The following is a 40,644-nucleotide window of genomic DNA, read 5'->3' as shown; positions in this document are numbered from 1 at the left end:
CGCCGATGCCCAACAGAATCGCTGCCGTAGCACCCAGCGAAGCACCGGAGGAAATACCCAAAATATATGGGTCAGCCAAGGGGTTCTTTACTACAGCCTGCATGATAACACCGCAAACCGAAAGGCCCATACCGACTAAGGCAGCCAACACCAGACGCGGCAAACGCAGCAGCCAGATAATATCATGCAGCGGACCCTGACCTGCGGTTTCAATTGCTATTCCGCTTGTAAACTGATTTACTATCCCCTCATAAATTTGGATAAATGACAGCTTTACCGTACCAATGCTGAGAGCCCATAAAAAAGCAAGCACCAAAAATACTGCTAAAATAAGCATTATTAAAGCAACACTAATTTCTCTTGAACGATTTCTCATAATTAACTCCTTTTGCCGGAATCACTTAATCCCGGATAAAGACCATTTTTTATCAGCCGTATTCCCTTGATAGTTTTTATAGCAGGTGTGTACATGCAGTCAAAAGGCAGCAAGCATATACGATTGCTTTGAACAGCCTTCAAGGAGCTGTATTCAGGTTGCTGAAATATATTTCTGATCATATCCTTCTGGTAATCGCTAAAATATACCACAAAAATTACATCCGGATTTTCTGCTATAAGACCTTCAACGCCTACTCTTGTTTCTTTAACAGGCATGCATCCGCCTAACGATCTGACCATATCGCCTACCAGCCAGCCATCATCATAATTCGTAAAAGCACCTCGACCGATTACCTCTATAACCATAACTCTCTGCTGCGGTTGTCCTCGGACAGCTTCGTGAGTAGTTTTTAACTCATCTTGAATTTCACGAATCAAATGATTGGTTTTCTGTTCCACGCGAAAGATTTTTCCCATATCCGCTAGGAATTGCTTCTCATCCTCTATTGTTCCGTGCTTTAAAATATGATTCGATGTAGCTACTACATATGTTTTGATTCCTCTGTCATTCCACCATCCTGTAGGCCTTCTGAGGATAGACGTAAAGGTTGATTTCCACCCCAAAATAAAATCTGGATTTGCCGACAGTACAGTCTCCGTATTTAGGGAGTTTACTGTTTTTTTCTGTATCTTCGCCATTTCCTCCGGGTATTCTTGCAGCAGCCTCTTGTAGCTCATACTTTTGGGCGACACAGATGTTGCTACAATAGAATCACCTAAACCTAAAGCCAACAGAGTTTCCATTGTATTTAATTCATCTACAACAACACGCTGCGGCTTATGAGTAAAAGTCATTTGAATCTTGTTCCTGTTCGAATCATAGGTATCTATAGTAACCGGATCATATTGACCTATATCTGTGCCATTTCCTCCTGCATTAGGTATATATTCCTCGCCATTTACGAAAAATGCACCTACAAATATTATTCCTAGTATCACTGCTAAAAAAAATAAATTTTTCATTTTCGTACCCTAAAAGATGCAAAAACAAGCCAAGGATGAAAACCTCAGCTTGTTTTGCATAATCAATTGCTAAAAATTAGAATTTGTACTTAACGCCAAGCATGAAGGAACGACCTGGTTGCGGCCAAGAACCAATACCGTTATAGTAGGTATAAGTATTTTCCCAAGCCTGATTTGTCAGGTTGCTTACTGTACCATAGAGAATCCAATTTTTCTTAAATTCGTAGTTAGCAGCCAAGTCAAGCACGAAGAATCTGTTGCTTGTAAATGCTTCAGTGTTTAAGCCTGTATAGTAGTTACCAAACAAAGAAACGCTCAGTTTGTCATTTTCATAGGTCAAATCTGCAGTATAAATATTCTGCGGACGCAGTCTGTTGATTGCAGTATTGACGTTACCATTTGTCCATGTCAAATCCGGATCAAATTGCATACCATCTTTTGCTTTCCATTCGTCACATGCGTGAGAATAGTTCAAATTCAGTCCCAAATGCTCATTAAATTTTTGAGAAATAGTGAAGTTGAAAGATTTTTTATCTTCCTTAGCATTTACATATTTATTTTTGAAATCTTTAATATCCTTATCCCAGACACTAAATCTTGCAATAGCGTTGCTCATTTTGGTGTAATCGTAATGCATGGAAACAGAGGTTTTGTCAGAGAAATCCTTTCTTACGCCAACTGTCCAAACATCACCTTTTTCATCTTCCAGTCCAGCAGGAGCACTACCATTCTTCATATCATAGTCAGAAACACGCAAAGGTCTGTATACTTTAGTATAGCCCAAATACATGCTTGCTGTATCATCAAAGGCATACTGTGTATTTAAGGTCGGAGTAATGGTAGTTGTAGATTCAGCAGAATTCCACTTTGTACCATCTCTGTTAGTTCGTGAAAAATCACTGTAATAAGAATATCTTACAGACGGTGTAATATCCCAATGATCATTGATGTGAATTTTATCCTGGATATAGCCCAAAACGCTGTCTCTTTCAGTTACAGATTTCTGATTTGTTCTGGTAGAGAAGCCTAAGTATTTGGATTTATCATAAGTCCAGGTTGTCAGCAAATCATGAATGCCGACAGATTTTGCAAGCTGGAGCTGAACGCCGTCATTTTTCAGCTCATTGTAATAAGATCTATAGTTTCTTCCTACGTAATTAGTTTTTACCCATTCATCCCATTCCTTAGTAAACGGCAACGGTGCTTTCAGGTCTCCGTCACCACCACCGAAAGATCCCCAATATCTTTCATTTTGTTTGTAATATCTGATAAAGCTTTCCATACCATTTTCCTTATTGAAGGAATAGGTTACATCATAGTTATTCTTGTTGTATGCGTTATATGCACCAGTCCACATAAGCCATAAGTTTCTGTAACCAGGATTATTAATATTGCCATAACGGTCGTTGTGATAATATTGTTTAATTCTTTCCCACTCGGTAGGAGTCAGATATTTATAATAAGGTGCTGTAAACGGATAATCATCGTCACCCTGCAAATGACTGTAAGCTACAGTCAATCTGTGCGTATCATCAAAATCATAGTCAACACGTGCGTTGATAGAATCGTCTTTGTAAGCGGTTTGTGCCCATGTATGATTTACACCGGTTAAGCCATCTTTGTAATGAGAGTTACCGCCGGTTTCACGGCGTCCAGACATGAATACCTTTAACTTTCCGTCAGCGCTACCACCGGACACAGACATTCCATAGTTACGTTTATTCCAAGAACCAGCAGAATAATCTATAGAACCAGTTGTTTTCTGTCCACCTTTTTTAGTAATGATATTGATAACACCACCTGTAGCATCTGCACCATAAATAGAAGCACCAGGTCCTTTAATTACTTCGATTTTATCGATATTATCCATGCTGGTAATCTGGTTAATATCTACCATTGCCTTAGTACCGTAACCAGAATTGCTTCCAACTGTACTACCAGCTGTGTTATCCATACGACGTCCGTCAATCAATACTACTACTCTGGCATCACCATTAATGCTTACAATAGTATGGGTTTCGTTATTACCATATTCGGCGCCTCTATAGCCGCCAGGAGATTTTATCTGTACACCGGGAATAGTTTTTAAAGCATCACCTAATTGCTGATAATGACGTTTCTCTAAAGTCTCGCTGGTAATTACATGAACGTCACCACCAGTACGATAGTAGGATTGCTCAGTATTAATATCACCAAATTGGTTTCTTACAGCATCAGCTTCAACAATAACGCCATCCAACGTATAATTATCTAAGTTTTTGTCAATAACAGAGGCGGCACTTGCACTTGCGCACAGGCCCATTACCATCATCATAGCAGCCGCAGCTGTATATCTTTTCTTCATGTTACTCATACACTTCTTTCTGTAAAATTTGAGTTTCTTGCAAACTCAACGCCTAATACTCATCAAAAACATTATCAGAACCGCGCACCGTTAATATACGTAAACGTATAGGTCTGCGCCGTTACCCAGTTGCCAACGCTTTCGTCAGCAAATTTGCCAAAGTTAAGATTCAGCTTACGTGAACCATTGGCAGGAATCTTGCAAATCGGAAACTTTACCGGTCTGCCAAGAAATTGCTTACGCTCGCCGTTTTTATCTGTGTAAGTAACACGCATAATAAATTCGTTCAGCTTAGTGATTGCTACATCATTGCGCTTATTTACGAATGTGCCTGTTACACACAGCTCGCCGCCGTTAACCCATACCTTGGATGTTGTCCAGTCCAAAATCATCTTGTCACTCGATACCTCAGCACCGGCAAGTGCTGGGCACATAAGCGCCAAAATTAAGGTCAATAGCATAAATATCCTTTTCATAGCTCCTCCTTTCTCTCGTAATCCTTGAGCATACTGGGACAAAATTTATTTTCATAAAAGCATCTGACCAAGCTATCCTTGTTCCGCTTGTCAGATGTTAATATGCAAGAATAATAAATACACTTCATACAAATATTGCAGTCAAAATAAAAGCGCCTTGCCGTACTGTGACAGCAAGACGCACTTATCCCTGGGAAAGCGCAATCCTGTACATCGCAGGTTGTTGAAAGGCCCTATATCAGGCAGTTCTTCTGGCTCTGCTTCACTGCCAGCCTTGTCTTCCCGGTTTCCCAGTGACTATATAAGGCCAGCTCCACATTACAGCTGCGGGACAGCACAGGTTTTGCACCTGTTTACCTATTAAGTATAAATACACCTGATACGCTTTTATTCTCTTGTTCTCTCGTTAGGTTCTTAAATTTTATAGCAATATATCATGCAGTTTTTGCAGTTCCTCAAAGAGGAAAATACTTACATGTAAAGCTCTCTAAATTGTTAATTATGTATATTGGCTTTTTTCTTATTTTTACAATAACTTTAATTACATAATTACTCACTGCTATAATTATAGCACGTTGTCCCCCCCCGTCAAGCAAAAGTACATCGAGTACTTTTGGCTTGCAGGTGCCTTCGGCACCTGATAAATGAAAAAAGACCCCATTCTCTTACAATGAAGTCCTTTTTGATTAAAGCATTATTATATTGTGATTACACGTCAACTAACCTACAACTATATTCTTAGTCTGACGTAATATAGCTCGCCAGCTGTGATGCATCTAAAAAATTTCATACACCTAATTTTCCAGCATCAAAAAGCGCTGCAATGCCTGCTCCACAATTTTATTCAATGAAATGTTGTTCTGTAAAGCGCAAATCGCCGCCTGCTTATGCATCTCAGCGGGAATACGCACATTAAAGCTTCCCTTATACGCCTTTTCCGGTGTAACACCTTCGGCAGCACACATAGCTATATAATCATCGACCGCTCCATGAAAATCCTCTACTAATTCCTGCGCGTTTTTACCGTCATAGGAAATTAAAGAACGTATTCCCAAAACCTTACCGAAGAAAAGTCCATCCTCCTCCGAAAATTCCACAGATCCTACATAGCCTTTATATTGCATGGTATTCTTCACAGCAATCCCTCCTGTTCTAATACAGAAATCAGTGTTCTAATCTGATATGCAATTATTTTTATATTATCATATTTTAAATATTTAAGCAAACAGCAAATCGCCGCCTGCCTTACGGCCGACGGCGCTTGCTTCTTTCCCTTATTTTTAATTCTTTCCCTTGTTTTTCAAAAAATCTTTCCCTTATTTTGGAGGTTTTTCTAAGCCGGCTTATCTGTTTTTCTGGCGCCGGCCTTTAGCAAAATAATATATGCAGGGGCATTATATATATTTCTCTTCGCCCCATACTGCCAACTATTTTCTAACCACTAAACACTTACCACTATTCACTAATATCCACTAATTACTTCTCTGCGCGGTTGATAGCGCAGATAATACCGCGCAACGCTGCCACGTTGACGTTAGAGTGAATGCCTACACCAAAGATATGGCCATTATTTTTCTGCTTCAGCTCGATGTAGCAAATACCCTTCGCATCAGAACCCTTGGAAATTGCATGCTCATGGTAGTTGACGAATTCGTAGCCATTAATCCCAACACCGGTGAGCGCCTGGAAGAAAGCATCAATAGGACCATTGCCTACGCCAACTACGCTCTTATTCTCGCCTGCAACCGCAATTTCACCTTCAAAACGGCTGTGGATGCTGCCATCAGCTTCGTTAAGCTCGGTGAAGCGATGACGCAGAAGCTGGTACTTGCCGGCAAAGTCGATATATTCCTTGCGGAAGAGCTGCACAATCTGCTCGCTGGAAAGCTCGTCGCCGTATTCGTCAGCAGCAGCCTTCACGATATTGCCAAATTCCGGATGCATTTCCTTCGGCAGATTGTAGCCAACGGTATGCTGCAGCACGAAGGCAGCACCACCCTTACCGGACTGGCTGTTGATGCGGATAACAGGCTCGTATTCACGATGGATATCCGCTGGATTAATCGGCAGATAAGGTACCTCCCAGTATTCTGTGCCACTGTTTTTCATGTACTCATAGCCTTTGCGGATAGCATCCTGATGCGAACCGCTGAAGGCAGTGAAGGCCAGCTCGCCTGCATAGGGCTGACGCTCCGGTACATGCATTCTGGTGCATTCCTCATAAACATTTTTGATATCCAGAATATGCGAAAAATCCAACTCGGGATCAACATTTTGTGTAAACATGTTGAGGGCTACAGTTACAATATCAAGGTTACCGGTACGCTCGCCGTTACCGAACAAAGTGCCTTCGATACGGTCGGCGCCGGCCAAAAGTGCCAGCTCGGCGCAGGCAACGCCGGTACCGCGGTCATTATGCGGATGCACGCTGACAATTGCTGCCTCACGGTTTTTAATATGACGGCAGAAGTATTCAATCTGGTCGGCATAGGTGTTCGGTGTACACATTTCAACAGTAGAAGGCAGGTTGAGGATAATGGGGTTTTCTTTGCTGGAGCCCATTTCCTGCATTACAGCCTCGCAAATTGCCACAGAGAAATCTATTTCCGTACCGGAAAAGCTTTCCGGAGAATATTCATAGCGGATATTCATACCGCTGCGGGCAACCTCTTCTTCCGTCAGCTGGCGGATAAGGCGCGCGCCCTGCACAGCGATATCGGTGATACCGTCCATATCCTTGCCAAAAACAATTTTGCGCTGCAGTGTTGAAGTAGAGTTATAAAAATGGATGATAACATTCTTCGCACCGCGTACTGCCTCAAAGGTTTTGCGGATAAGCTCTTCACGCGCCTGCACCAGAACCTGTACGGTTACATCATCGGGAATGTGTCCGCCTTCAATCAACGTGCGCAGAATTTCGTATTCTGTTTCCGATGCGGAAGGAAAGCCAACCTCGATTTCCTTAAAACCACAATCTACCAGAGTGTGGAAAAAGCGGATTTTTTCCGGAATGCCCATCGGTGTTACCAAAGCTTGGTTGCCGTCACGCAAATCAACACTGCACCATACAGGTGCTTTGGTAATCGTTTTATCAGGCCATTGACGGTCGGTAATTTTTATTTGTTCAAACGGAATATATTTTTTCTCCTGCTGCATGATTAATTTCCCCCTAGCTTTTCTTAACAATTATAAACAAAAATCCCCGTCCCTAACCTGTGTTATTTATTAATAACACAATTAGGGGCGGGGAACAATTCCACGCTGTACCACCCTATTTCAACAGTACCTCAACAGCACTGTCCTCTCAGCCTCCAACAAGGCCTTTGCCTGTAACGTGACCACACGTCCTTCCCTACATATCGGAAAGGCAACTCCGGGATCAGTATGCATATAACCATTGACATCGCTTTACACCAACCAGCGACTCTCTTAGCCCATCCGGTCATATCTTCTTCCCTTCACCGTTTTTTTAGGGACGATATTTGATTCGTTGAATGCTATTATACGCACTCTGCTTTTAATTGTCAATAATCTTTCTGAAATTTATTTTTTTACAGCAAATTTGTAAACAATGTAACAGCAATTAGTGTGCTTCTATCCACGAATACTTATCCACAGCTTATGTGTTTTACCCACAGATTATCAACAGACTTATCAACAGTTGTGTATAACTTTACCTGCTGCTGATGAGCTTGCGCAGTAAATCAACAACGATAATGGAAGCGCCAAACAGGACGACAACGCCCCATTCATGCGCATTCAGCGGTGTTGTACGCAATACACGCCCACCAACAAAGGTCAGCAGCACCTGAATTGCAACAATCAGCGCCATTACCTGTAAGAAGCCCTTGTTCAGGCTGATATTCTTTAACAGGTTCAAACCGTCAGTACGCACATTAAAGCCATTGGCAACTGCCATGAAAATGTAGGCGCAGAAGAAGCCCGTGTAGGTATAAATATGATTATCTGCATCACGGAACAGATGGTCAACCCATGCGCTCTTATAGAAGGCAATACCCACAATCGTCATATAAAGACCACTTACAATAACGCTCGTAAGCATCTTTTTGCTGACAAGCGGTGCACTGCGGCGCTTAGGCGCCTCGCGCAGATACTGTGCCAATGCAGGCTCGCCGCCGAAAGCAAGCGCAGCAAGGGTATCCATTACCAGGTTAATCCAGAGAATTTGGGTAATAGTCAACGGCTCATCGATATTGATAAACGGAGCAATAAAGTTAATTGCCACAGCCGAGAAGTTAATCGTCAGCTGGAAAACAATAAATTTACAGATAGAATTATAAATTGTTCTTCCGTACAAAATTGCCTGCTTGATGCTCAGGAAATTATCGTCCATGATAACGATATCGCCTGCTTCCTTGGCAACCTCTGTACCGCTGCCCATAGCAAAGCCAACGTCGGCCTTTTTAAGCGCCGGTGAATCATTTACACCATCGCCGGTCATACCGGTTACAAGATTCAGCTCCTGCGCCAGGCGCACCAGGCGCGATTTATCCATCGGTAAAGCACGTGCCACTACACGCAGATGCGTCAGCTTAGCCTTGACCTCATCATCACTCATCTGTGCCAGCTCGTCGGAGGTCCAGACTACATCCTCCGCGCTTTGCAGCAGGCCTGCATCCTTGGCAATGGCAACTGCAGTTTCTTTACGGTCACCGGTAATCATTACTACCTGCACACCGGCCTGCTGTACAGCCTTAATAGCCTCCACTGCTTCCGGACGCACGTCATCACGGATGGCAACAACACCGGCAAGCGTCAGTCCTTTATCCGGCAGGTTATCAGCAGGTATTCCCTCATAGGTGCACAGTGCCAGCATTCTCATTGCCTGTCCCGCAAGCTCCAGCATTCTGTTATCCAGAGCTGCTTTCATCTCATCAGTCAACGGCAAACGCAGACCGTCATTGGACCAATACCAATCGGCAGCCAGCAGCAGCTTTTCCGGTGCGCCCTTAATCAGGCAATATGCTGCGCCGCCGTCAGCGGGAGCAACCTGCGCCCAGGAATATTTATTGGCACTGTTAAACGGAATAAAGCGCTGGCGCTGCGGCAGCTGCGGCAAACGATAGGTACCGACATAATTGTTTAATGCTGCTTCCGTCATATTACCGCCGACAATCTTGCCGTCGGTAACGGTAGATGATGTATTTATTAAAACCTGCTGGCAGGTCAGCTCCTTAAGACGTGCAGGCAATGAGGTAAATTCGGTAATTTCCTGTAAATCGCCGGTTAAGAAGCGTACTACCTCCAGCTGTCCTTTAGTAATAGTGCCTGTTTTATCGGTAAACAGCAGGTTCAGGCTGCCTGCCGTTTCAATGCCCACGAGCTTACGCACCAATACATTATCGTGCAGCATCTTGCGCATATTGAGCGAAGAAACTATAGCAATCATCAGCGGCAGGCCTTCCGGTACTGCCATAACGATAATAATAATCGCCAAAATTACAGCCTGTACCAAATCGGCAATTACTGTTGTCATATCAGCAAAATATGCCGCAAAGCTGCCTGCCAGATATATTTTATGCAGCATTACCGCTACTGCTATCAGCACACCGCCGGCATAGCCGAATTTACTTATCTGCTCTGCCAATCCCTTCAGCTTCAGCTTCAGCGGGCTGTCACGTTCATCATCCTTCAGCTCCTGCGTAAGCTGGCCGTAAACGGAATTATCACCTATCTTTACCGCCTGCATCACAGCAGTACCATCTACCACAACGCTGCCACGAAACAGCTTATGCTCATCCAGAAAATCAATTTTACCGTCATCCCATTGAAAGTCAGCAGGTGCCACTGTTTTTTTTGCTTCCTCGCTTTCGCCGTTCAGCGCTGCCTGGTCCAGCTTCAGCGTTCCCTCCAGCAAAATTCCGTCTGCCGGTATTTTATCGCCGGCCTCTAAGATAATTGCCTCACCAACAACAACATCATCAATAGCAATTTCCTCCGGCTCACCGTCACGCCACACCTTGCAGCGTATACGGCTGGCTTCTTCCTGCAGCTTTTGAAAGGCATTCTCATTGCTGTATTCGGACCAGGTAGAAACAAAGGTTGCCAAAATAATTGCCAGAAAAATACCTATTGTTTCAATCCAATCACCATGACCAAGATACACGAAAAAAGCATTTACCAGCAGTGCTACTATCAGGATGCGGATAATGGGATCCTGAAAATTCCCCAGCAGCTTGCTCCAAAATGTTTCCCGCGGCGGCTGCGTCAACGTGTTATCACCGTACTTGCGCCGTGACTCTTCAATCTGCTCCTTGCTTAAGCCATATTTACTCATTTTCTTCCTCCTTTGACCTTGCGTCTGCTACTTGTCGAAAATTGTGGTAAATCATGCAAGTACACTCTTCACCTTATATTATATATTAAAAAAGGGCGAGACAATGCTGTAAAATAAAAATATTTTACAACAAAGTCTCGCCACTTAATTACAAAGCCGGATTCTTCCGAATCGTACTGACGGCAGTGTAAACACCAGCCCTAAGGCTTGTGCCGGCTACTCCCCTTATTTAAGAAAGTACCATATTTTTTTATTCAGCTTATTCAGCCCAAACAGCTTTCATCAGCTTAGGATATTCAGTGTTAAGGTGGTCAACAATAACGTCGATTACTGCATGAATCATTTGCGGTACGAATTGCTCGTCGGTAGAAGGAATGCAGCTTTCAATGATGATATTGCCAGCTTCATCAGCGTAATATTTGAATACCTTGTAGTTTTCGTTCAGAGCGTTCAGGTGTTCCAGAACAGCAGCCTTATTGGCTTCTTTAACCAAGCCTGCACCTACGCGAACCTGCAGCATTACATAAATGCTGTCATCAATTACCAGCATAGTCGGCAGATTTTGACCTTGGATGCCGATAGCGGAACGGAAAACAACGGGATGCATAAAGCTTTCTTCAGGAACCTCGTCTGCTTTCGGAACTTCGAAAACGTCACCCCAGTTAATTTTGTTTTCTTCAAGGAATTTCTTGTAAACTTCAGCTTTCTTATTCATCATAAGACCTCGCTTTCATTGTTATAATACTATTATACACTATTATCGTTATTTGTGTACTTTTTTTACTAGTAAATATATTTGTTTTACACAAAATTCACAGCTCATTCAGCTTTTATTTTTAGGGCAAATTCATAACCATACTTTTCTGCAGCTTCAAGCTCAGCCTTCTGCGGCGTCCATTTGCAGTTGAAGCCGGGTTCTACTGCATCAAAGCAGCTTTTTGCCAGCAGCTCCTCCATATCCTTCTGCGCACCACCGCCCCAGCCAAAGGTACCGAAGGCTGCAGCTTTTTTACCTTTAGCGCCGAGTCCTTTAAGATAAATCAGCAATGAACCCATATTCGGCAGCATGCTGCAATTAAGAGTTGAAGATCCTGCCAAAAAACCGGAGGCAGTAAAGAGCTCTGCTGCTACCGTACTGTTAGGTGTAGTGCCCATTTTGAATACTTTAACAACAATGCCGGCATTAGCAGCACCGCGCGCAATCGCCCGTGCCAGCTTTTCCGTACCGCCCCACATGCTGTCATAGGCAATAACAAGGCTGCCATCCTGTACACCGCTGCCCCATTCGCTGTAGCAGCGCAGGATATCGGCAATATGCTCCGTCCAGATTACACCATGGGAAGGCGCAATCATTTTAATATCAAGACCGCCAAGCTTTTTCAGCGCATTGCCAATCAACTTGGCATAAGGCCAGAGAATGTTGGCAAAATACTTTTTAGCTTCGTAGAACAGCTCGTCCTGATTTACTTCACAGTCAAAGCGCTTACTGGTAGCATAATGCTGACCGAAGGCATCATTGGAAAAAAGAATTTTATCATACTCACTATAGGTAGCCATACTGTCAGGCCAATGCAGCATTGCCATAGAAGCGAAGGTTAAGGTGCGCTTGCCGATATTTAAGGTTGTTCCGTCTTTAACAACCTCAAAAGCAAAAATATCTCCGTAATGCTGAATCGCCTCGTTTTTACCTTGCATCGTAATATAGAACTTTGCTTTGGGGCAAGCCTTGGCTAACGCAGGCATAGCACCGGAATGGTCAGGCTCAACATGGTTGATGACAATATAGTCAATGGAATCCAATGGTGTTACCTTACTGATATTAGCAAGCAGCTCTTCGGTAAAGGGCGCTTTAACAGTATCAATCAAGGTTATCTTTTCATCCATAATCAGATAAGAGTTATAGGTTGCACCTCTCTCTGTTTTGTAGCCGTGAAAATCACGCACAGCCCAATCCTGAACACCAACGTCATAAATATTTTCTGCAATTTGCAATGGCAGCATAAGAAAACCTCCTTACAATTTTTCAAGGGTAACTTGACGAGTTGATTTATTTAAGCGTAAAACAAGCTCGTGATATTTATTCAGCGTACTGCGATGACCGACACTTACAACAGTAGTCTGCTGTAAACGCTCCTGTAGCAGGCTGTACATAGTCGCCTCAGTGTCTTCATCCAAAGCAGATGTTGCTTCATCCAGGAAAAGCCACTGTGGCTGCTGGATATGGGCACGTACAAAGGCCAAACGCTGCTGCTCACCGACAGAAAGCACATGGCTCCAGTCAGCCTCCAAATCGAGCTTATCCTTAAGATAACCAATCTGGCACAAATCCATCAGATAAATCAATTCAGTATCATCTATCGGTTTATTTCCCGGGTAATTAAGGGCAGCACGCAGTGTGCCCAACGGCAGATAAGGCTTTTGCGGAATAAACATCAGCTTATCACGTGACGGAAGAAAGATTTTGCCGTCGACGAAGGGCCAGATACCGGAGATGGCACGCAGCAAGGTACTTTTACCGCTGCCGCTGACACCCTTAATCAAAACATTATGCCCCGGATGCAGAGTAAAGCTGATATTTTCCAGAAGCGGCTTTCCGTCCGGCAGATTTATCTGCATATCGTTAACCTCAACAACATCTGCAGCAGCAAAGCGTTCCACATGAAAGCGTTCCGCCTGCTGAGAAACCTCATGCATATGGTGGCCGAAGTAAGTTAAACGCATTACAACAGCCTGCCATTGAGCAATGCTGCTGTACATATCAACAAAATATGAAAGCGAATCCTGCACACGGCCAAAGGCACTGGCAACCTGCATCAGTCCGCCTAGTGTTACTTCTTTCGTAAGATAACGGTTCATGGCTACAACAAAGGGAAAAATGATAGCGATTTGAGAATAACCGGAATTTAAAAAGACAAGCTGTTTCTGTTTATTAACCAGTTTCCAGAAGTTATCCAAGAGCATTTTAAAGCGTAGCTTAAATACACTGCCCTCCTGCGCTTCACCACGGTAGAAGGCAACGCTTTCCGCACTTTCACGCAGGCGAATCATACTGAAACGGAAATCCGCTTCATATTTCTGTTGGATAAAGTTGATTTTAACAAGCTTGCAGCCAACAAGATGGGTAATATAGGTACCAATTACAGAATATATCAGTGATGCCCACAGCATGTAGCCATTAATTGTCCACGTCTTACCCATAAAGGTAAAGCTAAGACTGCCGGAAAGATTGTATAAAATAACAACAAAGGATGCAAACGTGCAAAACGCCTTGAGGATCCCTATGCCAAAGCTCAAGGTCATTTCAACAAACTGACGCACGTCCTCACTGATACGTTGGTCAGGGTTATCCGTATCCTTACCGAACATCTGCAGATTATAATAGGTTTTGTTTTGCAGCCAGATGTCGATAAAACGCGTTGTCAGCCAACGACGCCAATTCAAAATCAATGTCTGCTGTAAATAATATGAGTATACTGCCAATAAGATATAAATGGCAGCTAACCATGAAAAATGAATAAGCTCGTCAAAAATCTTCTTAGCATCATAGTTTTGCAAGGCACTGTAGAAGCTGTTATTCCACTGGTTAAGCAGAACAAGCATATAAACCACGCCAAGTGTCAGCGCTATAATACAGCCCAATAAAAAGAAAGCCTTTTTCTTCTCTTCGGATTGCCAATAGCTTTTCGTAAGGTACCAGACATCCCTAAAAAACTGTCTGGTCAGATTAAATCGTTGCATATACTCAAGACTCCTCTTGTAAAGAAATGCTATTCAATTCTTGAACAGTTCTTTTTTATTATACTATAAATATTAGCCTGAGAGTATCGCCAACAATAAAATTTACATTTTAGATACAAAAAAGAGCTCACACTAATGTGTGAGCTCTTGAAGTTAGCTAATGATTATTTGCCAACAGGACCGATCATAGCCAGCATGGTACCTGCAGCAACTGCAGTACCGATAACGCCTGCTACGTTAGGACCCATAGCGTGCATCAGCAGGAAGTTAGCCGGGTTAGCTTTCTGACCAACTTTTTGAGATACACGAGCAGCCATAGGAACTGCAGAAACGCCAGCGGAACCAATCAACGGGTTGGTCTTGCCACCGTCTACAATGCACATGATCTTACCGAAGATAACGCCAGCAGCAGTACCAGCTACGAATGCAACCAGACCCAGAACGATGATCAGCAGAGTCTTAGCGTTCAGGAAAGACTCAGCGCTCATGGTCAGACCAGTACCGGTAGCCAGCATGATGGTTACAGTGTTCATCAGAGCGTTTTGTGCGGTGTCGGACAGACGATCCAGGCAACCAGCTTCTTTGAACAGGTTACCCAGCATCAGCATACCAATCAGAGCGGTTACGGAAGGTAACAGCAGAGAAATAACGATGGTGCACATGATCGGGAAAGCAACCTTTTCAAAGTGAGAAACCGGACGCAGCTGTTGCATAACGATCTTACGATCTGCTTCAGTGGTGAACAGTTTCATGATAGGAGGCTGAATCAGCGGAACCAGAGACATGTAGGAGTAAGCAGCAACTGCGATTGCACCTAACAGCTGAGGAGCCATTTTAGCAGCCAGGTAGATGGAAGTCGGGCCGTCAGCACCACCGATGATGCCGATAGCAGCAGCTTCTTGTACGGTGAAGCCAAGCAGCATAGCGCCCAGCAGAGCTACGAATACACCGCCCTGTGCAGCAGCGCCCAGGAGCAGGGTTTTCGGGTTAGCCAGCAGAGGACCAAAGTCGGTCATAGCGCCTACGCCCAAGAAGATCAACGGAGGGAATACTTCGTGGTGAATACCATACATGATAACGGACATAACACCAGGTTCTTCGAAACCGTTTTTAGGAATGTTAGCAAGAATACAACCGAATGCGATCGGGGACAGCAGCAAAGGCTCAAAACCTTTACCAATAGCCATATAAAGCAGAACCAGACCTACAACGATCATGATTACGTGACCGCCTGTCAGTGCAGAGAAACCGGAATCTGCCCATACGGAAGACAAAGCAACGAGAAATGCTTCCATTTAATATCCTCCCAATTTTCAATTTGTGGAAGGGGCTCTGCGAAAAGCCCCCTCCAAAGATCAAGGGTATTTAAGACTTACTGATATTGCGAACTATCGAGTAAGAATTAGAGAACGATCATAACGTCGCCGGTAGCAACAGTTTGACCTGCGGAAACGCGAACGTCGGAAACAGTGCCATCAGCCGGAGCCATGATTTCGTTTTGCATTTTCATAGCTTCCAGAATCAGCAGAACGTCGCCGGATTTAACAGCGTCGCCAGCTTTTACGTTAACGGACAGAACTTTGCCCGGCATAGGAGCGGAAACGGTGGTTGCACCAGCAGCAACCGGAGCAGCAGCTTTCGGAGCCGGAGCCGGAGCAGCTTTCGGAGCGGAAGCAACAACGCCTGCTTCTTCAACTTCAACTTCGTATGCGGTACCATTTACGGTGATAGTATACTTTTTCATGGATATAATCCTCCTTAAAATCTCGTTTTTTAATTAAAATTGCAAACTATATGCATTAGAAGCATTCTTTACGAACGCTAATAGCTTCAACACGACTGCTTACAGTCCATGCAGATTTAGCATCAATACGACGTACGCAAGCGATTTGGTCTGCGCTAACGCCGCAAGCTGCTACTGCTGCAGCGATAACAGCGATAATTTCGCTATCATCTTGAGCTGCTGCAACCGGAGCTGCAGCGGGAGCTGCTGCCGGTGTAGGAGCTACTGCCGGTTTAGCAACTTTTTTTTTAGTCGGATCGATAACTTGGAGTAAGTTCATCAATATGCCCAGAGCGATCAGTACGCCGAATACGATGGTCATATTGATTAAAGCAATCAACCAAGGATTAGTAGTAACAGGACCCATTTATTTCACCTCATCTTATCTTAAAATAGGTTGTTTAAGCACTAAGCAACTGCTTGTGAATTACAAAGGAATGTTGCCGTGGCGTTTTGCCGGACGGGTTTCGCGTTTGCTTTCCAGCATTTGCAGAGCGTTGATGATGGTGGGACGAGTATTTTTCGGTTCGATAACCATGTCAACCATGCCGCGCATTGCTGCTTGGTACGGAGTAGCGAAGTTGTCGATGTACTCTTTAGTCTTAGCTTCAACATCAGGATCTTTACGGAAGATGATGTTAGCAGCACCAGCAGGACCCATAACTGCGATTTCAGCGGTCGGCCATGCGATAACTTGGTCAGCGCCCAGATCTTGAGAGCACATTGCCAGATAGGAACCGCCGTAAGCTTTACGGGTAACCAGAGTGATTTTAGGAACAGTTGCTTCAGAGTAAGCATACAGCATCTTAGCGCCGTGACGGATAATGCCGCCGTATTCTTGGTTGCAGCCAGGCAGGAAGCCAGGAACGTCAACCAGGTTCAGCAGAGGAATGCCGAAAGCGTCGCAGAAGCGGATGAAACGAGCGGATTTATCGGAAGCGTTGATATCCAGGCAGCCAGCCATAACTTTCGGTTGGTTAGCAATGATACCTACGGTTTGACCATCCATACGAGCGAAGCAAGTGATGATGTTGGTTGCCCAGTATTTTTGGTTTTCATAGAATTCGCCGTTATCTACGATAGATCTGATTACATCATACATATCGTAAGCTTGGTTGGAGTTGTCCGGCAGCAGAGTGTTCAGGCTGTCGTCGGTACGCATCGGGTCATCACCAGTCTCTACAATCGGAGCACCTTCAACGTTGTTGGAAGGCAGGAAGGAGAGCAGGTAACGGATTTGTTGCAGGCAGTCTTCGTCGTTTTCAGCAGCGAAGTGAGCAACACCAGAAGTGCTGTTGTGGGTCATAGCGCCACCCAGTTGTTCTTGGGTTACATCTTCACCGGTAACGGATTTAACTACTGCAGGGCCGGTAATGAACATTTTGGAAGTGTTCTTTACCATGTAGATGAAGTCGGTCAGTGCCGGGCTGTATACAGCGCCGCCAGCGGAAGGACCCATAATTGCAGAAATCTGAGGAACTACGCCGGAAGCAATGGTGTTCTCGAAGAAGATTTTACCATAGCCAGCCAGAGCGTCGATAGCTTCTTGGATACGAGCACCGCCGGAATCGTTCAGGCCAACCAGCGGAGCACCCATTTTCAGTGCCAGGCGTTGTACTTTAACGATTTTAGCAGCATGCATTTCGCCGAGGGAGCCACCTTCAACGGTGAAGTCCTGTGCGAATACATAAACCAGACGGCCATCGATGGTGCCGTAACCGGTGGTTACGCCTTCACCAGGCAGTTCTTTCTTTTCTTGACCGAAGTTGTAGCAACGATGACGTACAAAACGGTCGAGTTCTACGAAGGAACCTTCGTCGAGGAGAGCAGCGATTCTTTCACGAGCAGTCATTTTGCCGGATTCATGTTGTTTAGCAACACGTTTTTCGCCACCAGCAGCCAGAATTACTTCGGCTTTTTTGAGCATTTTCTCAATTTTTTCTTGAGTAGACAAATCTTACACCTCCATCATTATTGGGAGAACAAATTTATACACAGATGCTGAAGATATATCACTTGTATATCTCCAGCATTATGTAGCTTAAATTATGGGACCTTAAATCGCCCTGAATCTACGAAGCTAATAAATTAGTCTTTGTAGGTTGCAGCCGGTTGGCACAGCTCGAGCAGCAGGCCAGCGGATTTCGGATGAACGAAAGCAATTTTCATTTGGCCAGCACCGTTACGAGGAGCTTTGTCGATCATGCGAACGCCAGCTTCGGTCAGGTCAGCGATAGCTGCTTTGATGTCGTCAACGCGCAGAGCCATATGTTGGATGCCAGGGCCGTTTTTAGCAATGTATTTGCCGATAGGACCATCGTTGTTTTCAGTGATATCAACAAGGAGCTCAATCAGGGTTTCGCCGCAGGGAACAAATACGGTAGCAACACCTTGTTCTTTAACTTCTTCAGTGCCGGTAGCTTTCAGGCCCAGTACCTCAGTGTAAATTTTTGCAGCTTCTTCCAAGGTACCAGCGCAAGCGATACCTACATGGTCAACACAAATAGTTTTGAATGCCATAATAAATTCCTCCTAAAATTGTTTTTTTTGGCGGTTTATTTTAAAACCTTGCCAACAATATCATCAACGACAGAGTACGGCTCAATCTCGCGGGACTGCATTTTTACAACTAAGTTGTCAAATTCATCCGTTTGAATGACGTTCTTGTCGATGTAGCGATTTACATGGTCATTAAGCATAGCGGTAACCTCGTTTTTAATACGAGCTTTACGGATATCGTTTAATTTACCACTCTCAATCAAATATGCCTTGTGTGCCTCAATAGAGTCCACAACAGCCTCTATACCTTCACCCTTGCTGGCAATGGTCCTGTTAATCGGAGGACGCCAGCCAACATGTTCGGGATTTAATTCGAGCATCATCTCAATCTCAATGTTGAGCTTGTCTGTACCTTCACGATCAGCTTTGTTAATCGTGAACAGGTCACCGATTTCAAGTATACCTGCTTTAATTGCCTGGATATCGTCGCCCATGCCGGGGATTACTACTACCATGGTAGTATCTGCGGTCTTAACAATGTCAACCTCAGATTGTCCTACGCCTACGGTTTCAACGATAATAACATCCATGCCGAAAGCATCCATTAATTTAACAGCGTCACCTGCTTTTTGAGACAGGCCGCCAAGACTGCCGCGTGTTGCCATAGAGCGTACAAAAATGCCCTCGTCTGCGGTCAGATCCATCATTCTGATACGGTCGCCTAAAATAGCGCCGCCAGAATACGGGCTAGTGGGGTCAATTGCTACGATACCTACGGTCTTGCCGCGTTTACGGTATTCTTTAGCCAATTTATCAGTCAGAGTACTTTTACCAGCACCCGGAGGGCCGGTGATACCAATTACATAAGCATTACCAGTATGAGGATAAATCTCTGTCATAATTTTGACAGCATCATCGTATTCATTTTCAACAGCAGTGATTGCTTTAGATAATGCAAGACGAGAATGATTTAATAATTTATCTACTATTTCCATAATTCACACCGCCTTGTTTTTGGATAGTGAATATTTTATAAGGCAAGCCGGGACAAACCCGGCTTGCTTTAAGGGATAAAATTATTTTACGTTAGCGTTGATGAAATCAACAATTTTGCTGGTCGGGGTGCCCGGAGTGAATACTTCAGCAATGCCAGCAGCTTTCAGGCCAGGGATGTCAGCGTCAGGAATAACGCCGCCGCCGATAACCAGAACGTCGGTCAGGCCTTTTTCTTTCAGCAGTTCAACTACTTTCGGGAAAAGGGTGTTGTGAGCGCCGGACAGCAGGGACAGTGCAACAACGTTTACGTCGTCTTGCAGAGCAGCTTCAGCGATTTGTTCCGGAGTCAGACGGATACCGGTGTAGATAACTTCAAAACCAGCGTCGCGCAGAGCACGAGCTACAACTTTAGCACCGCGGTCATGGCCATCCAGACCCGGTTTAGCAACTAAAACTTTAACGTTTGCCATTATAGTTTACCTCCGTATATTGGTTGAGTTTACAAATTAGAGTGCAGTATGAGGTTGGTATTCACCGAATACTTGTCTCATAACGCCGCAGATTTCACCTTCGGTTGCATATGCACGAACTGCATCCAGGATGTAAGGCATCAGGTTTACATTTTCGTCTGCGCATGCAACTTTCAGAGCAGCCAGAGTTTCTTCTACTTTAGCGTTGTCACGGCGAGCTTTCAGAGCAGCAATCTTTTCAGCTTGCAGCTTGCCTACAGAACCGTCTACGCGCAGCAGGTTTTTCGGAGCTTCTTCTTCTTGGGTGAATTTGTTAACGCCAACGATGATACGGTCGCCTTTTTCGATTTCCATCTGCCATTTGTAAGCAGAGTCTTGGATTTCTTTTTGGATGTAGCCTTTAGCGATAGCTTCAGGAGCGCCACCGATTTCGTCAATTTTCTTAATGTAGTCCCAAGCTTCAGCTTCGATCTTATCGGTCAGAGCTTCTACATAGTAGGAGCCGCCCAACGGATCGATGGTGTCAGCCAGACCAGATTCGTAAGCAACGATTTGTTGGGTACGCAGAGCGATGGTTACAGACTCAGTGGTCGGCAGTGCCAGAGCTTCGTCTTTGGAGTTGGTGTGCAGGGATTGAGTACCACCCATTACAGCAGCAGCAGTTTGCAGAGCAACACGAACGATGTTGTTGTTCGGTTGTTGAGCGGTCAGCATGGAGCCAGCGGTTTGGGTATGTACACGCAGCATCATGGATTTAGCTTTCTTAGCGCCAAAACGCTCTTTCATAACTTTGGACCATACACGACGGGAAGCACGGAATTTAGCAACTTCTTCGAGTACGTTGTTATGAGCATTCCAGAAGAAGGACAGACGGCCTGCAAATGCGTCAACGTCCAAACCAGCTTTGATAGCAGCTTCTACATAAGCGATACCATCAGCAATAGTGAATGCGATTTCCTGAGAAGCGGTGGAACCAGCTTCACGGATATGGTAACCGGAAATGGAAATGGTGTTCCACAGCGGTACGTTCTTGGAGCAATATTCAAAAATGTTGGTGATCAAACGCATGGACGGTTTCGGCGGGAAAATGTAAGTGCCGCGAGCAGCATACTCTTTCAGAATATCGTTCTGAATGGTACCACGCAGTTTGTCAGCGGAAACGCCTTGTTTCTCAGCTACTGCAATGTACATAGCCAGCAGTACGGAAGCAGGAGCGTTAATGGTCATAGAAGTGGATACTTTATCCAGGGAAATTTGGTCGAACAGGATTTCCATGTCAGCCAGGGAGTCGATAGCTACGCCTACTTTACCAACTTCGCCTTCAGCCATCGGATCGGTGGAATCATAACCGATCTGGGTCGGCAGGTCGAATGCGCAGGACAGGCCGGAACCACCGTTAGCCAGCAGGTAACGATAACGTTTGTTGGATTCTTCAGCGGTGGAGAAACCAGCGTACATACGCATGGTCCAGAAACGGCCACGATACATGGTCGGTTGAACACCACGGGTGTAAGGATATTCACCAGGGAAGCCCAGTTTAGTCATGTAGTCAAAGTTTTCACCAAGATCTACCGGGGTGTACAGTCTGTTAGGAACCAGGTTTGCGCGTTCAGGGAATTTTGCCAGTTTAGCTTCAACTTCAGCATGATATTTCTCTAAACCAGCTTTAATGTTTTCAAATGCCATTCTCAAATCCTCCTTAAAATATTTGTGTTTCATATTTCGGATTGGACGGTTCCGAAATGATGGTGAGAGTGTTCCGTCTATGACGGCTATATATGGCAAAGTCTAGGGTGAGACTTCGTCAACTGAATTTATTGGGCAAAGCCTTGGGTGAGGCTTTGTCTATGTATACCTGCCGGTGGGAATCTCACCCACCGGCAAGCACATTACATAGTTTAACCTATTTTGCAAAACTTAACAAGGGGTTTCGCAAAGTTTTTTTAAAATTATTTACCTTCAACCATGCCTTCCATGGAACCGGTTTCAGCAAACATTTTGTAGCAATCGAATGCTTCTGCCAGGATGTGCGGAGTTTGGCTGTTGCCGCAAGCTTCGCAAGCGCGTTTGAAGTAATCATACAGCCAAGGTTGATATTTCGGGTTAGCAATCTGATCGATGATGATCGGAGCTTTTTCTTTCGGGCTCAGGCCACGCAGGTCAGCAACGCCACGTTCGGAAACGATAACGTCAACGTCCAGGGTAGCATGGTCGATATGGCTGCAGAACGGAACTACGGAAGAAATCTTGCCGCCTTTTGCCAGGGAGTTGGTGAAGAATACGGTCAGGTAGCCGTTACGAGCGAAGTCACCGGAACCGCCAACGCCGTTCATCAGCTTGGTGCCGCAAACATGAGTGGAGTTTACGTTACCATAGATATCAACTTCAATAGCGGTGTTCATTGCGATTACGCCGATACGACGAGCAACTTCAGGGCTGTTGGAGATTTCTTGCGGACGGAGCAGCAAATATTTTTTGTAGAAGTCTACGTTCTCGTAGAATTTCTTTTGGCACTCAGGAGACGGAGTCAGAGCAGTACCGGAAGCAACGCGGAGTTTACCAGCATCGATCAGGTCGAACATACCATCTTGAATAACCTCAGTGTAAACGGTCAGGTCTTCGAAATCGGAGTTAACCAGACCATTGATAACTGCGTTAGCAACGGAGCCTACGCCGGATTGCAGCGGCAGCAGGTTTTTCGGCAGACGGCCTTCTTTAACTTCGTTTTTCAGGAAGTTAACGAGGTTAGCGCCCATATGTTTAGCGTCGTCGTCGATTTCGCCCAGCGGACGAACGATGTCAGGACGGTCGCAAGGAACTACTGCAACGATTTTTTCTACTTCGCAAGGAATGTAGGTGGTACCGATGCGGTCTTCCGGAGCGGTGATAGGAATCGGTTGACGATTCGGGGGATCCAGAGGAATATAGGAGTCATGCATGCCTTCCAGGCCTACCGGTTGAGTGGTGTTAACTTCAACGATAACTTTTTTAGCGCCAGCTACATAAGAGGAGCTGTTGCCCATGGAAGTGGTCGGAATCAGGCCTACTTTGCCATCGCCGAGGTCATTGATTTTGCAAACTTCAACAATTGCAACATCCGGACCGGTCGGGCGGCCAGCCATGAAGCCATAGCGAACCATTTGAGCCATGTGAGACAGATGAATATCAGCGTATTTTACTTTACCAGCGTTGATAGCTTTACGCATGGTGCCGTTGGTCTGGTAAGGCAGACGACGGTCAATGATGCCAGCTTCAACCATTGCTTGGTCGATTTCAGGACCAACAGATGCGCCAGTCCAAACGTTAACTTTGAAAGGAGTTTTTTTGCCCTTTTCAGCAAGAGCCAGAGGAACAGCTTTCGGATAGCCAGACGGGGTAAAACCGCTGACACCTAAATTGTCACCATCTTTTACGAATTCTGCAGCAGCTTCAGCGCTCATCACTTTGTCAGCTACTACGTCACAAATGCGATCTTTAATATCGATCATGTTTACCTTCCTCCTTTTAATTAGGACATTGAGTTTTTATAAGGGTGTTACCCCTTTGCATATAACTTATCAGCAATACCCTGCGGCATTACAAATAAGATATTACCGTATATCAAGCTCTTCACAAATATTTCATACTTGACTATATAGTCATTTCGACATATAAGAGAAAACTCCTGCTTATACTATAAATATTTTTTCAAAGGCTTCTTTACTATCTGCTACAATTATAACACATTTTCAGAAAAACTTCACTTTTTTCTGTCAAATTTTTCCTGTGTTTTACATAACGGGCAAATTGCACTCAACGCTATATATAATACCAATAAAATTGTAACACTGCAAGCTTTTTCTTTACAAATTTACAAAACGCCCCCTTCTTTTCAAGGAAAAAAAGGGGGATTTGTATTATCCAGCTAGAACAATTAACGGTTTTGGGCGCGGTAGTGTGTGTGTAATAGACTATGCGCCTTTTCAGAAAGAGGTTTGCCTAGCCAAGTATCATAAAGTGTTTTTATTTCCGGGTTTTCGTGCGATTTTCGTAATTCGCTTGTACGGTCGCAATTAAAAATCGCTTCACGGCGTTTTTGTCTGATAGAAGCATCAACCGGAACAGGCTGACCGCCACCGCCGATGCAGCCGCCGGGACAAGCCATAACCTCGATAAACTGATAATCTGCGGTACCTGCTTTAATGCGTTCCAGCATCATTTTAGCAGATTTGAGCGTATGTACTACGGCAACATTCACGGACACGCCGGCTACATCAATAACAGCCTCACGTGTCTGCTCCATGCCGCGTACCTCATTATATTCAAGCTTCGGCAGCTCCTTGCCGGCAACAACCTCGGCCACAGTACGTAAAGCCGCTTCCATAACGCCGCCTGTAGTACCAAAGATAACTGCGGCACCGGTACCGGTTCCCAACGGAGAATCGAACTCTGCTTCTTCCAGCGCGTTAAAATCTATACCTGCCTCGCGAATCATGCGTCCAAGCTCACGCGTGGTAATAACTACGTCTACATCGCGATAACCGCTGGCACACATTTCTTCGCGCGCAGCCTCTGCCTTTTTCGCAGTACATGGCATTACCGATACACTGACTATTTTAGCCGGGTCAATGCCTGCACGTTCTGCAAAGTAGGTTTTGGCAACGGCGCCGAACATCTGCTGCGGAGATTTGGCAGTAGAAAGATGCGGCAGCAGCTCAGGATATTTCAGCTCAATCATATTTACCCAGCCAGGGCTGCAGGAGGTAATCATCGGCAGTACGCCGCCGTTCTGCAGACGCTGCAGGAACTCATGGCCTTCCTCCATAATAGTCAGGTCGGCAGAGAAGTTTGTATCGAAAACCTTGTCAAAGCCTAAATGGCGCAATGCCGCAACCATTTTACCGGTAACAACCTGACCTGCCGGAATGCCCAGCTCCTCGCCCAAGGCTACACGCACGGACGGAGCTGTCTGTACTACAACGACCTTTTCAGGATTGTTGATTGCATCCCAAACCTTGTCGGTATCGTCCTTTTCCACGATAGCGCCTGTCGGGCAGACATCGGCGCACTGGCCGCAGTAGGTGCAGGCACTGTTGAGCAGGTCATGCTCAAAGGCTGTAGATACCATGGTGTTGAAGCCGCGGCCGGCAAAGCTGTAAACGCTCATACCCTGCACATCACGGCAGACACGGATGCAGCGGCCGCAGAGAATGCATTTTTCCTGATCGCGTACCAAAGAAGGATTGCTGTTATCAATAGTACGCGCCCTTGTTTCGCCACCCTCGAAGCGCAGCTTACGCACGCCTAAGTCAGCAGCGATTTTCTGCAGCTCGCAGTCACCATTCTTCTGACAGCACAGGCAATCCTTCGGGTGATTAGTCAAAAGCAGCTCCAGCACTGTTTTACGTGCTTCGCGTACCTTGGAGGTATTAGTTTTTACTACCATACCCTCGCTTACAGGATATACGCAGGAAGCAACCAGAGTACGCGCACCGCTGGCCTCTACCATACACAGGCGGCAGGCACCCTCCGGACGCAGGTCCGGATGATAGCACAGCGTAGGAATATAAATACCCGCGCTGCGTGCAGCCTCCAGTACGCTGGAGCCTGCCGGGGCCTGAATCTGTTTTCCATCAATTGTCAAATTAACCATCTGCATCTTCAGTCCCCTCCTTATGCCTTGCTGATTGCCTTAAACGGGCACGCCGTCATGCAGGCACCGCATTTAATGCATTTATTCTGATCAATAACATGTTTTGTTTTCGGTGAACCGCTGATAGCCTGTACCGGGCACTGACGTGCGCACAGACCGCAGCCGCGGCAGGCATCGCTGATTTCGTAATGCAGCATCTTTTCGCAGACGCCTGCAGGACAGCGCTTCTCTTTGATATGCGCCTCATATTCATCTCTGAAATATTTCAAGGTGCTCAAAACAGGGTTAGGAGCGGTTTGTCCCAAACCGCACAAAGCTGTTTCCTTGATATTCTTGGCCAGGTTTTCCAGCAGCTCGATATCGCCCTCGCGTCCCTGGCCCTCCGTAATACGGGTAAGGATTTCCAGCATACGCTTCGTGCCTTCGCGGCAGGGAGTACATTTGCCGCAGGATTCCGATTGCGTAAAGTTCAGGAAGAACTTGGCAACGTCAACCATGCAGGTATCCTCATCCATAACAACCAGACCGCCGCTGCCCATCATAGCGCCGGCAGCAATCAGAGAATCATAATCTACCGGCAAATCCAGCATGCTTTCAGGCAAGCAGCCGCCGGAAGGACCGCCGATCTGTACAGCCTTAAACTTTTTTCCGTTGGTAATACCGCCGCCGATATCATAGATAATCTCGCGCATGGTAATACCCATCGGCACCTCTGCCAGACCGGTATTATTGATTTTGCCGGTCAAAGCGAAAACCTTGGTGCCCTTGGATTTTTCGGTACCAAGCTGGCAGTACCAGTCTGCGCCGTTAACGATAATCTGCGCCACGTTAGCAAAGGTTTCTACGTTGTTGATGTTCGTCGGCTTGCCCCACAGGCCGCTGACCGCCGGGAAAGGCGGACGCGGGCGCGGCATACCGCGCTTGCCTTCAATAGAAGCCATCAGAGCGGTTTCTTCGCCGCAGACGAAGGCACCGGCGCCCTCTTTGATATGAATAGTAAAGCTGAAATCGCTTTCAAAAATATGCTCGCCTAACAGACCCATTTCTTCAGCCTGAGCAATGGCGGTACGCAAGCGTTTGATAGCCAGCGGATATTCCGCACGTACATAGATATAGCCTTCATCCGCACCCATAGCATAACCGCAGATAGCCATGCCTTCCAATACACGGTGCGGGTCACCTTCCAATACGCTGCGGTCCATAAATGCGCCCGGGTCACCCTCGTCCGCATTACAGATAACATATTTTTTATCGCTCTCGGAGTTTTTGGCAAACTGCCATTTCATACCGGTCGGGAAGCCGCCACCACCACGACCGCGCAGGCCGGATTTTTTGACCTCGTCCACAACCTCCTGCGGAGTCATCTGCGTAACAGCCTTAGCCAATGCCTCATAACCGCCTACGGCGATGTACTCTTCAATAGCTTCCGGGTTGATAGCGCCGCAGTTAGCTAATACCAGGCGATGCTGCTTTTTGTAGAAGCCGATTTCCGAATAACGCGGAACCTGCTCCTGATTGATGGGTTCACGATAAAGCAAACGCTGCACAATGCGTCCTTTATATAAATGTTCTTCAACGATGGTTTTAACGTCCTCCGGCTTTACACTGCAATAGAAGGTGCCTTCCGGATAAACGATAACCAGCGGTCCGTGCTCGCAGAAGCCATGGCAGCCTGTTTCAACAACCATCACCTCATCCTGCAGGCCGAACTTTTGCAGCTCTCTGGCAAAAGTCAGCTGGATTTCCTTCGAGCCGTTAGCCTTACAGCCCGTACCGCCACACACTAAAACGTGAGCTCTTATATGCTGCATAATATTTTTCCTCCACCTGTTTTGTTTACAAGCTACGATACAGCAGCTTCTCCAACAACTGTGTACCCTGCCTGCGGCTTATTCCTGATCCAGCCTGCCTACGACAAGCTCTTCCACAATATGACCGTTTACCACATGCTCTGCGATAATTTTGGGCACGGCCTCCGGAGTTACCTTGCCATAGGTAATGCGTGCTTCACCCGGACGCACTACGTCAACGAGCACCTCTTTTTCGCACATGCCGATACAGCCTGTCTGCTGCACCTGCACGTCGAATAAATGACGCTTGTTCAGCTCCTGCAGGATAGCGCTCATAACCTCGCGCGCACCGGCAGCAATGCCGCAGGTACCCATACCTACAATAATTTTAGTACCGGAACTCTGACGCAGCTTGATATCTGCTTTCAGCTTATCTCTCAAAGCGTGTAAATCCGCTAAGCTTTTCATTCGTTTATACCTCCTCACCCTGCACCTGTGCCAGCTGCTCCTTTAAATAAGCACCCAGCCAGGCATATACTTCAGGATTGGCAAAGTCACACGCTTCGCCTAATATTTCTCTGACTTCCTGCGTTCTGAACACCAGCGAGCCGTTGGCACCGTTATAGGCAAATTCCAGCTCCAGCTGCGGCGCCCCCGCCAACAGCACCTGCACGCTGCTCACAATATCTCCCAGCGGTGGCCGGTCAATATTATCTGCCGCAAAATATGCAGTCAGCTCGGTTCCCTTACCGGGCGCAGATTGCAGCTCCAAATGTCCGCCGCATTGCTGCGTAACCATATCGATAAAGGGAATCCCCATGCCTACCTTTCTGGTAGTACGGCTGGTAACAAAGGGGTCACGCACCCGCTGCAGCATTTCGCTATCCATACCCTTGCCATCATCGCGGACGCTGAAAACAAAGTACCCTTGCTCATTTTCGCTGATAGTAAGCCAGATGTGACGGGCACCGGCAGCCACAGAATTTTGGGCTATATCCAAGATGTGTAATGCCAGCTCCCGCATTTTATTTATACCTTGCCAAGATACCTGCCAGCTTGTCGGTGGTCAGGCGTCCATGCGTATCATCGTTAATCTGCATAACCGGTGCCAAGCCGCAGGCACCGATGCAGGCTACAGTTTCTAAGGTAAAGCGCAGGTCATCGGTCGTATGTCCGGCCTTAATACCCAGCTGCTTTTCCAACGCCTGCAGAATTGTTTTGCCGCCACGCACATGGCAGGCAGTTCCCTGGCAGACGCGGATAACATTGCGTCCGCGCGGATTAAGATGGAACAATGAATAAAAGGTTACAACGCCGTAAATTTCGGAAATAGGCGTACCTGTTTTATCGGCAATATACTCTAGTACATCCTTCGGCAAATAGTTGTACAGGTTCTGCACTTCCTGCAGAATAGGAATCAGCGGTCCCTTAACATCTGCGTATTTTTCCAGAATAGCGTCAATACGCTGCTTTTCCGGATTTTCGCCGCCGCAGCAGCTGCATTTACGCTCAAGACGGTTTTCACTATTGTTCATACTACCCCTCCTCTAAAGGATTTTTTGTAAACTTACCAACTCAGTATACCATTCCGCAAGCAAATGTACAATACTATTTATGTTATTTTTGCTATATAGTGTACCCTATTTACGTCATTCTTTACAAAAGTCTGAAAATTGTCCCGCCAGGACCTTACGCATCCCTTTGCCTGCCAGCGCCAATTTCAGCTCTGCTATCGTTAATTCCTCCACCTGCAGCAGGTTTTTCGGTCCCTGCACAAAATCATAAATATTATGTGCATCGGAGTCCGTAACAAAGGGCAGATAGCCTGCCAGACGCTGCAGCTTCGACTGCATCTTGCGACGCCAGCCTGCATCGGATATTTCGGCAGCAGCAAAGCCAAAGTCCGGCTCAATAAAACCGAGCTGTCCCAAAATACTGTAGGAAGGACGGTCGATGTGAGCGGCAATGGTAAGGCCGCCCAAAGCTGCAACCTGCTGCACAACCTGCGCCGCTGTCAGCGACAATGGTGCATGCAGCAGACGCTGCTCCTCACGCACAAACTCGTCCTCGGCATCTACTACATACTGAGCACCGAAACGCTCTGCATCATTGAGCATACCGTTCATATGCTCATCAACCAGCAGCTGCCAGCTCTGCAGCTGCTCCAGCGTATCAAACAGCGCCACAATATGTGCCTCTTCACTGCTTTCCACTTCCATACCGGGGAACACCTTCACGCCGTAGCGCTGCGCTGCCTCCAGCGCAGCCGACACATTGGCACTGGCGTTATGATCGGTAATCGCAACAGCGCCAATGCCATACTCGGCGGCACGCATCACAATGTGATGCGGTGTCATTTCTACCTCGGCACAGGGCGAAAGCAGCGTATGTACATGTAAATCCGCCAGAACTGTCTGCATTGCTTAGTCCTTATTGCCAACACCCAATTCATACAGCTTGCCGATAACCTCAAAGGCAGGTGCTTCGGTTGCCGCAACAACAACATCATTCAGATTTGCCTTATGCAGCGTATCCTCCGCAACCGGACCGTCGCCTGCTACGATAACTGCCGCAAAGCCAATCAGCGAAGCAACGGCAGCAACATTCTGATGTCCCTGCATCGTTACCCAAACCATACCGGGCTGGCCCTGACCCATAGCATTACTCAGTAAATCGGAAGCATAACCGCCTTCTACCTCTGCATATAAAGCGTCCTCACTTACATCCTTAGTCAGAAGCTTCAAATCGAGCTTCTCAATCATTTCTTTAACCTTCATCGTTGTCTGCCTCCGTTTTATTTATTTCTGCCGGCTCGTGATAAATAGGTATCTGCTTAGCCAGCTCCAGCATGCCCTGTGACAATTTATGTACACTGGCACGCAATTTAAAAATACAATCTATTTCGTGCGCCTTGCCCTGCACGATATCCTCCGCCAGTCCCTGACAGCTGGGTGCACCGCAGGCACCGCAGTCCAGCCCGGGCAAGGAGCAGAGCACCTCTTCCATGCGCTCGAACTTTTTCATCGCTTCCATGATATCATCATCAAGCTGCATCATCGGACGCGCCACCAGCTTCTTGCGGTAAGCCTCCGAATGCGGGAAATCCTCCAGCACCATCGTGCGCGCCATCGCCTCACGCCTGTCCGCCGGCTCCTGCTCTCGCAGGCTCGCGATACGCCTGCGCAGATTGCATTCTGCCACGAACTTGTTTTCTGCTGCCAAAAGGCCGCCAAGACAGCCACCTTTGCAGGCACTGCATTCCACATAATCAAGCTGCGGCATTTTATTCATAGAAACCTGCTCCAGCAGGTCATACACATTATCAATGCCATGAATTGCCAGACCGTTGGTAATACCGGCGCTTTCAATTTCGCCGCCATAGGTTCCCCAGGCCATGCCATAGGAAGAACCGGTGCGCACATTCAGCTCATGCGTGCCGCCGAGATTCTTCAGCAGCAGGCCGTAAATCTCCGACAGGCTGAAGCTGCCGGTAAGCTCTGTATGATGCACATCTACTGACTGGCGGATATTAGTTTCCTTGGAAGGACAGGGCGAGATAAACCATACGCCTATCAGCTCCTTCGGCAGTTGCTTGCGCGCCGCTGCTTCACGCTTTACGTAAATCGCGGCAGCTTCTGCCGGCGGCAGCACAGGCACCACCTGTTTAATCAGCTCGGGGAACTTTACCTGAATCAGACGCATAACTGCGGGGCAGGTAGATGAAATCAACGGCTTGCGTCCATTGCTGTTCTTTTTTACATATTCTTCTATTTCCAGGGCGATATACTCCGAAGCCAGTGAAACATCAAAAATTTCATCAAAGCCTATATTATGCAGACCCTGCCAGATGCTTTCCAGCGGAATATTATCCGGGAACTGCGCATACAATGAAGGCGCAGGCAGCACAATATTATAAGCATAATCTGCCAATCCATCCAGCGTGTCGGTTTTTACGTTAAAGGCATGATAGGGACAGCCTGCAGCACAGGCACCGCAGTCAATGCAGCGGTCTCCCAAAATCTCCGCCTTGCCGTTGCGTACGCGGATGGCCTCTGTCGGACACAGCTTGACGCAGGATACGCAGCCCTGACATTTATTCCGCTGCAATTCCACCGAATGGAAATATGTTGTTGGTTGAGGAGCCATTGCGTATCACCTCGTTTCCTTAAATCTCTTACAAATCCTCGCTTTGGTGCTTGAACTGCATCGTAATGCTCGTGCCTTCACCCACCTTGGACTGAATATCAAACTTATCGGAGCACTTTACCATATTAGGCAGGCCCATGCCGGCGCCAAAGCCCATCTGACGCACATAATCAGGCGCAGTAGACCAGCCCTCCTGCAAGGCCTTATTGATATCAGGGATTCCGGGGCCGTGGTCGGTTACCGTAATCACCGTAGCATCCGGGAACACCTCGGCCGCTACATTGCCGCCGCCGGCGTGAATGATAACGTTCATTTCCGCCTCATAGGTGCCGATGGCAATACGGCGTACAATATCTGCCGGAATGCCTAAGCGCTGCAGCATCTTTTTTATTTTAGAAGAGGCTTCGCCTGCGCGTTCAAAATCTCCGCCAACGCAGTCAAAGGCTAATTTTACTGATTTACTGTCTGTCATTTTGCTTACTCCTTTTTGCTGCAGCCACGGATACCTGCTCCGTAAAGAATGCCGCAGGCTTCAAATAAGGTATAATCGGTAGCCAGAACCGGCAGATTATTTTCCGCCGCCGCTGCCACAATATCAGCATCAGGCACCTTTCCACGCACAAATACCAGCGCGCTCAGCTCCGTCATATCGGCAGTGCGCACTACCTGCATATTAGTCAGTCCCGTGCACAGCAAGGTGTTGCGTTTGGTAAAGGCCAGAACATCGCTCATCATGTCACTGCCGCAGCAGGATTCAATTTGGCGGTGCATCAGCTCGCTGCCGGTCAGAACCTTGGCCTGCAGCAGCTTTTGTACATTATACAAATCCATACACATAGCCCCTTCCTCCATTTATTACAGCTTTATCTAAGCAAAATATCTGTTTTTTGCCAGACTTGATTACATTTATTGTACACTTTAATACGCAAGATGTAAATAAATAGTATAGCATAACTATGTAAAAAAGAAGACCGGCCCACAGGACCAGCCTTCAAACTTTATTTAATGCTAACACGCTTTACTCTGCAATGCCTGCCAAAGCCTGCTGCAAATCTGCCAGCAAATCTTCCTTATCCTCCAGACCGCAGGACAGGCGCACCAAGCCTGCAGGAATACCGGCCTCTGCCAGCTGCTCATCCGTCATCTGGCGATGCGTTGTAGTTGCCGGATTCAGGCAGCAGGTGCGCGCGTCTGCAACATGCGTTTCGATTGCCGCAAGCTGCAAGCGCTTCATGAATTCTTCCGCTGCCTTTCGTCCACCCTTCAGGTTGAAGGAAACTACGCCACAGCCGCCGTTGCCCAGATATTTTTGCGCAAGAGCATAATATTTATTGGACTTCAGTCCGGGGTAATTGACATATTCAACCTGCGGCTGCTGCTCCAAAAACTCTGCCACAGCCTGAGCGTTTTCTACATGGCGTGGCATACGCACATGCAGCGATTCCAGACCGAGATTCAGGATGAACGCGCTTTGCGGTGACTGCATAGCGCCGAAATCTCGCATCAGCTGCGCCGTAGCCTTGGTAATAAAAGCACCCTCCTTGCCAAACTTTTCGGCGTAGGTAATTCCGTGATAGGATTCATCCGGTGCGCACAGACCGGGGAACTTGTCGGCATGCGCCAGCCAGTCGAACTTGCCGCCGTCGATAATCGCACCGCCCAGGCAGGCAGCATGACCATCCATATACTTAGTAGTAGAATGCGTTACAATGTCTGCGCCCCATTCCAGCGGGCGGCAGTTAATCGGTGTCGGGAAGGTGTTGTCTACGATTAAAGGCACACCATGACGATGCGCAGCGTTGGCAAATTTTTCAATATCCAGCACCGTCAATGCGGGGTTGGCAATAATTTCACCAAAGACTGCCTTGGTATTCTCCTGAAAGGCAGCGTCCAGCTCTTCGTCCGTAGCATCTGGAGAAACAAAGGTCGCTGTTACGCCCATCTTCGCTAACGTTACGTCAATCAGATTATAGCTGCCGCCGTAAATCGAAGAAGAAGCAACAATATGGCTGCCAGCCTCGCAGATGTTGAACAGGGCAAAGAAGTTCGCTGCCTGACCGGAGGATGTGAGCATTGCCGCAGCACCGCCCTCCAGCTCAGCAATTTTTGCTGCTACGAAATCACAGGTCGGGTTTTGCAGGCGGGAGTAAAAATAACCTGTAGCCTCCAGGTCGAACAGCTTGCCCATCGCCTCGCTTGTATCGTACTTAAATGTAGTGGATTGGATAATAGGAATCTGACGCGGTTCACCGTTGCCCGGTTTATAACCGCCTACTAAACATTTGGTATTGATCTTAAAATCACTCATTTTCTATCGCTCCTTCAAAAATTTATCATCTTCACATTATTGGTTGGCAGGAATTGCGGCACCCATGCGCTGCAGCTGCAAAAGAATTTTGTTATATTCGCCTATAGCCTTATCCAGCTTGTTACCGCTCGCCGGTGCCAGCTCGTGCAAATCATACGGCGTATCCTGGTAAACGATGTTCAGCCAGTTCATATAGAACAGATGCGCGTAGCTGCGCCATTTAAACACAGGCTCCTGCGTTGTATCGCCATCAGGGAAGTAGAATTCCGGCAAATCAATCGGCAAATTCTTTTTCTTATCGCGGAAATATTCATTAGCCAAAGTATAGCGATCATATTCGAAATGACCTAAAACGAAGATGCGGCGCAAATCCTTGGTAGCGCAGATGTTGATACCGTTTTCTACTGAACGTGACAGCACCTGCAACGCCTTGCAGGCATCAATCGCATCATCATCAACCGCGGTATGACGTGACTGCGGAATAAAGTATCTGTCGTCAAAGCCACGCAGCAGCGGATGATTTTTCACCGTCAGGCCGTAGGGGAAGATGCCAAACATCTTCACCGGCAAAATTGTTTTGTTTACGCCGTAATAATGATACAAGGCAGCCTGCGCGCCCCAGCAAAGCGTCATCGTAGAATAGCAGTGATATTCCGCCCAATCAAGATAGGCTTCGATTTCCTTCCAGTAATCTACAGCCTCAAAGGGAATAGTTTCTACCGGCGCACCCGTCATTAAGAACGCATCGTAATAGCGGTCCTTAACATCGTCAAACTCCAGATAAGCACGGTCAAGATACGAATTATCGGTATGCGTAGTTTCACGGCTCACAGTACGGCAGAAATCGACCTCTATCTGCAGCGGAGAATTGCCCAAAAGGCGCAGCAGCTGAATTTCAGTCGGCTTCTTTAACGGCATCAGATTCAGCACGCACACCTTCAGCGGACGAATACGCTGCGTTGTCGCACGCTGCTCTGTCATGGTAAAAATTCCTTCCTCCTGCAGTTGGCAGATAGCGGATAAATGGTCATTGATTTTAATCGGCATTGTTTGTTCCTCCTACATTTCCTAAGGTAAATTATTATACTTGCTACAGGAGGATGAGCAATAAAAAAGCTTCCGTTCCTGTAAAAATACAGGGACGAAAGCGTTGCTTCGTGATACCACCCTAATTCATCCATATGTCACCACACGGACCTCATCAAGTACGCAGGGGTTGTTTACCCTTTAATACTCCAGCACTGTAACGGGTGCACCCGGACGGCCTAAATGCAAGCATCTCAGCCCATCGGCTCCAAGACCATCTTCAATGTCACCACCTGCTCCCTCTTGCACCATCACGAAGGCTCTCTTTGCCAGGCTCGTACATTTACTCTTCTCTTCATCGCCCGTTATTAAGTTATGTGCATGATAATACAGCAATTCTTTGTAACTGTCAATAAAAAGTTGCAGTTTTCTCGCAAGAAAAAGTATATAGCGCAGATTTTGTAAAGTAGGTTACAGAAATATGGACAAAACATCGGTATCCAATACATAACCGGTGCGACAGATAACAGTGTTATTGTTTTCAGAATCTTCTCTTGACTTTGTTTTTCCTTTTCTTTATACTTAGCTTAGCTTAACATTTACAACAAAATAAGCAGTGCCTAGCGGCTCACGTCGGTAGTAATTTAGCAGTACCTATGGTATCCGAACTTTCGGATGCTATGTGTACTGCTTTTTTGTTTGGCAGCTTATGTTGTATTTTAGCGGAGCAAATATTATAATTAAAGGAGAGAAAACAGTATGCCGGCTATTTCAATGTTTTATGGTATTATTATTCGTATGCAAAGTGAAAAAGGCGGAAAACATAACACACCACATTTACATGCTGTCTACAATGAGCATGAAATAGTTATGGACTTTACCGGAAAAATTTTAGAAGGTTCTTTCCCCAGCAAGCAATTAAAGCTTTTAACTGCCTGGACTGCTTTACACGAAGATGAGTTAAACGCAAATTGGATTTTGTTATCTGCCGGTGACGGCTATTTTAAAATCGAACCATTACGTTAACCATTATTAGAGGTGAAAATTATGCTTAGACCAACCGCTATCAGCGTAACTGTACAAAAGGATTATACTCTAAAGGTTATTTTTGATAATGGTGAAACTAAAATATTCGACGTAAAGCCTTATATCAAAGGTTCGTGGTATAGCCAGCTTAAGAATTTTTCTTATTTTTCTTTAGCAAAGGCAGACGGATTTACTGTCATCTGGCCTGAAGGTCAGGATATTTGTCCTGACGAGCTTTATTACAATAGCGTGCCAATATAGTTTCAACCAATACAGTAAAAAGCACTGGCATCTGCCGTACCACTAAAAGAGGGACTCGCAACTATGGATAATTTCAGCATGCAAATTTATGAAGCTTGAATTAATGACAGAAGAGCTGAAGGCAAGGCTGAAAGCATCAAAAATCTTATGTCTACACTGAATGTCTCCATTGACTAAACCATGGATATTTTAAAAACTCCGCCCGAAGAACACTAGTACTTCAAGGATCTGTTAGCTAAGGAGCAGTAGGCTCTAGCTAACCAAAAGTAGATTTAGTCAAAAAGAGCAATGTCGATTTGCTGATGCCAGAAAACGTACTAGCTAAATATAGCGTAAAATTCAAGAAATAAAGATTTTGACCAGGACCGCAAAAGCGGTCCTGATTTTTTTATATTTAATTGAATTTGCGCAACTTATTATACGTTATCCTTATGCGTGTATAGCATATTAATCTTAATAAAATAATGGCATCTCACTCAATGTGAAATCACATCTTCTTATTTCTTCAACCAATGCCTTTTGACAATTTAATTTATCACCATCTAAATTTGACAAAACCACACCATGATTAGAAAGAAACGGTAATATTCTCAATAATAAATCTTCTATTATCTTCCAAAGCCCTATTATATACACACTAGAGGATTCAAGATAATGTATTGGTAAAAAATTGAATTGTTCGTCAGTATTATATACAACATCTGCCATTTTTTGTCCATGAGTATATGATGATGTACTACTATATATTAAATCATAAAACATCACATACGATTGACCATCCATTAATTTAAGATATTCGCTAAGCTCCTTAACATTACCTATTCTTTTACTGTGTAATTCTCCAGATACACTATACCATGACTTACCCTTTTTAAAATTTTTCGATTCTCTTGCCAATTGCTCATAAAGATATTTATGTTTTTCTCGTATTGACAAAATTTGTTTTTCTTTATGCTCACTAAAAAGATTTTCCCTACTATACTTCTTCATTTTTTGTAATTGTTTTTCAAAGTCCCTAGCATAACATAAGCGATATATAGCATTATTTTCATTAAGCAGACTCGGCTCTTCAATAAAATAAATTAACTGCAAAGATGCTTCAAAAATACCGCGCAATAATATCTGTGAAGCTTCTGAATTTTGTTTTGCAAACAGTGTTTTCATTCCGTCTAATTGAACCAAAATACCTCTTAGTGATAAAACTATATATCCATATGTATTGTCATATTTTAAATCAAGACTTCTCATATCATTTACTATGTTGTTTATTGCATCTATAAAAGTCTCGAAGAATGTATCAATCAATTTTAACATTGCTTCTTCATTAGCACCTTCATGAACTAACATTTAACATTCACCTCTTTAATAAACCAATAAGTAATACAAAAAGCACACTCCCATCTAACGTAATTTTCTATCTATTTTGTTCAAAAAACTAGTGGTTGGAATGTAAAAAGTGCTGGCAATAGAAAAGCCACTAAAGACACTAATACTCAGGCTGAAGCTTATGCCAGAACAATTTCTATAAAACAAAAATCTGATTTAATTGTTCACGAGAAAAATGGTCAAATTAGAGAGAGTAATTCCTACGATAATAATCCTTTATGGTATAACAGGTCTGGTTTTTGCTGTGTTTAACGACGTAGACTTTACATTTATAGTGTTCTCAAAGGTTATTTCATTGCTCTCCTTTCTTTATTTACTAAAATTCATATTTTATTTACTATTATGTCTTGCATCGCTTCCTTGAAACCTTTTCCTTCACCATTAAAGACTATTCTAAAAATAGACATTAGATGCATTGCGGTCAAACTTTGTGCATTATCTATATCATATTCATCAGAAAACCTTTTCCCAAGTATTTGCATATCAATTTTGAAAAACCAATTGTCTATTTTCATGTATAGCTTCATTAAATCACCTAATAGTTCAGCATCCCTTGTATCCAACACATCAGCTAAAACTTTAAGTAATTCATGAACTATGCTATTTCTACGTTTTCTAATCTCAAGTAACCGATTTATATCTCCCTCTTTAATGACTCCCCTATCTTTCAGCCAAATCAGCTGTGAATAGAATTCATCTCTACTGAATTTGCCATTGGCTTTTTTATACTTTTTTGACGATACATCTATTCTATACTCTTTAGAGATTCTGCAAATTAATTTGCCATCCACTATTTCTTCAGTTTGATAAAAGAATTTTACACAACTATCAACCATATCTTTGAAAGCTTCAAACAATAAGATGTAATACGCAGCTCCGTCAATATTGATACGTAGGTTATCTTCATCATATATGTTTAACAACTGCTTGTACTTATCATTCATAACATGCATCTCCTTTAATAGAAACCTCTTTTATATCAATCGTATGTTTTCTTAATTGTAGCACCCAATTACAATTATCGTCAAAATTTCCCCCACCAACAACAAACACCGCTAAGCGCACGCTTGCATTCTTCGCTTCTCTCCCAACTATCCCATTCAAATACTCCAAGAACTTATCCTTCAAGTCCGGTCTGCGTAGCGCTATTCTACAGTTGCTTCAAGATATCCTGTCGATTTTACTAAAACAGTTAACTTTGTTCAAAAAAACTGGTGGTTGGAATGTAAAAGGTGCTGGCAATAGCAAAGCCACCAAACACACTAATACTCAGGCTGAAGCTTATGCTTATGCCAGAACAATTTCTATAAAACAAAAATCTGAGTTAATCGTTCACGGAAAGAACGGTCAAATTAGAGAGCGCAATTCCTACGGTAATGATCCTTATCCTCCGAAAGGATAACAACACGACCTTATAATTTTATACGACGCATTAGTAATGAACTTTACTAAATGCGTCGTTTTCATTTGAAATGGATTTCCTGTCTTCTACGCTCTTACCAACAGCATAGTAATTGTCAAATCTACCATGTACAATAAAAGGTTATCGTACAAAACATTACGAAAGATCATTCTCTACTCAAACTAGTGACGTTACTTTAAAAGTGCCTAAATTAAAAGGTTTTACTTTTGAGTCTGCCATTATTCAACGCTACTAAAGACATAAATGCTCTGTAGAAGAAGCCTTGGTCGAAATGTATTTTGCTGGAGCAGATATTATAATTAAAGGAGGAAAACAGTATGCCGTTAATATCTTCTTTCTATGGTATGTACATCAATTCGCAAGATTTTAGCTGTCTTTTGGAAAATCAGCCTTTTTTACCAAAGACGTTAAAGGCTTTTCAGAAGCAACGATTCATTTTATAAAGAAAACCATGCTCAGTGACAGCTGTTCTGTTGAACAAACTACATTCTATCTTTCAAGTCTTTTTATATAGCGAGGACATATCGCAACATCGTCATTTTGTGCGATTTTTCAGAATTTTCTCTTGACTTTGTTTTTTTTTTCTTTATACTTAGCTTAGCTTCACATTTACAACAAAATAAGCAGTTCCTATCGGCTTACGTCGGTAGTAATTTAGCAGTACCTATGGTATCCGAAACTTCCGGATGCTATGTGTACTGCTTTTTTGTTCAGTACCTTATGTTGTATTTTGCTGGAGCAAATATTATAATTAAAGGAGAGAAAACAGTATGCCGGCTATTTCAATGTTTTATGGTATTATTATTAAGATGTACAACAACGGTGAACACAATCCGCCTCATTTCCATGCATCATATCAAGGATATTATGCTACCTTCAATCTTGATGGTGAGCTAATTGAAGGAGATATGCCAAAAAGACAGATTAAATTTATAGCAGCCTGGACAGAAATTCACAAAGATGAGCTTATAGCCAATTGGGAACTGGCTATTAACGAAGAACCCTTATACAAAATCGAACCATTGCGTTAAAAGGAGTGACCACGATTATGAAAACGCCAGTATGGGTAGTTACCAACGTACAACCGCAAAAGGATTATACGCTGATTTTAACCTTTGCCAGCGGAGAAAAGAAGCTTTTTGATGCTCGCCCACTTCTTGCCAAAGCAATCTACAAGCCATTGAATAATCTCAGTTTTTTCCTGACAGCTAAAGCTGATTGTGGTTCCGTAGCCTGGAGCGATGAAATTGATATTGCACCGGAATATTTATACGAGTGCAGCCTTCCTTTGCAAGTTATTTAAGCTGCTACTTAAATTTTCTAATGTAAGATTAGCAAGGAGGGACTTGCAACTATGGATAATTTCAGCAAGCAAATTTATGAAGCTTGAATTAATGACGGAAGAGCTGAAGGCAAGACTGAAAGCATCAAAAATCTTATGGCTACACTGAATGTCTCCATTGACCAAGCCATGGATATTTTAAAAACTCCACCCGAAGAACACTAGTACTTCAAGGATCTGTTAGCTAACGAGCTGTAGGCTCTAGATACCAAAAAAGCGCCTGCCATCCGGCAAGCGCTTTTTCTGTGCATTAGTCCATTACTTGTGGTTGGGTCGACCTAGTCCAATTTTTGTGCTCG

The 40,644-nt window shown here is 45.0% G+C and carries 39 protein-coding genes, 1 pseudogene, 1 riboswitch and 1 other annotated feature; of the genes and pseudogenes, 7 read left to right on the top strand and 33 right to left on the bottom strand.

All coding sequences use genetic code 11. The features are described 5' to 3' along the window. From Q7Q81_RS08455 to Q7Q81_RS08305, 31 genes are all read right to left on the bottom strand, one after another. Positions 1-376, bottom strand: a 376-nt coding sequence (locus Q7Q81_RS08455; RefSeq protein ID WP_304275268.1) for an iron chelate uptake ABC transporter family permease subunit, incomplete at its 3' end; no start/stop codon positions are given. 2 nt (positions 377-378) lie between these two features. Then, the gene (locus tag Q7Q81_RS08450) at positions 379-1,401 is read right to left on the bottom strand and encodes an ABC transporter substrate-binding protein (protein ID WP_304275265.1); all 1,023 of its coding nucleotides are present in this window, start codon (positions 1,399-1,401) and stop codon (positions 379-381) included. Between the two features lie 76 nt (positions 1,402-1,477). Further along, entirely contained in the window at positions 1,478-3,745 is a 2,268-nt protein-coding gene (locus tag Q7Q81_RS08445) for a TonB-dependent receptor (protein ID WP_304275262.1), read from the bottom strand. Positions 3,746-3,819: 74 nt separating this feature from the next. Then, positions 3,820-4,221 carry a hypothetical protein gene (locus Q7Q81_RS08440; RefSeq protein ID WP_304275259.1) on the bottom strand — a complete coding sequence of 134 codons (402 nt, stop codon included), beginning with the start codon at positions 4,219-4,221 and terminating at the stop codon, positions 3,820-3,822. 224 nt (positions 4,222-4,445) lie between these two features. Further along, a riboswitch (cobalamin riboswitch) is annotated at positions 4,446-4,616 on the bottom strand. Positions 4,617-5,015: 399 nt separating this feature from the next. Then, the gene (locus tag Q7Q81_RS08435; RefSeq protein WP_304275257.1) at positions 5,016-5,357 is read right to left on the bottom strand and encodes a type II toxin-antitoxin system HicB family antitoxin; all 342 of its coding nucleotides are present in this window, start codon (positions 5,355-5,357) and stop codon (positions 5,016-5,018) included. Between the two features lie 340 nt (positions 5,358-5,697). Next, positions 5,698-7,377, bottom strand: a complete 1,680-nt coding sequence (leuA, locus tag Q7Q81_RS08430; protein ID WP_304275254.1) for a 2-isopropylmalate synthase — start codon at positions 7,375-7,377, stop codon at positions 5,698-5,700. 80 nt (positions 7,378-7,457) lie between these two features. Then, positions 7,458-7,692 (bottom strand) — a binding site (T-box leader). 202 nt (positions 7,693-7,894) lie between these two features. Further along, complete coding sequence (locus Q7Q81_RS08425; RefSeq protein ID WP_304275251.1) at positions 7,895-10,519, bottom strand: calcium-translocating P-type ATPase, PMCA-type; 2,625 nt, start codon at positions 10,517-10,519, stop codon at positions 7,895-7,897. A 259-nt stretch (positions 10,520-10,778) separates the two neighbouring features. Next, on the bottom strand, positions 10,779-11,237 hold the full coding sequence (locus Q7Q81_RS08420; RefSeq protein ID WP_304136088.1) for a YbjN domain-containing protein: 459 nt from the start codon (positions 11,235-11,237) through the stop codon (positions 10,779-10,781). A gap of 101 nt (positions 11,238-11,338) precedes the next feature. Beyond that, positions 11,339-12,520 carry an FprA family A-type flavoprotein gene (locus tag Q7Q81_RS08415; RefSeq protein WP_304275249.1) on the bottom strand — a complete coding sequence of 394 codons (1,182 nt, stop codon included), beginning with the start codon at positions 12,518-12,520 and terminating at the stop codon, positions 11,339-11,341. Between the two features lie 12 nt (positions 12,521-12,532). Further along, positions 12,533-14,257 (bottom strand): ABC transporter ATP-binding protein/permease, encoded by a 1,725-nt coding sequence (locus tag Q7Q81_RS08410; RefSeq protein ID WP_304275245.1) that lies wholly within the window; start codon positions 14,255-14,257, stop codon positions 12,533-12,535. Positions 14,258-14,421: 164 nt separating this feature from the next. Further along, positions 14,422-15,552 (bottom strand): sodium ion-translocating decarboxylase subunit beta, encoded by a 1,131-nt coding sequence (locus Q7Q81_RS08405; protein WP_293722729.1) that lies wholly within the window; start codon positions 15,550-15,552, stop codon positions 14,422-14,424. 107 nt (positions 15,553-15,659) lie between these two features. Beyond that, positions 15,660-16,001 (bottom strand): biotin/lipoyl-containing protein, encoded by a 342-nt coding sequence (locus Q7Q81_RS08400; RefSeq protein ID WP_304275241.1) that lies wholly within the window; start codon positions 15,999-16,001, stop codon positions 15,660-15,662. Between the two features lie 55 nt (positions 16,002-16,056). Then, positions 16,057-16,407, bottom strand: coding sequence for an OadG family protein (locus Q7Q81_RS08395; protein ID WP_021719201.1), 351 nt, complete (start codon positions 16,405-16,407; stop codon positions 16,057-16,059). A gap of 60 nt (positions 16,408-16,467) precedes the next feature. Continuing rightward, positions 16,468-17,967 carry a methylmalonyl-CoA decarboxylase subunit alpha gene (gene mmdA, locus Q7Q81_RS08390; protein ID WP_210685480.1) on the bottom strand — a complete coding sequence of 500 codons (1,500 nt, stop codon included), beginning with the start codon at positions 17,965-17,967 and terminating at the stop codon, positions 16,468-16,470. 161 nt (positions 17,968-18,128) lie between these two features. Next, entirely contained in the window at positions 18,129-18,560 is a 432-nt protein-coding gene (gene mce / locus Q7Q81_RS08385; RefSeq protein ID WP_021719203.1) for a methylmalonyl-CoA epimerase, read from the bottom strand. Positions 18,561-18,595: 35 nt separating this feature from the next. Next, positions 18,596-19,534 (bottom strand): methylmalonyl Co-A mutase-associated GTPase MeaB, encoded by a 939-nt coding sequence (meaB, locus tag Q7Q81_RS08380; RefSeq protein WP_009145656.1) that lies wholly within the window; start codon positions 19,532-19,534, stop codon positions 18,596-18,598. An 81-nt stretch (positions 19,535-19,615) separates the two neighbouring features. Continuing rightward, complete coding sequence (locus Q7Q81_RS08375) at positions 19,616-20,005, bottom strand: cobalamin B12-binding domain-containing protein (protein WP_293690592.1); 390 nt, start codon at positions 20,003-20,005, stop codon at positions 19,616-19,618. Positions 20,006-20,041: 36 nt separating this feature from the next. Continuing rightward, the gene (locus tag Q7Q81_RS08370) at positions 20,042-21,691 is read right to left on the bottom strand and encodes an acyl-CoA mutase large subunit family protein (RefSeq protein WP_293807890.1); all 1,650 of its coding nucleotides are present in this window, start codon (positions 21,689-21,691) and stop codon (positions 20,042-20,044) included. 263 nt (positions 21,692-21,954) lie between these two features. Beyond that, the gene (locus Q7Q81_RS08365; protein WP_293693531.1) at positions 21,955-23,493 is read right to left on the bottom strand and encodes a succinate CoA transferase; all 1,539 of its coding nucleotides are present in this window, start codon (positions 23,491-23,493) and stop codon (positions 21,955-21,957) included. A gap of 425 nt (positions 23,494-23,918) precedes the next feature. Then, positions 23,919-25,643: an NADH-dependent [FeFe] hydrogenase, group A6 gene (locus tag Q7Q81_RS08360; RefSeq protein WP_304275238.1), complete on the bottom strand. Its 1,725-nt coding sequence runs from the start codon at positions 25,641-25,643 to the stop codon at positions 23,919-23,921. A gap of 14 nt (positions 25,644-25,657) precedes the next feature. Beyond that, positions 25,658-27,448: an NADH-quinone oxidoreductase subunit NuoF gene (gene nuoF, locus Q7Q81_RS08355; RefSeq protein WP_304275236.1), complete on the bottom strand. Its 1,791-nt coding sequence runs from the start codon at positions 27,446-27,448 to the stop codon at positions 25,658-25,660. A 78-nt stretch (positions 27,449-27,526) separates the two neighbouring features. Beyond that, positions 27,527-27,895: a (2Fe-2S) ferredoxin domain-containing protein gene (locus Q7Q81_RS08350; RefSeq protein WP_293693534.1), complete on the bottom strand. Its 369-nt coding sequence runs from the start codon at positions 27,893-27,895 to the stop codon at positions 27,527-27,529. 4 nt (positions 27,896-27,899) lie between these two features. Further along, complete coding sequence (locus Q7Q81_RS08345) at positions 27,900-28,427, bottom strand: ATP-binding protein (protein ID WP_304275235.1); 528 nt, start codon at positions 28,425-28,427, stop codon at positions 27,900-27,902. 25 nt (positions 28,428-28,452) lie between these two features. Beyond that, on the bottom strand, positions 28,453-28,962 hold the full coding sequence (gene nuoE, locus Q7Q81_RS08340) for an NADH-quinone oxidoreductase subunit NuoE (protein WP_293722718.1): 510 nt from the start codon (positions 28,960-28,962) through the stop codon (positions 28,453-28,455). A 114-nt stretch (positions 28,963-29,076) separates the two neighbouring features. Continuing rightward, positions 29,077-29,847 carry a PHP domain-containing protein gene (locus Q7Q81_RS08335; RefSeq protein ID WP_304275231.1) on the bottom strand — a complete coding sequence of 257 codons (771 nt, stop codon included), beginning with the start codon at positions 29,845-29,847 and terminating at the stop codon, positions 29,077-29,079. 3 nt (positions 29,848-29,850) lie between these two features. Beyond that, a complete protein-coding gene (locus Q7Q81_RS08330; RefSeq protein ID WP_304275227.1) occupies positions 29,851-30,204 on the bottom strand; it encodes a serine kinase in 354 nt (117 codons plus the stop codon). Then, positions 30,194-31,573, bottom strand: a complete 1,380-nt coding sequence (locus tag Q7Q81_RS08325) for a [Fe-Fe] hydrogenase large subunit C-terminal domain-containing protein (RefSeq protein ID WP_304275225.1) — start codon at positions 31,571-31,573, stop codon at positions 30,194-30,196. Before Q7Q81_RS08325 ends, Q7Q81_RS08330 begins: the two co-directional genes overlap by 11 nt. 28 nt (positions 31,574-31,601) lie before the next feature. Then, on the bottom strand, positions 31,602-32,045 hold the full coding sequence (locus Q7Q81_RS08320) for an ATP-binding protein (RefSeq protein WP_304275222.1): 444 nt from the start codon (positions 32,043-32,045) through the stop codon (positions 31,602-31,604). Between the two features lie 5 nt (positions 32,046-32,050). Then, a complete protein-coding gene (locus Q7Q81_RS08315; RefSeq protein ID WP_040565127.1) occupies positions 32,051-32,404 on the bottom strand; it encodes a DRTGG domain-containing protein in 354 nt (117 codons plus the stop codon). A 187-nt stretch (positions 32,405-32,591) separates the two neighbouring features. Further along, positions 32,592-33,881: an O-acetylhomoserine aminocarboxypropyltransferase/cysteine synthase family protein gene (locus Q7Q81_RS08310; RefSeq protein ID WP_304275218.1), complete on the bottom strand. Its 1,290-nt coding sequence runs from the start codon at positions 33,879-33,881 to the stop codon at positions 32,592-32,594. A gap of 36 nt (positions 33,882-33,917) precedes the next feature. Next, a complete protein-coding gene (locus Q7Q81_RS08305; RefSeq protein ID WP_304275214.1) occupies positions 33,918-34,928 on the bottom strand; it encodes a homoserine O-succinyltransferase in 1,011 nt (336 codons plus the stop codon). Positions 34,929-35,666: 738 nt separating this feature from the next. Here Q7Q81_RS08305 and Q7Q81_RS08300 point away from each other — a divergent pair. Then, positions 35,667-35,933, top strand: a complete 267-nt coding sequence (locus Q7Q81_RS08300) for a DUF4160 domain-containing protein (RefSeq protein ID WP_009145638.1) — start codon at positions 35,667-35,669, stop codon at positions 35,931-35,933. A 21-nt stretch (positions 35,934-35,954) separates the two neighbouring features. After that, the gene (locus Q7Q81_RS08295; protein ID WP_304275210.1) at positions 35,955-36,194 is read left to right on the top strand and encodes a DUF2442 domain-containing protein; all 240 of its coding nucleotides are present in this window, start codon (positions 35,955-35,957) and stop codon (positions 36,192-36,194) included. A 453-nt stretch (positions 36,195-36,647) separates the two neighbouring features. Here the strand turns inward: Q7Q81_RS08295 and Q7Q81_RS08290 are convergent, their stop codons facing one another. Beyond that, positions 36,648-37,541, bottom strand: a complete 894-nt coding sequence (locus Q7Q81_RS08290) for a DUF5677 domain-containing protein (protein WP_304275207.1) — start codon at positions 37,539-37,541, stop codon at positions 36,648-36,650. A gap of 69 nt (positions 37,542-37,610) precedes the next feature. Between Q7Q81_RS08290 and Q7Q81_RS11090 the strand changes: the two genes are divergently transcribed. Continuing rightward, complete coding sequence (locus tag Q7Q81_RS11090; RefSeq protein ID WP_368502121.1) at positions 37,611-37,832, top strand: DUF2188 domain-containing protein; 222 nt, start codon at positions 37,611-37,613, stop codon at positions 37,830-37,832. Between the two features lie 71 nt (positions 37,833-37,903). Here the strand turns inward: Q7Q81_RS11090 and Q7Q81_RS08285 are convergent, their stop codons facing one another. After that, positions 37,904-38,524, bottom strand: a complete 621-nt coding sequence (locus Q7Q81_RS08285; RefSeq protein WP_304275205.1) for a hypothetical protein — start codon at positions 38,522-38,524, stop codon at positions 37,904-37,906. Between the two features lie 233 nt (positions 38,525-38,757). Between Q7Q81_RS08285 and Q7Q81_RS08280 the strand changes: the two genes are divergently transcribed. From Q7Q81_RS08280 to Q7Q81_RS08265, 4 genes and pseudogenes are all read left to right on the top strand, one after another. After that, positions 38,758-38,982 carry a DUF2188 domain-containing protein gene (locus Q7Q81_RS08280; protein WP_368492151.1) on the top strand — a complete coding sequence of 75 codons (225 nt, stop codon included), beginning with the start codon at positions 38,758-38,760 and terminating at the stop codon, positions 38,980-38,982. Positions 38,983-39,118: 136 nt separating this feature from the next. Next, positions 39,119-39,298, top strand: a pseudogene (locus tag Q7Q81_RS08275) (transposase); the annotation flags it as partial. A gap of 475 nt (positions 39,299-39,773) precedes the next feature. Continuing rightward, positions 39,774-40,034: a DUF4160 domain-containing protein gene (locus Q7Q81_RS08270; RefSeq protein WP_276764708.1), complete on the top strand. Its 261-nt coding sequence runs from the start codon at positions 39,774-39,776 to the stop codon at positions 40,032-40,034. Positions 40,035-40,051: 17 nt separating this feature from the next. Continuing rightward, positions 40,052-40,306 carry a DUF2442 domain-containing protein gene (locus Q7Q81_RS08265; protein WP_009145633.1) on the top strand — a complete coding sequence of 85 codons (255 nt, stop codon included), beginning with the start codon at positions 40,052-40,054 and terminating at the stop codon, positions 40,304-40,306. Positions 40,307-40,644: the final 338 nt, after the last annotated feature.

This window comes from Phascolarctobacterium succinatutens, from assembly GCF_958453765.1.
GTDB lineage: Bacteria > Bacillota > Negativicutes > Acidaminococcales > Acidaminococcaceae > Phascolarctobacterium_A > Phascolarctobacterium_A succinatutens_B.
The sequence above is the reverse complement of the archived record's forward strand: the minus strand, read 5'-3'. Positions and strand labels throughout refer to the sequence as shown.

Coding starts and splice junctions, on each gene's coding strand:
- Q7Q81_RS08450 (WP_304275265.1), bottom strand. CDS start 1,401: ATGAAAAATTTATTTTTTTTAGCAGTGATACTAGGAATAATATTTGTA.
- Q7Q81_RS08445 (WP_304275262.1), bottom strand. CDS start 3,745: ATGAAGAAAAGATATACAGCTGCGGCTGCTATGATGATGGTAATGGGC.
- Q7Q81_RS08440 (WP_304275259.1), bottom strand. CDS start 4,221: ATGAAAAGGATATTTATGCTATTGACCTTAATTTTGGCGCTTATGTGC.
- leuA (WP_304275254.1), bottom strand. CDS start 7,377: ATGCAGCAGGAGAAAAAATATATTCCGTTTGAACAAATAAAAATTACC.
- Q7Q81_RS08425 (WP_304275251.1), bottom strand. CDS start 10,519: ATGAGTAAATATGGCTTAAGCAAGGAGCAGATTGAAGAGTCACGGCGC.
- Q7Q81_RS08420 (WP_304136088.1), bottom strand. CDS start 11,237: ATGATGAATAAGAAAGCTGAAGTTTACAAGAAATTCCTTGAAGAAAAC.
- Q7Q81_RS08415 (WP_304275249.1), bottom strand. CDS start 12,520: ATGCTGCCATTGCAAATTGCAGAAAATATTTATGACGTTGGTGTTCAG.
- Q7Q81_RS08410 (WP_304275245.1), bottom strand. CDS start 14,257: ATGCAACGATTTAATCTGACCAGACAGTTTTTTAGGGATGTCTGGTAC.
- Q7Q81_RS08405 (WP_293722729.1), bottom strand. CDS start 15,552: ATGGAAGCATTTCTCGTTGCTTTGTCTTCCGTATGGGCAGATTCCGGT.
- Q7Q81_RS08400 (WP_304275241.1), bottom strand. CDS start 16,001: ATGAAAAAGTATACTATCACCGTAAATGGTACCGCATACGAAGTTGAA.
- Q7Q81_RS08395 (WP_021719201.1), bottom strand. CDS start 16,407: ATGGGTCCTGTTACTACTAATCCTTGGTTGATTGCTTTAATCAATATG.
- mmdA (WP_210685480.1), bottom strand. CDS start 17,967: ATGCTCAAAAAAGCCGAAGTAATTCTGGCTGCTGGTGGCGAAAAACGT.
- mce (WP_021719203.1), bottom strand. CDS start 18,560: ATGGCATTCAAAACTATTTGTGTTGACCATGTAGGTATCGCTTGCGCT.
- meaB (WP_009145656.1), bottom strand. CDS start 19,534: ATGGAAATAGTAGATAAATTATTAAATCATTCTCGTCTTGCATTATCT.
- Q7Q81_RS08375 (WP_293690592.1), bottom strand. CDS start 20,005: ATGGCAAACGTTAAAGTTTTAGTTGCTAAACCGGGTCTGGATGGCCAT.
- Q7Q81_RS08370 (WP_293807890.1), bottom strand. CDS start 21,691: ATGGCATTTGAAAACATTAAAGCTGGTTTAGAGAAATATCATGCTGAA.
- Q7Q81_RS08365 (WP_293693531.1), bottom strand. CDS start 23,493: ATGATCGATATTAAAGATCGCATTTGTGACGTAGTAGCTGACAAAGTG.
- Q7Q81_RS08360 (WP_304275238.1), bottom strand. CDS start 25,643: ATGCAGATGGTTAATTTGACAATTGATGGAAAACAGATTCAGGCCCCG.
- nuoF (WP_304275236.1), bottom strand. CDS start 27,448: ATGCAGCATATAAGAGCTCACGTTTTAGTGTGTGGCGGTACGGGCTGT.
- Q7Q81_RS08350 (WP_293693534.1), bottom strand. CDS start 27,895: ATGAAAAGCTTAGCGGATTTACACGCTTTGAGAGATAAGCTGAAAGCA.
- nuoE (WP_293722718.1), bottom strand. CDS start 28,962: ATGAACAATAGTGAAAACCGTCTTGAGCGTAAATGCAGCTGCTGCGGC.
- Q7Q81_RS08335 (WP_304275231.1), bottom strand. CDS start 29,847: ATGCAGACAGTTCTGGCGGATTTACATGTACATACGCTGCTTTCGCCC.
- Q7Q81_RS08330 (WP_304275227.1), bottom strand. CDS start 30,204: ATGAAGGTTAAAGAAATGATTGAGAAGCTCGATTTGAAGCTTCTGACT.
- Q7Q81_RS08325 (WP_304275225.1), bottom strand. CDS start 31,573: ATGGCTCCTCAACCAACAACATATTTCCATTCGGTGGAATTGCAGCGG.
- Q7Q81_RS08320 (WP_304275222.1), bottom strand. CDS start 32,045: ATGACAGACAGTAAATCAGTAAAATTAGCCTTTGACTGCGTTGGCGGA.
- Q7Q81_RS08315 (WP_040565127.1), bottom strand. CDS start 32,404: ATGGATTTGTATAATGTACAAAAGCTGCTGCAGGCCAAGGTTCTGACC.
- Q7Q81_RS08310 (WP_304275218.1), bottom strand. CDS start 33,881: ATGAGTGATTTTAAGATCAATACCAAATGTTTAGTAGGCGGTTATAAA.
- Q7Q81_RS08305 (WP_304275214.1), bottom strand. CDS start 34,928: ATGCCGATTAAAATCAATGACCATTTATCCGCTATCTGCCAACTGCAG.
- Q7Q81_RS08300 (WP_009145638.1), top strand. CDS start 35,667: ATGCCGGCTATTTCAATGTTTTATGGTATTATTATTCGTATGCAAAGT.
- Q7Q81_RS08295 (WP_304275210.1), top strand. CDS start 35,955: ATGCTTAGACCAACCGCTATCAGCGTAACTGTACAAAAGGATTATACT.
- Q7Q81_RS08290 (WP_304275207.1), bottom strand. CDS start 37,541: ATGTTAGTTCATGAAGGTGCTAATGAAGAAGCAATGTTAAAATTGATT.
- Q7Q81_RS08285 (WP_304275205.1), bottom strand. CDS start 38,524: ATGAATGATAAGTACAAGCAGTTGTTAAACATATATGATGAAGATAAC.
- Q7Q81_RS08270 (WP_276764708.1), top strand. CDS start 39,774: ATGCCGGCTATTTCAATGTTTTATGGTATTATTATTAAGATGTACAAC.
- Q7Q81_RS08265 (WP_009145633.1), top strand. CDS start 40,052: ATGAAAACGCCAGTATGGGTAGTTACCAACGTACAACCGCAAAAGGAT.